Origin of the sequence: Aeromonas sp. QDB25, from assembly GCF_027707725.1 — a bacterium.
GTDB lineage: Bacteria > Pseudomonadota > Gammaproteobacteria > Enterobacterales > Aeromonadaceae > Aeromonas > Aeromonas caviae.
Genome location: NZ_JAPCIZ010000030.1, coordinates 1 through 48,761, shown reverse-complemented (window position 1 = coordinate 48,761; position 48,761 = coordinate 1). Strand labels below are relative to the sequence as shown.

The following is a 48,761-nucleotide window of genomic DNA, read 5'->3' as shown; positions in this document are numbered from 1 at the left end:
CCGCTGCCCACAGGAGTGGTTGAGGGCCGTGGTCAGGGCGTGCATCGAGAAGACAGATTATCCCATCCCGGCAGAACTGATGCCGTCAACCCCGTCCTGGTGAATAGATACAGAAAAATAACCGGACGAAAGAGAGGATATATTTGGGGGCTGAGGCGTGACGCCCCAAAAATAACCCCCCCCCGACAGCACACTCACGGAGGTGAATTTATTCTCGGGGAGAAGGGTCTGGCTACAGTCTATTTTCCCAGGTTTTCAACCAGGCCAGCGCCGCCACTTCAGGCTCATCTTCTACCGTCGCATCGATTTCCAGGTGCACAACCAGTGGCTCGGCAGCCAGCTCCTGCAACAGGGCATCCAGCGATCGCCCCGCTCCGCAGAAGTGTTCATAGCTGCTGTCTCCCATGGCGATGAGGGCATAGCGCCATCCCTTCATATAAGGAGCACGATCGGCCAGAGCACTGGCAAAGGACTGCAAATTGGGCGGTATATCCCCCTGCCCCGTGGTGGCGGTCACGATGAGCAGAACGCGGGAGGCATCGATGTCGGTCAGCGCCGCGTCATCGAAGATCTGGCAGACATGGCCATCGGCTTGCAGGTGGTCACAGAGGGTCTCGGCCACCAGCATGGCAGAGCCGTAGACGGTGCCGACCAGGATGTCGATCTCGGCCATCAGCGACTCCTCAGGGACAGACATTGGGCCCGGCAAGACCGGGATGGGTAGGAAGAGCCCCCCTGAACAGGCGGGGGGCACGCGATTGCGCAGGCGATATCTCGTTGAGCCATAAGTCATTCCTCTGACGTACCTGGGCTACAGCATGCCACAGCCCGGTCAGAGGCAACAGATGGAAAGAGGCTCAGGCGCCGTAGTCTTGCTCGCTGGCAGGCCAGCCCAGACGGGCGAACAGACCCAGCACCTCGGGGCCCAGGGGCGCCTGGATCCGCATCGGCACCTTGAGCACCGGATGCTCGAAGCTCAGACGGTGCGCGATCAGCAGCAGGCGGTCGCACCCGTAGTGCTCGCGAAAGAAGCGGTTGTGTCGGCCATCCCCGTGGGTGGTATCACCGACGATGGGGTGGAACAGGTGATCCAGATGGCGGCGCAGCTGGTGCTTGCGCCCCGTCTTGGGAAAGAGGCGGACCAGGCTGTAGCGACTGGTGGGATGCTTCTTGGAGACGGCGAAGGGCAACTCGACCTGATGCAGACGACGAAACGCGGTCACCGCCTCCTGGGCGGGGCGATCCGGGTCGCTGAAGGCATCGGCAATCTTGTCCAGCTGCTCCTTGAGCGGATAGTCGATGAGCCCCTCTTCGGGGGCCCATCCCCGCACCAGTGCCAGGTACTCCTTGTGGATCTGACGGGCAGCAAAGGCCTCGGTCAGGGTACGGGCCACGGCAGGATCGAGAGCAAACAGCAGCACACCCGAAGTGGGCCTGTCCAGTCGGTGCACGGGGTAGACATGACGACCCCCGATCAGATCCCGGGTCATCTGCATGGCGAAACGGGTTTCGGCCTTGTCGAGCCAACTGCGGTGCACCAGGAGACCGGACGGTTTGTTCACCGCCACCAGCCAGTCATCCTGATAGAGCAGAGTTGGCTGCAAGGCATCCGCTGTCCGGGTCTGCTCGTCCATCATTGTTCGACCACTTTGCCGGAGAGCAGCAGATCGAAACGGGCGATCAGACGAAGCAGGGCCTCGACCTCCGCCAGCTCCTCTTTATAGACCTCACTTGCCATGGGATAGAGGGAGACGCTGGTCGGCAGCGGAGCCTGCAGCAGCACCAGTTGCTCCATACGCGGGATCAGCACGAACTGCAGCCATTGATCGAAACTCAGGGTATCGACACAAAACGGCAGCTCGCTTGCCAGCGCCTCGCTCCCCGGATGGTCGGCTTGCCAGCGTTCCAGACGTTGCAACTCGGCAGTCAGCTCTCCCAGCAGACCGGCAACCAGCAGATATTGATTCATCTCGCTCACTTCCTCATCGCGGGCCCGGTCTGCGACGGGGCCCCACTCAATACGGCCATCAAAAAGGGGCGCTACTATACACCGACCCCGCAATGGCTGCCATGTTACCGTCACCTTCATACCCTGCATCACCGCCTCTGGCTATCTGGTGCAGCCCCCTTATAATCGCCCGCATTATCTTCAAGCGGGATCTCTTCATGTCTTCCATCAACACCCTGACCGAGTTTCTGACCCAGGCCGATACCCAGTTCCAGCTGTTCGATCTGGGCCGCCAGGTGCGCCCGCTCCCCAGCGACCTCTTCGTGCGCATCGAGCAGCAGCAGGAGCCCTACCCCTGGCCGTTACAGCAGCACGCCTGGCTCGGCGTGCACTTCTTCCAGCCAACCGAATCCAGGCACTACCTCTGGTTCCTCAAGTTCGCCCTCGATGAACGCGGCCTGCTCATCTCCAGCGGCCCCAAGCATTTCATGGATCAGGTGGTAGAGACTCTGGGCTACAAGCTCACCGGTGAACTGGACGAAGAGAAGGCCCAGCGTCTGGCGGACAACCCCTACACCTTCCGTCCGGCCGAGGCCAAGATGGCCAGTGTGCACGCCAAGCTGGCCCGCCAGCTGGAACAAGCCCCTTCCGCTTACTACGAGGCCCTCTGCCACTATCTGGCGGCGCCGGGGGAAGAGGGGTGGCAGGCACTGGGACTGCAAGGGTTTGCAGATCTCGCGGAGCGGCTGCAGGTTGAACGCAACCTGGCACTGGTCTGCAAGGCCTTGCCCATGCTGCCGCAGGCCCCTCTTTACGCCCTGTGCCAGAGCCTGGAGAACGCCCCCCTGCCCCCTGCCCTGCAAGGCGCATTGCTGGAGCGCATCGGCAAGGAGCAGGAGTGCGCCGAGCCTGACCCCGAAACCCTGGCCTATCTGTGCCGGGCACTGGCCTCCTGCCCGGGCAACGGACTGCGCACCAACAAGCTGTTGACCCTGCTGCAAACCCGGCCAAGTCCCTCCCTGCTCCTCGCCATCGCTGGCCGCCTCTGGCCCGATCTGAAACACCCCGAACTGCTCGGCCTGTTTCTGGAGCAGCTCGCCCTGCAACCCACCCAGTTCTTCAACCAGGTATTTGCCGAGCTCGTCACGCTACCGGCCTTGCGCAATGATATGCTGGCAAAACTGCGTGACCCCGAACGCAGCGAGGCCTTGGGTCTGGCCATCGGTCGCCTGTTCGCTGCCACCTAGGCCCGGCACGACGGCCCTGTTGCCTGGGGTGAACAGGGCCCCACACATATCACAGAAGGAACCCGCTGATGGGAGAAATGCTTGGGATCTTGCTGCTCGGCCTCGTTGGCTGGGCCTTCTGGCAACAGCGCCGCCAGGCGGAGCTGGCCTGGCAATACATGCGCCGCTACTGCCAGCACCACGACCTGCAACTGCTGTCGCTGGCGCGGACACACCGCGCCCTGGGGCACAAGCCCCTGCGCCTGCTCACCTACTACCAGTTCGAGTTCTCCAGCGACGGAGAGAGCTATTATCAGGGACAGCTCTGCATGCAGGGGCTGCATGTCGCCGGTGTCGAACTGCCACCCCATCGTCTCCCCTCCTAGATTTGAGAGCACGGGGGCTGGCTATACTCTTCCACAGCCCCCTTCCAAGGAGTACCGACATGGAATTGCTCACCCATGACATGGCCGCCCTGTTTGCCCAGCTGGGGCTGGCCAGTGACGACATCAGCCAGCAGCGTTTTATCCGCGACCATCCCATCGATCGCCATACCCAGTTACCCGACGCGCCGTTCTGGACTCCTTCCCAGGCAGACTTTCTGCGCGATGCCCTCAGCCACGACGCCGACTGGGCGGAAGCCATCGACCAACTGGACGTGATGCTGCGCCAGGGGACCTGATCCCCCCACTCCCGGCGGCCAGCGTTGGGTAGACGCGGAGCCGCCAATCCCCTCCCTCCATCGCCCAGGCGCCCCTCCCTCTCGCCACCCACGCCCTTCGCTCCGCTTTCCTGATGGACAGGCTTTGATTAAGCTCTGTGCCACTATCCACCCGCAGCAAGACGGCCGTGCAGGAGCCAAGATGTCAGCCCAAGAGATCATCCAGATAGCCAACGAACTCAGTGCCAGGGGGATCACCCCCTCTACCGCCATGGTCAAGGCCCGCCTCAGCCATCCCGTGCCCATGGCCGAGCTGCTCAAGGTGTTGAGCCAGTGGAAGCAACAACCCCAGCCCGCGGCGACAGCGCCCGCCCCCGCCAGTGCCCCCGAGGCGTCCCCCTTGGCCACGGAAAGCGTCACTCTTCAGCAACTGAGCGAACAGCTCGCCCGGCTGGAGCAGAAGGTCGATCGCCTCACCGATCTGCTGCTCAACCAGAAGCCGGATTGACCCATCGCCATGTATATCCTCGAACTCACCTTTGAGTGCTACCGCGATACCTCCCTCGGGGAGGCCGAACGGGCCATCGTCCACTACCTCGACATGCTGCGCTATCAGGGTCAGATCCTGGGGCGGGAGTTTCCCACCAGCATGCACGAAGGCTATTTCGTCAGCCGGGTGGTCTGCACGGAGCAGGACAGCCTGCACCCTGACAACCAGAGCGAGCTGGTCGCCCTTGCCGAGCAAGGTCTGCACCAGGCGGGCCTGCTCACCCCCAAACTCCACCTGCAAGGGGCGGATCTGCTCTCGGACAGCACGGACCCGTGCGCAGAGCAGGGGGAGCGTCCCAGCTGGATGCTGCTCTACACCAGCTTCCTGCACAGTTGCTCTCCCCTGCGCTGTGGCGATCACTTCGCCCCCATCCCGCTCTATCGGCTGCCCGCCGTCGCCAACGGTGACCACAAGCAGATCATCAAGTGGCAGGAAGATTGGGAGGCCTGCGATCAGTTGCAGATGAACGGCTCCATTGCCGAGCACGCCGCCCTGCACGAAATCGGCGAGGTGGGCAGCCGCCTTCATCGCCGGGGCAGCGATCTCGCCAGACGGCTGGAGCTCCTGAGCGGCATTCCCACCTATTACTATCTCTACCGGGTAGGCGGCCTGAGCGCCGCCGAAGAGCGGGCTCGCCCCTGCCCTGGCTGTGGTGGTCCATGGGCGCTGGCCGCCCCCCTGCACGAGATCTTCGACTTCAGGTGCGAGCCTTGCAGGCTGGTCTCCAACCTCTCCTGGGACTTCAAGGAGTAGGAGCCTACCGCGCACAATGGCGCAATAAAATGGCACCATAAAAAGAGAGGGCCTTGCCAGGTGGCAAGGCCCTCTCTTTTGGAGCATCACTGGGGCAAGGTTTCCAGTCGCGCCAGAAAGGCCGGCAACGAGGGGGCCAGCGTCAGGCGCCGTCCGGAGTCCAGCCACTCCAGCCACACCTGGCCGCTCTCGTTATCGAGGGACACCAGCGTCATCTCGTTGCGGGTCGTGGCAATGAAGAGTGAAGGGGATCGCTTCAACTTGCGCAGCATCAGCAGGTGGCCGATGAGGTTCTCCTTGAGCAGATCCAGATCGGCATCGTTCCACGGCAGGATGAGTTCGATGCGCAGCCCCTTGAAAGAGCAGGGCAGAGGGCGGCTGAACCAGTGGCCAAACAGGGCGATGGCGCTGGGATGCAGCGTCAGCTCCAGGGCGTTCGCCATGGCCGTGAAGTCGGCTGCCTGCTCCCGCTGGAACGGACGCCAGGCTACCCGACCCTCCCTGGGTTCATCCAGCTCGCAAGGAGAGCGCCAGTCGGCCTCCCAGTCACACAGGGGCAGCCCCCGCCTTCCTTCGCCATCGCGCTGCCAGCGTAAAAAGAACTGCTCCAGGGCAGACAGGACTTGATCCGACATCGATATTCCCCACAATAGCGGCCTCTGATGGCCGCAAGTACCTGATCGAAAAATCGGGCCATTGCACCATCAAACCCTTTATCAGACAAGCGTGAGCAAACCAGCATGAGCAAACAAGAGAGATACGCCGGCGCCAGTGCGCTGCAAGGCCTGAGCCTGGGGCAGCAGTCAGCCTACATCAGCCAGTACACCCCGAGTCTGCTGCAGCCCGTGCCACGCAGCCTGAACCGCGACGATCTTGGCCTGAGAGGTGAACTGCCCTTCCAGGGGAGCGACGTCTGGACCCTGTATGAACTCTCCTGGCTCAATGCCAAAGGCAAGCCCGTGGTTGCCATCGGGGAGGTCTTTGTGCCGGCCACCAGCCCGAATCTCATCGAGTCCAAGTCGTTCAAGCTTTACCTGAACTCCTTCAACCAGACCCGTTGCGACTCCCTGGAGGCGGTGCAAGCGCTGCTGGTTCAGGACCTGAGTGGCTGCGCTGGTGCCCCGGTGAGCGTCACCCTCTTCACCCTCGACCAGGCCACCCACCAGATAGCCCAGCTGCCCGGTGAGTGCATCGACAACCTGGATATCGAGGTGGATGGCTACGAGTTTGACGAGACCCTGCTGCAAGGGGCCGCCGGTCGCGAGATCGTGGAGGAGACCCTGCACAGCCACCTGCTCAAGTCCAACTGCCTAGTGACCAGCCAGCCGGACTGGGGATCCGTGGTGATCCACTATCGCGGCCCGCGCCTCGACCGGGAGAAGCTGTTGCGCTACCTCATCTCGTTCCGCCAGCACAACGAGTTCCACGAGCAGTGCATCGAGCGCATCTTTACCGATCTCAAACACTTCTGCGCCCCGGAACAACTGACCGTCCATGCCCGTTACACCCGCCGCGGCGGCCTGGACATCAACCCTTTCCGCAGCGACTGGGAGCCGGTTCCGGCGAACCTGCGCCTCATTCGCCAGTAATCACCGGCGCCGCCATCCTGCGGGCTGCGGCCCGCTGCGCATCACCTCAGTAAACTCTGGACGGGCGGGGGTGGGCTTGGATAACATGCCTGCACCTCCGTGCCGTTCTTAATCCAATGAATCAACTGTTTTTTCTGGCAATGATGATGTCCTCCTTGTCGGCTCCTGATCTGGATCTGGCCAAGGAGCAGTTGTCCATCGACCTGCAGCAGGCCCAGACCCTGGTGCTGACCGATCCCGCCAGATGTGCCCAGATTGCCACCTCCTTCCTCGAACGCACGGCCAACAATCCCAAGCAGATCATCAGCAACCGTCAGGAGTACGGCTATCGCGAGCCGATGCTGAACTACGGTACCGCCACCCAGACCACGGGCGCCTATCTGCTCAAGGGGGAGTGTCTGCAGCAGCTAGGGCAGTTCACCCAGGCACAGGAGTCCTTTGAGCAGGGCATCGCCATGGCCGAGAAAGAGCAGCAGTTCGAGCTGCAGGCCCATGGGCTCTATCTGCTGGTTCGAAGCCGCAATCTGCAACAGCATACCCATGGCGCCGCGTCCCCCCTGCTCGACAAACTCGACAAACTGCTGGCCAATCCCGACCTCAAGGAGAGCCAGTTGCAGGTCTACAGCCGTCTGCTACGCGTCAACGCCAGCGTAGAGGAGCGGCAATTCGATCTCGCCAAACAGCAGCTGGCCGAGACCCGCAAATGGGCGGAACACGCCAAACAGCCTCTGGCCAGGGCCTGGACCAGCGCCGTGGGCGGGGATCTCTATCAGGCGCTGGGTCAGCCCCAGCTTGCACTGGGGGAATACATCGAAGCACAACAGCAAGCCAAACCCCTGCAGGATCCCCTCTTCCTCGGCCTGCTCTCGAACCAGATGGTCAGCCTCTATCAGGAAGAGCAGGAGCCACAAAAAGCGCTGCAATACGCCAGCGAGGCGGCCAACTATTTTCATGCCCTCGGCAATTCCTCCATGCTGAGCGACGCCCTGATCGTGCTCGCCCGTCTCAACCGGGATCAGGGCGAGATGAACATGGCGCTGGTCTATTTCTTCAATGCTCTCGACCTGCTGGACGAGAGCAGCAACCGCACCCGCATCGCCCATCTCAAGTTCGAGATAGGCAAGACCTACCTGCAGACCGGCAACCTCAACCTGGCGCGAAACTACCTGAACGCCGCACGCCAGTCCCATGAGCTGGGGGATGACAAGGAGTCGCTCATCGACACCCTGCTGTTGCTGGGAGAGCTGCACCTCAAGCAGCAGGAGGCGGGCATCGCCATCCTGCAGTTGGAGAACGCTCTCACCCTGGCCAACCGGATTGGGGACATCCGGCGCCAATTCGAGATCTTCCGCCTGCTCTCCGTCGCCTATGAGCAGAAGGGTTACCTCCAGCAGGCCCTGGAGAGCTACAAGAATTACCACCAGCGCAGCGAACTGGTTCGCCAGCAACAGCTGGCGCTGGAGCAGGAGGCGGTGCGCGACAACTACGCCCAGGTGGAGCGTGTGCAACAGGTCAAGGAGCTGGAACAGCAACTCGACGTCAGCCAGCACCAGCAGGAGCGATACCTCTGGACCAGCGTCAGCACCGGGCTGCTGCTGGCACTCTTCATCTATTTGTTTTTCACCCTCTGGCTGAAACTGCGGGTCGCGCGCCTTCATGCCAAACAGCTGGGAGAAGCCCTGCTGGTAGAGCCGCGCAGCGGCCTGGCCAACTGGCAGCGACTGATGAGCCGCTGGCCGCGGGAGATGGCCAAGCGCCAGCAAAAATCCGAGCGCTGGTACCTGAGCGAACGCCCCACCAGCGAATTTGACGACAAGCTGCACTACCTGCTGTTCCGGGTTCCCTTCCTGATCAACAGCCTGGAGCAGCACGGCTATCAGGTCAGCCGCGAGATAGAGCAGGCCTTCGGCCGTTACGTCAACGAACTGACCCCGCAGGATGGCCGCATCTACGACCTGCGCGAAGGCCACCTGCTCTATGTGGTGCCCCAGCGCCACGTGGCCCAGTTGCATCAGCTGGCCCAGACCCTGCTCGACACCCTGGCAGCCTTCCCCTGCGAGCACCCGCTGGACAGGTGCATCAGCCTCGGCATCGTCAGTCATCCCTTCCTGCCCAAGGCGGCCATGGCCCTCGATCACCACGGCCTGTTCGATCTCTGCTACCTGGCCCTCTCGGGTGCCATTCAGCTCAGCGAAAAATGCCAGCAGAGCGTCTGGCTTGAGCTGGCCGCCATCGATTGCCAGCAGGCCGCATTTTTTAACGGAGATGTGTGGCAATGCTGCTTGATGGCAATTGACAAGGGACTGGTAAAAGTAAATTCTTCTCATGAAAAGCAATGGGTTAACTGGCTTGCGCTTTCACGGATGAAGGTTGCGGACAATCCTTGACAAAAAGGTACTCAACGGGGTCTTTGATTGGCTTTCTGTTGCTGGACGAAACAAAAACGATAATGACAACAGGGCGACCTGAAGAATGAATGATATGGCTGCCGTAACAGGACAACTGGCAAGACTCAGGGAATCCCTCCAGCAGAAACAGCAGGAGCTTGACGGCATGGCGAGCTTCTCCGATGCCGAACGCACCCGCAGTATCCAGTTCATCGGCAAGTTGATGCAAGCCTGTCGCGGCCACGATCGCGAGCTCGACAACCGGCTCGCCAAGCTCAAGCAGAAACTTGAAGGCAACCCTCCGCTCACCTCCATCGATGCCGATCTGATCGCCATCGAGAAGCTGTTGCAGCAGCACAGCCACACCATGGAAGAGTCCATCAGCCTGACCCGGGCAGCCATCGATCTCGGCAGCAAACAGCTCAAAACCATCAAGGGGTTTCCGGAAGATACCCGCCGCGCCCTCAAGGAGTTTCTCGCCAGCCCGGAGAGTTACGGCATCGGCGATCACCAGAAGAAGGTGATCCGGCTGCTGGAGTTCTACCAGCAGGCGATCAAGATCCAGCTGCTGCCGCGCAAGCCGCTGATCCCCCCTTCGGCGGAGATCCCCACCGAGCTCTCCAGCCCGGCCCCTACCGACTCCTTTGACATCAAGGCACATGCCCAGATTTCAGACGAGTTGCAGCGTCTCATCACCGAGCTCGACTTTGCCGGCGCCGTGGGCGAGAGCCTCGCAGACATCCGCCGCCAGTTGCTCGGGGGCATCACCCCTGCCCTGCTGGCCGAAGTCTGCCTGCAGATCATCGAACTCATCATCGAGGGTACCCGGGAAGAGCGCAAAGCCTCCCAGGCGTTTCTCAGCACCCTGAACGAGAGTCTCTCCTCGGTCCATTACAGCTTTACCGAATCCCTGGATGAAGGGCGGGCGCTGCAAAATGCCGCCCATCTCAGCGGACAGGCGCTGGAGCGGGAACTCGCCGCCATCGATCGCGCCATGGCAGCCCATGACTCGCCACAGATACTCAGGGGCGCCATTTCTGGGCATCTGGACACCATCCGCCGGCTGCAGCAGGAGCGGGAGGAGATGGCCAACCGCGAGCGCCACCTGCTCACCCACCTCTCCAACATGGAAGCCAAGCTCAGGTTGATGAAGGACGAGACCGCCGAGTACAAGAAGCGGCTCAGCATCCAGAAACACAAGCTCTTCCTCGACAGCCTGACCCAGGTACACAACCGGGCGGCCCTGGACGAGCGGCTCGAGCTCGAATACAAACGCTGGCTACGCTATGGCACCCCCCTGTGCCTGGCCATCATCGACATCGACCACTTCAAGCACATCAATGACAATTACGGCCACATGGCCGGCGACAAGGCATTGAAGGTGGTTGCCAAGGCCCTGCAGAACGCCTTGCGCGACACCGACTTCATCGCCCGCTTTGGCGGTGAGGAGTTCGTGGTCCTGCTGCCGAACATCAATCCGGACAAGTACCAGAAGCCGCTGGAGAACCTGCGTCAGACCATCAAGAGCATCCCGTTCCGCTTTCGCGATGCCAGGGTCGAGATCACCATCTCCATCGGTGCCACCCTGTTTCGGACCGGCGACCATACCACGGATGCGTTCGAGCGCGCCGACAAGGCGCTTTACAGTTCCAAGCACTCCGGCCGGGATCAGGTCAATCTCGCCTGAATCCGCTTTGAGGGGCGGCTAAAAAAGCGGCAAACGCACAGTCCCCCTATTCCCCTGCCCACCCCCTTGCCTCTACTATCGAACCCGAGGGATGCCAAAGCATCCCGTTTTCTCCCCAGGGAAAGCACAACGATAACAAGCGAGTGAAAGGGGAAATTATGATTACACACATCAATCCCGTGGGCAGCATGGACCTGCTGTCCCAGCTCGAGGTGGATCGCCTCAAGCAGACGGCCTCCAGCGATATCTATCAACTGTTTCGCAACTGCTCGCTGGCGGTCCTCAACTCCGGCAGCCATACCGACAGTTCCAAAGAGATACTGGAACGTTTCAAATCCTTCGATATTCACGTGATCCGGCGCGAGCGCGGGGTCAAGCTCGAGCTGTTCAACGCCCCCGAGCACGCCTTCGTCGACGGCGAGATCATCCGCGGCATCCAGGAGCACCTGTTCTCCGTGCTGCGGGACATTCTCTATGTGTCGACCCAGCTCGAGTCCAATCGTCTGGTCAACCTGACCAGCTCCACCCATATCTCCAATGTGGTGTTCGCCATCCTGCGCAACGCCAAGGCGATCCTGCCCGGCGCCGATCCCAACCTGGTGGTCTGCTGGGGCGGCCACTCCATCAACGAGGTGGAATACCAGTACACCCGGGCGGTGGGTAGCGAGCTGGGTCTGCGCGAGCTCAACATCTGTACCGGCTGCGGTCCGGGTGCCATGGAGGGCCCCATGAAGGGGGCCGCCGTCGGCCACGCCAAGCAGCGGGTGCGCAACGGCCGTTACATCGGTCTCACCGAGCCTTCCATCATCGCCGCCGAACCGCCGAACCCCATCGTCAACGAGCTGGTGATCCTGCCGGACATCGAGAAGCGGCTGGAAGCCTTCGTGCGTCTGGGTCACGGCATCATCATCTTCCCGGGCGGGGTCGGCACTGCCGAGGAGCTGCTCTACCTGCTCGGCATCATGATGCACCCGGCCAACGATCGCCAACCCATCCCCATCGTGCTGACCGGCCCGAAAGAGAGCGCCGACTACTTCCGCGCCATCGACGACTTCGTCAAGGCGACCCTGGGGGAAGCCGCCACCAGTCTCTACCGGATCATCATCGGCGATGCGCCCGAGGTGGCCCGCGTGATGAAGGAGGCGATGCCGAAGATCCGCGAATACCGCAAGTCGGTGGGAGATGCCTACTCCTTCAACTGGTCCCTGCGGATCGAGCCCGAGTTCCAGCTGCCGTTCGAGCCGGATCACGCCAGCATGGCCAGCCTGGATCTGCATCGCAACCAGCCACCCCAGCTGCTGGCAGCCAACCTGCGCCGCGCCTTCTCAGGTATCGTCGCAGGCAACGTCAAGGAAGGGGGCATCAGGGCCATCGAGAAGAAGGGTCCCTTCAAGCTGCACGGCGACAAGGAGCTGATGCACCTGATGGACAGATTGCTGGAAAGCTTCGTCAAGCAGCAGCGCATGAAGCTGCCGGGCAGCCAGTACGTTCCCTGCTACGAGATAGTCAAATAGTCGGGACATCACAATGCACCGCACCGGAGGGGCCCATGGGCCCCTCTTTCATTGACTGGTCTTCTACGGGGTTAGCAGGAGACGCCACCATTGTTACAATGGCAATCCCCGACGCCCGGAGTGCCCCATGCCACACCTGCTCATCATCGATGCCCTCAACCTCATCCGCCGACTGCACGCGGTGCAGAGCCAGCAGGGACTGACCCCGGCTCAGGCCCTGCTCGCCACCCGTGCCAACCTCATCAACACCTGCAAGAAGCTCCTGGCGGCCAGCGAGCCGACCCACGCCATCGCGGTCTTTGACGGTGAGGTCCACAGCTGGCGCAAGACGCTCTATCCCCCCTACAAGGAGGGCCGCACCCCCATGCCGGATGAGCTGAGAGAAGGGCTTGCCGACCTGCAGGACGCCTTCTGGGAGTGCGGTGTGGATGCCCTGCTCTCCCAGACCGACGAGGCGGACGATCTCATCGCCACCCTGGCAAGCGGCATTGCCCAGCACGGCGCCAGCGCCACCATCATCTCCACCGACAAGGGGTTCTGCCAGCTCATCTGCCCGCAGATCCGGGTGCGGGATTACTTCAACAAACGCTGGCTGGATGCCGCCTTCGTCCAGCAGCAGTACGGCGTTACACCGACCCAGCTTGTGGACTTCTGGGCCCTGACCGGTATCAGCGGCTCCAACATCAAGGGGGTGCCCGGCATTGGCCCCAAGACCGCCACCCAGTTGCTGCAGCAATACGGGGACCTGGCTGCCATGCTGGAGGCCTGTGAGCGGGAGGAGGCCACCAGACCCCTGCTCAAGCTGCGCCAGCACCGGGAAGAGGCCCTGCTGGCCCAACGCCTGGTCCGGCTGCAGCACGATATCCCGCTCGGGTTCAACCTGCGGGAGATCCGCTACCCTCCCATCCCTGATGCCGGGGCGTGATCCCCAGCACACCATTTCCCAAGACAGGCCGTACCTGTTGACATAAATGGGTAAAATGTAAAGAAACATGGAGGATGTGGTGCAAAAATGGTATAAAGCCGACGAATCCTCCCCCTCTGTTCCCTAGAAGTGGATACGCCTCATGTCAAAAAGAAAGATTACCGTCATCCCGGGCGACGGCATCGGCCCCAGCATCATCGAATCCGCCATCCAGATCCTGACCCACGCGGGTTGTGACTTCGACTACGAATACGCAGACGCCGGTCTGGTAGCCCTGGAAAAACATGGCGAGCTGCTGCCCCAGGCCACCCTCGACCTGATCGAGAAGAACAAGGTCAGCCTGAAAGGCCCGCTCACCACTCCGGTCGGCGGCGGCTTCACCTCCATCAACGTCTCCCTGCGCAAGAAGTTCAATCTCTACGCCAACGTGCGCCCCGTCCTCTCCTTCAAGGGCACCAAGAGCCGTTACGACAACATCGACATCATCACGGTGCGCGAGAACACCGAAGGCATGTACTCCGGTGCCGGCCAGAAGCGCAGCGATGACAACCAGAGCGCCGAGGCGATGAGCATCATCACTCGGGAAGGGGCCGAGCGCATCGTCACCTTCGCCTTCGAGCTGGCGCGCCAGGAAGGACGCAAGAAGGTCACCATCATCCACAAGGCCAACATCCTCAAGTCCACCTCCGGCCTGTTCCTGGAAGTGGCCCGTCAGGTCGCGGCCCGCTACCCGGACATCCAGAACGAGGAGATGATCGTCGACGCCGCCTGCATGAACCTGGTGATGTACCCGGAACGCTTCGATGTGATGGTCACCACCAACCTGTTCGGCGACATTCTCTCGGATCTCTGTGCCGGTCTGGTGGGGGGGCTGGGCATGGCGCCGGGCGCCAACATCGGTGAAGGGGCCGCCATCTTCGAAGCGGTACACGGCTCTGCGCCGGACATCGCCGGCAAGAACATCGCCAACCCCACCTCGGTGATCCTCGCCTCCATCCAGATGCTGGAGTATCTCGGCATGCAGGACAAAGCGGAGCGCATTCGCGAGGCCGTGCGGGCGACCATCGAGTCCGGTGATCGGGTGACCCGTGACCTGGGGGGCACAGCGTCCACCAGCGAATTCACCCAGGCCATCATCGACCGTCTATAAATAGAATCCAACCATATGATTTTAAAAGGGAGCTTCGGCTCCCTTTGTTTTATGCCAACGCCTCCCTACCTCCCTCGCCAGATGAATACTATGTTGATATGAGGGATAAGGAGATCCACCATGCGTGCTACTTTCATCTTGCTGATTGTCAGCAGCAGTGCCACGGCATTAGACAGGCCAGTCGACAATGCCTGGTTGACGCCGCCTCCCCAGCACGAGGCGCCAGCCAAGCAGACCTGGCAATCCACCCTGGATACCAACGATCTGCTCAAACAGCCCAAGCCGCTCTCTCTGGGGGTGGATATCACCACCGACAGCAACGGTAATCGGCAGATCACCCCCTATCAGAAGCTGAACCTCACGGCAGAGAAGAGCGTCAGCCTCTCCTTCGAAAAGCAAAAGCCCAGGATCAAGTTCAACGCTGGCGGCATCAACACCTCGGTCAAGCTTCGCGGGGATGGCGTCAAGATGCAGTTCAACCCCAGTGACAAGACCATTCCCCTGCAAATTGAGCTGAAGATCACCGACGACGAGTCCATGATGCGTCTGGACTACCGCTTCTGATGACCCAGACACAAAAAAACCGGACGTCACCGTCCGGTTTTTTCATGCCCTGTTCCCGATGCTGCTTCAGGACTTGGGGGACAGCTTGGAGACCCAGAACTTGTTGTAGACGTGCACCGTGATCTCTTCGCGATCGTGATAGAGCTGTTTGGCCTGAATGATGAAACCGCCATCGATCTCTGCCAGCAGTCCGCGCAGCACCTCGATGTTGTGCACCGCCTCGGCGTAGCGCTTCTTCATCGGCAGCTTGAGGTTGAACATGGCTTCCTGACAGTCGTTCTCCCTGAACCAGTCGGCCACCATGTGGGTCACTCGCGCCGGCTTGTCCACCATGTCGCACACCAGCCAGTAGGTATTCTTCTTGCTCGGCCGCCACACGAAACCATCGTCACGGATGTGCTTCACCTGGCCTGTGTCCATCAGGGATTGGGCCATCATGCCGTTGTCCACCGCCGTCACCATCATGCCACGACGCACCAGCTGATAGGTCCAGCCACCCGGGCAGGCGCCAAGATCCACGGCCTTCAGGCCGGAGCACAGGCGCAAGTCCCACTCTTCCTTCGGCACGAAGACGTAGAACGCCTCTTCCAGCTTGAGGCTGGAGCGGCTCGGGGCATCGGCCGGGAATCGCAGGCGCGGGATCCCCATGTGGAAGGCAGAGTTGTTGAAGGAGTAGGAGTACCCCAGCATCAGGTGGTCATTGGCCAGGAAGAAGGCGTGGAACACGGGACGGTTCGGGGTCTCCTTCTTGGTCAGGATCTCGTTGCTGCGCAGCGCCTGGCGAAGCGGCACGGTGAACTTGCGGCAAAAGGCGGAGAGCTCCTTCGCCTCGTTGGTATCGGCCGTCTCCACCCGAAGATCCCCGCAAATGGCGTAACCGCTCGCCGCCTCCAAGATGGGAGAGACCCGATCGCTTATTTCCAGATCTTTCAGCTCGTGGGTCACCACCAGCATCTGGCGAATGAAGATAAGCTCGCGGAACGGCAGCTTGCGCGCCAGCAGATCGGCCTGCTCCTCGTCATACAACTCGAAGATCACATAGCCGCTGTCGTCCTTGACCCGGGCAAAGCCGTAGCACTGCATGTTGCCGGCACGCTCGGTGATCTCTGCCGCCGCCTCTTTCTCAAAACCCGGGCGGCAATAAAGCAGCAGATTATTCATTCTTTCCTCCAAGACGACAGCCGGCCCACATCAGAGCCGCCCATCCCAACATAAAACAGAGGCCACCGGCCGGGGTGATGAGCCCCAGCCCCTTGCTGCCAAGCAGCACCATGGCGTAAATACTGCCGGAGAATCCCAGGATCCCCAGCACAAAGACGGCGCCCGCGAAGGTGATCACCTTGCCGCGCACGCCGCACAGCCCCAGCACCAGCAGGGCCAGGGCGTGGAAAAACTGGTATTGCACGGCGGTGTTGAACGCCGCCAGCAACGAAGGAGCAATGCCGGTCGCCGCCAGCCCGTGAGCGCCGTAGGCCCCGAGCATGGTGGCCGTCAGGCCGAAGAAGCCCGCCAGCACCAGCCAATGTCGTTGGATCTGCATCTTCTCTCCTTGCACGCTTCTTCTCTCGACCCGCTCGAGATGGTCAGGAGCGGCCCACCGCCGCGATAAAATCCTTGATCCGCTCCGCAGCCAGTCGCAGGTTCTCCTGCTCGCTCATGCCGCTCGCCTTTCTCGGTTTGAAACCATGATCCCCGTCGGTCAGCCAGTGGACCGATACGGCGGGTGAGAAGGGGAAATCGGCCAGCTCGGCGCGGGAACCGAAGGTATCGCGCTCCCCCTGCAGCAGCAGCGTGGGCGTCGTGATCAGCTTGAGCACCTCGCCCCGCCATGCGTCGGGCTTGGCCGGGGGGTGGAAAGGATACCCGAGAACGATCAATCCTGCAGCATCCATCTCGTCGCCCCCCTCGCAAAACAGCTCGGCCGCCATCCTTCCCCCCATGGACTTGCCCGCCAGAAACAGCCGGGGATGGGCAAACTGACGCACCATCTCGCGCCAGTGGGCGAGCAGCACGGGTTGTCTGTCCGGCGGCCTGCGTTTGCCGTCCTGAGCCCGTTTGGTCATGTAGGGGAAGTTGAAGCGCACCACCTCGATCTCCGGCCCCGCCAGCAGTCGCGACAACTCGGCCAGGAAGCTGTGCTCCATGCCCGCCCCCGCGCCGTGGGCCAGCAGAATGCGAACGGGGGCGTCACTCGCCCCCTCTCTTGTCAGGTCAGTCACCAGGTCAACTCCTCAGGCATCGGCAAGGCGGGCACGCCTGCGGGCCTCTTCCTGCTCCACCAGTTCCAGCATCCAGTCGCGAAAAGCCACTATCTTGCCCTGATCGGACTGCTGCTCCTGACACACCAGATAGAAAGCGTTCTTGCTCACCAGCACCTGCTCGAACGGGCAGATGAGACGCCCCGCCTCGATCTCCGGCTGGGCCAGCACGCTGTGGCCGAGCGCCACCCCCTGACCGTGGATCGCCGCCTGGATCACCATGGTGGAGTGGCTGAAGATGGGCCCCTGATTGACATTGGGCGCGTCGATATCGAGCTGGCGGAACCAGGCCTTCCAGTCGCGCCGGGAGGTGTCGTGCAGCAGGGTGTGACGGGTCAGATCGTCCGGGGTGCGCAGGGGCTTGGGGCCGGTCAGCAGCAGGGGGGAGCAGACCGGGATCAGGTACTCGGTGTGCAGCTTGTCCGAGCGCAGCCCCGGCCAGTTGCCGCGGCCGTAGTAGATGGCCACGTCCACGTCGTCGGTGAGGGAGCCCTCGTCCATGTCCACCGCCTTGATCCGCACATCGATGTCCGGGTGGCGTTCGCTGAACTTGACCAGGCGGGGCACCAGCCACTGGATGGCGAAGCTCGGCTGCAGGGAGACGGTGAGCGCCCCCTTGGCGCTGCGGGCCAGCAGCTTGTCAGTCGCCTCGGAGATGGAGGCAAAGATGTCCTTGATATCGAGGAAGTAGCTCTGCCCCTCCTCGGTCAGTAGCAGGGAGCGATTCTTGCGGCGAAACAGCTTGATGCCGAGATACTCCTCCAGCGCCTTGATCTGGTGGCTGATGGCTGCCTGGGTCACGAACAGCTCTTCTGCTGCGCGGGTAAAGCTCAAGTGACGAGCCGCGGCTTCAAACGCTTTCAGTGCATTGAGCGGAGGTAAACGACGAGACATGGAATCGGCCGACGATGAATTTTTCTAATGGGGCGCATTATAAATTGTCGGTTGCGGGTCGACCAGTGAATAAACATAATTCGCCACGCAATTCGTTGTCATATGGCTCACACCTTCTCTTCCATGTTGGTTTACATGTGGTTTTTGTGAGTGAGTCGACAGTGATTGTGGTGTTGTGTTTCTTCCTCTGCGGGAAGAAGGGCTAAATCAGGTCGATTTAACCCAGTCTGTCATCTGAATGTGTTTGGCGCCTCCGGTTGGATGGCGCCTTTTTTCTTATCCTCCCCTACACCCGGAACTGGCCCACCAGTTGCTGCTGCTTGTCCGCCAGTTGCGACAGCTCGCGCCCGTTGTCAGCGGAGGTCGCCGCTTCCGCCCGAATGGTATGGCTCACATCGCGAATGTTGCTGACGTTGCGATTGATCTCGTCCGCCACGCCGCTCTGCTCCTGCGCGGCCCTCGCGATCTGCTCATTCATCTGGTGGATGGTGCCGACCGCCTGGATGATCTGCTCCAGCACGCTGACCGACTGCTCCACCTTGGTGAGGGTCAGATCCGCCTGGTGATGGCCGGTCAGGATCGCTTTCACCACCGCCTCCGTCCCCGACTGCAACTGGCCGATGAGGTTCTGGATCTCGACGATGGCGTTCTGGGTTCGGCCCGCCAGGTTGCGCACCTCGTCGGCGACCACCGCAAAACCGCGCCCCTGCTCACCGGCTCGGGCCGCCTCGATGGCCGCGTTCAGGGCCAGCAGGTTGGTCTGCTCGGCGATCCCCTGGATCACCACCAGGATGTCGTTGATGTTGTCGCTGTTGGCGGAGAGGTGCTCCACCACTGGTTTGGCATCGCTTATCACCGTCATCAGTCTGGACATGGCCTCCTGGGTCTGCGCCACCACGGACTTGCCCTCCTGGGCCGCCGTGTCGGCCTCATCGGCCGCCGCCACCGCCGCATTGGCATTGCCAGCGACCTGCAGGGCGGTAGCGCTCAACTCTTCAAACGCGGTCGCCACCAGATCCACCTCCTGATACTGGGACTGCATGCCGGCGCTGGTACGGGCTGCCCCTTGCGCCGCCAGGGCCGCACTGGCCCGAGTGCCCGCAACGGTGTCGATCACCTGGCTGATGGTGGATTGCAGCTTGTCCAGAAACTTGTTGAACCACTTGGCCAGCTCGCCTATCTCGTCATCCCTGCGCAGATCGATGCGCTGGGTGAGATCCCCCTCCCCGCTGGCGATGTCCTTGAGGCGTGCCACCACGGCGCGGATGGGCGCCACGATGCGCTGGGCCATCAGCCAGATGCAGAGCAGGGCGAGCGCCGAAATCCCGCCACCTATGGTGAGCTGGGTGGCCACGCTGCGCTGGGCCTGATCCTCAAGCTCCCCTTGCAGTTGCAGGGCCGAGGCGAGCACCACGGCACGGGGCAGCTCGATATAGATGCCCCACTTGCGATCCGTACGGCGCATGCTGACCGGCACGAAGGTCTGCAACAGGGCGCCGTCCGGGCTCCAACGGGTGGCCACGTCCCCCTTGGCGAGCCAGCCGTCGAGATCCTGCGCCAACGGCGATTGCGCCAGGCGGTTGCCAAGGGCGACCGGGAACCCTTCCACGCCGGCCACCCGCCCTTCACTGCTGAGCAGAAGCACCTTGCCCTGCCCCTTGTAGAGGGTCCGGCCCATCTCTTCCACCAGGCTCTGCAGGGTCCCCAGGGAGATGTCGACCCCCACCATGCCAAGCAGGGAGCCCTGGTCCAGCAGCGGCACGGTCACCGAGGTCATCAACACCTGCTGGGTTCCCACCTCGTCCACATAGGGTTCGAGCAGACAGAGCGCCTTGCTGCGGATGCTGCAACTGTACCAGTCGTTCTCAAGGCCGCCGTGTCCGGAGGGCTTGTCGTTGGCCAGCATCGCCTCGTCCATCACCTCCAGGCTGACCTTGCCGTCGACCCTGGCCCAATAGCTGGAAAAACGCCCCTTGTCGTTGGCTCCAAGCGCCGTCGACCCCTGATAGTTGTCATCCTCCCCGTCGAGCTGGTTGGGTTCGAATACCGCATAGACACCGAGCAGGTTCGCTGACGACTCCGCAGCATCCTGCAACTGCTGGTTGACGGCATTGCGCAGCGCCTCGGAGTGAACGAAGTTGTCGGCCGCGTTCTTGCGCTGGAACAAGATGCCCTCGGCAAGCAGGGTCGCCCTGAAGTAAGCCTCATCGAGGTAGCTGGTCACCCGGGCTGCCTGGGTCGCCCCCATGGCCTGCATCCAGTTTTCTGCCGCGTGCTGCCCCTCCAGGGTGGTGGAGGTGAGCACCTGCTCCTGCATGCGGGCCGCGTTGAAAAGAGAAGAAGCCACCAGCGCGACGGCACTGGCCAGCAGACAGCAACCGGCGATCAGGGTGATCCGTCCCTGAACAGAAAGAGAACTCATGCCACTATTTCCTAACGTCTACAGATGTGAACACTGTATCGGTTTTGGATACAAAAACTTAACTAAATCAGCAGAGATCCAGGCTTAATTGATTGATTTCACCCGCTCCGGGCAAACCAACGACCAGACCGAGCAGGCGAATGGGCTTTCCTTGAGCCCGTTGCAGTCCCTCGTGCAGCAGATCGTGGAAACGGGCCGCCTGATAACTCCCCTTGCGGTAGACGGTGGTCTGGTGAAAATCGGCAAACTTCAGCTTGATCCCCTGCCCCATCAGCATCTCCGCAGGGCAGGCCTTGGCAAAACGCTGCTCCAGCTCGGGAATGAGCCGGCTGAGCACCTGCCAGCAGGTGTCCTCGTCCAGCACGTCGCTGGCGAGCGTCGTCTCTACTCCGATGCTCTTGCGCACCCGCCTGGCCTGCACCGGCTGATCGTCATGCCCCCAGATGCGGCCGGCCAGCATCTCCCCGAGCTTGCCGAAACGGGCGATCAGCTCCTCGTTGCCGAGCTGGCGGGCATCTTCGCACGAATACAGCCCGAGGGACTCCAGCCGCTCTGCCGTCTTGCGGCCGATGCCGGGCAACTTGCCAAGGGGGAGCTGGCGCACGAACTCGTCCACCTCCTGGGGGCGGATGACGAACAGGCCGTCAGGCTTGCGCTGCTCGGAGGCGAGCTTGGCCAGAAACTTGTTCGGCGCCACACCGGCCGAGGCAGTCAACCCAAGCTCGGCGCTGATGGCGGCACGGATCTCCGCCGCCATCAGGGTGGCGCTGCCACCGCAGCGGGGACTCAGGGTCACGTCGAGATAGGCTTCATCGAGGGAGAGCGGCTCCACCTGCTCGGTGTAGCGCAGGAAGATGGCGCGCAACTGGCGCGAAGTTTCTTTGTAGACGGCCATCCGCCCGGGGATCAGCACCAATGGCGGACAGAGCTTTCTGGCCAGGGCGCTCGGCATGGCGGAGCGCACCCCGAAGCGGCGCGCCACGTAGTTGCAGGTGGAGATGACCCCGCGTCGGTCGGCGGCGCCACCGATGGCGAGCGGCACCTCCCTGAGGGCCGGGTTGTCCCGCATCTCCACTGCGGCGAAGAAGCAGTCCATGTCGATGTGAATGATCTTGCGCATGGCCGTGTCTGTTGCTGTGTCGACAGCCTCCCGAACAGATCATAGGGATAGACCCTGGGCATCCGGCGAGGAGGCGTGTCGAACGACAAAAATACTGTATGGATAACCAGTTGAACGTTCCATGCTACCCCAAGCCTGTCATTTCTGCCAGTCTGCGCGCGGGCGCGGCGGCATAGACTCTCAAGGCCACATCCACACGAGACTCAAGGAGGAGAAGCATGAGCATCATCCGGGCGGGGCTCTGCCTGCTGCTGTTGCCGCTAGCGACCATGGCCAAGGATCACCCGACAGCCGAATGCAGCTGGCTGTACAAGCGCATCGAGATACTGGAAACCGCCATCAGGCAGGGAGATGAACTGGGCACCAGGGAAGAGCTGGCAAAGCGAAAGAAAGAGTTCAAGGCAAAGGCATGCAGCCAATATGACTACTGACCCCATGCCACATAAAATAACGAGCCGACCCAGGGGTCGGCTCGTTTCGTTGCAAGGCTGCCTTCAGAGCGATATCCGTCGTTAGATGATGCGGTTGTCCACCAGCATCTTGCGACGAGCCTCTTCCTTGGCCATCTTCTTCTTGCGGTTGTCGCAAGGCTCGGGGCAGTCGCACTCCTTCTCGATCCCGATGGAACCCAGGCCGCCACAGGAGCCGGAGATGGACTTGCGCTGGAAAATGTAGCCGATGGCCATGGCCACCACGACCATCAGAAACACCCCGAAGGTGATCAGAAAGATCTGCATGTAGTTACCCCTTACTTCTTGACCAGATATGGTTTGAAGGCATCCGAATAAGCCTCTTCGAACCCGTCATCCGTCTTGGTGATGGTGAAGATGGCCAGCCCCCGTTCCTTGGCATAGGCCAGGCTCTTCTCCGGCCCCATGACCATAAACACGGTCGCCAACCCGTCTGCAGTCATGCAGGAGGGGTGGATGACGGTCACCGACACCAGGCGGTGCTGGATGGGCTTGCCCGTCAGCGGATCCATGGTGTGGGAGAAGCGCTTGCCGTCCAGCTCGTAATAGTTGCGGTACTCGCCCGAGGTGGCCACCCCGTTGTCACCGGGCAGGATCACCTCCTGTACTGAACCGGCATTGACGGTCGGCTTCTCGATGGCGACACGCCAGGGATGCCCCTTGCCGTTGACACCGTTGATGCGCAGCTCGCCGCCTATCTCCACCAGATAGTTGCGCGCCCCCTGGGACTCCAGGTACTCGGCCACCTTGTCTACGCCAAACCCCTTGGCAATGGCGGAGAGATCCACGTAGAGGTCCGGGATGTCCTTTTGCAGGGTATCGGCATCGGCAGAGGTTATCACATGCAGATTGCCAAGGCCCGTCTTCTGCCGGGTCTGGGCGATCAGCTCGTCGGACGGCACCTTGGTCGGTCTGGCATCCGGCCCAAAGCCCCACAGATTGACCAGAGGACCGACGGTGACGTCCAGCGCCCCGCGGCTCTCGCGGCCAATGTGAATGGCCTCGGTCACCACCCGCGCGGTATCGCGGGAAACCACCACAGGGGTATTGCTCTTGTGCTGGTTGAAGCGTGACAGCTCGGAATCCGGGCGATAGGTCGACATCTGATCGTTGACCCGCTCCAGCAAGACGTCGACCTCGGCTTGCAGCCTGGCGGCATCCTGAACAGCGCTATCTGCCACCTTGATGGAGTAGTAGGTACCCATGGTGCTGCCGGTGATGTGGATCTCCGGCTTCGATTGGACCGTTTTCTGACCGCACCCAGTCAAGAAAAAGGCTAGCCCGAAGGCTAGCCAGGTCTTTACAACGCTGTGCATGGATTAACCACCGAAGTCATCCAGCAGGATGTTCTCGTCTTCAACACCGAGGTTTTTCAGCATGTTGATGACGGCGGCGTTCATCACGGGAGGCCCGCACATGTAGAACTCGCAATCCTCAGGCGCCTCGTGGTTCTTGAGGTAGTTCTCGAACAACACGTTGTGGATGAAGCCGGTGTAGCCATCCCAGTTGTCTTCCGGTTGCGGATCGGACAGGGCGACGTGCCACTGGAAGTTGTCGTTCTCGGCCTGCAGCATGTCGAAGTCTTCGACATAGAACATCTCGCGCTTGGAACGGGCACCGTACCAGAAGCTCATCTTGCGCTTGGTCTTCAGACGGCGCAGCTGGTCGAAGATGTGGGAGCGCATCGGCGCCATACCCGCACCACCACCGACGAACACCATTTCGGCGTCGGTGTCCTTGGCGAAGAACTCGCCGAACGGACCGGAGATGGTCACCTTGTCACCAGCCTTCAGGCTGAAGATGTAGGAAGACATCTGGCCGGGAGGGGCAGTCCAGTTGCTGGGCGGCGGGGTTGCGATCCGCACGTTCAGCATGATGATGCCGAACTCTTCCGGATAGTTCGCCATGGAGTAGGCACGGATGATCGGCTCGTTGACCTTGGACTCCAGCTCGAAGATCTTGAAGCGATCCCAGTCGCCACGATACTCCTCGGGAATATCGAAGTTCTTGTACTGCACGTGGTGGGCAGGCGCTTCGATCTGGATATAACCACCGGCGCGGAACGGCACGCTCTCGCCATCGGGGATCTGCAGCTTGAGCTCCTTGATGAAGGTGGCCTTGTTGTCATTGGAGATGACGGTACAGTCCCACTTCTTCACGCCGAAGATCTCTTCCGGCAGCTCGATGTCCATGTCGGAGCGCACGGTGACCTGGCAGGCCAGACGCTCGCCATGACGGGCTTCGCCCTTGCTGATGTGATCCAGCTCGGTCGGCAGGATGTCGCCGCCGCCGGACTTCACCCGCACCTTGCACTGACCACAGGAGCCACCGCCGCCACAGGCGGAGGAGACGAAGATACCACTGCCGGCGAGCACGCCAAGCAGCTTGCCACCCGCCGGGCTGGTCACAGCCTTGGCCGGGTCGCCGTTGATGCTGATTGTCACGTCACCGGCGGTCACCAGCTTGGACTTGGCGAACAGAATGACTGCCACCAAGGCCAGCAGGATCACGGTGAACATGACCACACCCAGAATAATTTCCATCTATATTTCCTTTCCGATTACAGGGAAATACCAGAGAAGGACATGAAGCCCAGCGCCATCAGACCCGCGGTGATGAAGGTGATGCCGAGGCCGCGCAGGCCTTCCGGAACATCGGAATATTTCATCTTCTCGCGGATCCCTGCCATCGCGACGATAGCCAGCATCCAGCCTGCACCCGACCCCACGCCATAGACCACGGACTCAACGAAGTTGTAGTCACGCTGCACCATGAAGGAGACGCCGCCGAAGATGGCGCAGTTCACGGTGATGAGCGGCAGGAAGATACCGAGGGCGTTGTAGAGGGCCGGGAAATACTTGTCCAGCGCCATCTCCAGGATCTGCACCAGGGCCGCGATCACCCCGATGAAGGTGATGAAGCTCAGGAAACTCAGATCCAGACCGGATACCAGGGCACCGTCTTTGAGCACGTAGTTGTAGATCAGGTTGTTGGCCGGGACGGCAACGGTCTGAACCACGATAACGGCAATCCCCAGACCCATGGCGGTCTTGACCTTCTTGGACACCGCCAGGAAGGTACACATCCCCAGGAAGAAGGAGAGCGCCAGGTTCTCGATGAAGATCGAGCGAATCAACAGACTGATATAGTGTTCCATACCTTAATCCTTCGCCTCCACCTGCTTGGGATCCTTGGTGCGCACGCCCCAGATGATCAGACCAATGATGAAGAACGCACTCGGCGGCAGCAGCAGCAGGCCGTTGGGCACATACCAGCCACCATTGTTCACCAGCGGCAGCAGCTCGATGCCGAACCAGGTGCCGGAACCCAGGATCTCGCGCACGGTGGCCACGGTCAGCAGCACGGCGCCATAACCCAGACCGTTGCCGATACCGTCCAGGAAGGAGGGCAGCGGGGCACTCTTCATGGCGTAGGCTTCGGCACGACCCATCACGATACAGTTGGTGATGATGAGGCCGACGAACACCGACAGCTGCTTGGAGATGTCGTAGGCATACGCCTTGAGCACCTGGTCAACCACGATAACCAGCGAGGCAATCACCGCCATCTGGGCGATGATCCGCACGCTGTTAGGGATCTGGTTGCGGATCAGAGAGATGAACAGGTTGGAGAAGGCGGTGACCGCGGTAACGGCCAGCGTCATCACGAACGCCGTCTTCATCTGGCTGGTAACGGCCAGCGCGGAACAGACACCCAGCACCTGCAGTGCGATGGGGTTGTTGCCGAGCACAGGCGTCAACAGCAACTTTTTCATTTCGCTCTTGTCAGCCATTGTTGATTTCTCCTGCACGTACCTTGGCCAGGAAGGGACCGAAGCCCTTGGGGCCCATCCAGAAGTCGAAGGTGTGCTGTACACCATTACCGGTCAGGGTTGCACCAGACAGGCCGTCGATTTCATGCTCGGAACCAGCCGGAGCATGGCCCTTGATCACCCGCAGCGCAGGCTGACCGTTCTGGTCGAACAGCTTCTTGCCGACGAACAGCTCGCGCCAGGCCGGGTTCTCGATCTCGCCACCCAGACCCGGGGTTTCACCGTGGTCATAGTAGGTGATGCCCTTGATGGTCTGACCGTCGGCCGCGACCGCTACGAAGGCATACATGGTGGACCACAGACCCTGGCCGTAGATCGGCAGGATGATGTTGTCCACCTTGCCTTCGGCATCTTTCGCGAAGAACACGGGAACCAGCTTGGAGATCTGACGCAGGCCGGCCTTGTCGTCGGCCGGGGCCAGACGGATGCTCTTGGCCGGATCCTTGGCGGCAACCTTGGTGTCGAAGTTGTCGGCGTCGCCGTCAACGAACTCACCAGTGGTCAGATCCACCAGACGCGCTTCAATCTTGTCGCCATAGAGCTGGGCCAGATCACGCTTGGCCACGGCGCTGATGTCGACGCCGGCGACGGACAGGATGTTGCTTTGCTTGTCCAGTGCCTTGTTTTCCAGCTGGGCCGGACGCAGACCCACGGCAGCCACGGAGACCACGATGGAGCAGACCAGACACAGACCGGTCACTACGGCGAGGGTGCCGGTAGTAGAGTCTTTATTAAACGCCACGTGCGATCCTCCGCTTGATGTTCGCCTGCGCCACGAAATGGTCAAACAAGGGGGCAAACAGGTTGGCGAACAGAATGGCCAGCATCATGCCTTCCGGGAAGGCAGGGTTCACTACCCGGATCAGCACCACCATCACGCCGATCAGGGCGCCATACCACCACTTGCCCTTGTTGGTGAAGGCAGCGGAGACGGGGTCGGTCGCCATGAAGGCCATGCCGAACGCGAAGCCACCCAGCACCAGGTGCCAGTGCCACGGCATGCTGAACATGGGGTTGGTATCGGAACCGATGACGTTGAACAGCAGGGAGGTCGCGACCATGCCGACCATGACGCCAGCGATGATGCGCCAGGAGGCGATGCGCATGTAGACGATCATGGCCGCGCCGATGAGGATCATCAGGGTGGAAACTTCACCGATGGAACCGGGCAGGTTGCCAAGGAAGGCGTCCATCCAGCTGATGGCTTCACCGGTGGCACCGTTGATCAGCGCCATCTGGCCGCCCTGGGCCCACTGGCTCAGTGCGGTTGCGCCGGAGAAGCCGTCAACGGCAACCCAGACCGCATCGCCGGAGATTTGACCCGGGTAGGCGAAGAACAGGAAGGCACGACCCGCCAGCGCCGGGTTCAGGAAGTTTTTGCCGGTACCACCGAACACTTCCTTGGCCAGCACCACACCGAAGGTGATACCCAGGGCAGCTTGCCACAGGGGCAGCTCGGGCGGCACGATCAGGGCGAACAGGATGGAGGTCACGAAGAAGCCTTCGTTGATCTCGTGCTTGCGCACCATGGCGAACAGCACTTCCCAGAAACCACCGACGATGAAGACGGTGATGTAAATCGGGAAGAAGTGCGCCGCACCGATCAGCATCTTGCTGCCGATGCCGGCGACGGCCGGATCCAGCGAGGCACCGAACAGGGTGGCCAGGGCGTATTGCCAGGAATCGGCACCGGCCGCGCTGCCCATGTGGGCGATGGCGGCGATGGACTGGTTGCCGACGTTGTACATGCCCCAGAACATGGCCGGGAACACAGCCAGCCACACCATGATCATCATGCGCTTCAGATCGATCGCATCACGGACGTGGGCGGCATTGCGGGTCACGGAACCCGGGGTATAAAACAGGGTGTACGCCGCTTCGAACAGGGCATAGTACTTGGCGTACTTGCCACCCGGCTCGAAGTGATGTTCCATATTTTCAAGAAGTTGCTTGAAACTCATCGCTTAACCTTCCAGTTCGATCTTGGTCAGGCACTCACGCAAGACGGGGCCGTACTCTGTCTTGCCGGGGCAGACGAAGGTACAGAGCGCCAAATCTTCCTCATCCAGCTCCAGGCAGCCGAGCGCCTGCGCGCTGTCGGTGTCACCGGAGATCAGATCCCGCAGCAGCAGGGTCGGCAGGATGTCGAGCGGCATCACGCGCTCATAGTTGCCGATTGGCACCATGGAGCGATCACTACCGTTGGTGGTGGTAGTGAAGTTGATGAGTTTGCCCTTCATCAGGTGAGAGAGGGTGGTACGGGTGATGGAGAACTTGTTGGCACTGGGTTTGACCCAGCCCATGAACTCTTTCTCACGGCCTTCGCCCAGCACGCTCACCTGGTTGTGGAAGCGACCCAGGTAGTCATGGACCCCTTCGGCCTTGGCACCGCTCAGCAGGGAACCGGAGATGATGCGGTTTTCGTCCGCACGCAGCTCGTTGTTGGTCAGCTGGCTGAGGCTGGCACCCAGACGGGTACGCAGCAGACGCGGCTTGATGACGTTCGGGCCAGCCAGGGAGATCACCTTGTCGGTGAAGATCTGGCCGGTGGTGAACAGCTTGCCGTAAGCGATCACGTCCTGATAGTTGATGTGCCACTGCACCTTGTTGGCACCGACCGGATCCAGGAAGTGGATGTGGGTGCCCGGCAGACCGGCGGGATGCGGACCGACGAACACGGCTTCCTTGACCTGGGCCAAGGAGGAGTGCGGCAGGCTGGCTTCGCCCTTGCAGACGTGGACGGTACCATCGGTCAGGCGGGTCAGCACGGCCAGACCGTCGAGGAAGGCCTGGGCCTGTTCCTTGATGATCAGCTCCGCACTGGCGGCCAGCGGGTTGGTGTCCATGGCGGTGACGAAGATGGCGCGCGGGGTGGAACCCACGGCAGGCACCTTGCTGAACGGGCGGGTACGCAGCGCGGTCCATTGGCCTGATGCGACCAGGCTCTCCTGCACCTTGCTACGCTCGAGCTGTGGCAGCTCGGCGGAGGCAAAATGCTCAAAGGTCACCTGCTCGTCGGACCCATCGATGTCGATGACGACGGACTGGAGAACACGCTTGGCACCACGGTTGATCTCAGAAACCACACCGGTGGCAGGGGCCGTGAATTTAACGCCGGGATTCTTCTTATCTTCGAAGAGCTCCTGACCTTTAATGACGCGATCACCTACTTTGACAAACATAGTAGGACGCATCCCCACGAACTCTTCGCCGAGTGTAGCAACACGGGTGATGGCCGGGCCATCGTAGATTACTTGCTCCGGAGCACCCAGCACGGGGATGTCCAGTCCTCTTTTAATTGTAATCATACTCACTTGCACTACCGTTAAGGGAAGACAGGTTGGTTAGCGCCGAGAAATACATCACGACGAGTTGTTGAATGAGCCCGTCAACATCGCGGAAAGCTGTCGAAGAAATAAACAAATCAGCAACATACAGGATCATTCAAAAGCGCCTGAGTTTACCACCTTAGGCGAGTTAGCCGCCACGCCAAATGGGGAAAATCCCCGCCCTATCACAAAATTAACCTTCACTGAATATTTCGCGCACGTCCTTGCAAACCGTGGTTTTAAAGGACTTTTCGCAAAACTAACCATATAGAGGTATTCTTCAGGCACAAGAAAAAGGATTAGAAAAAATAATGCTCCTCCCCCTCATCCCTGGCTGCACACCATTCGTGATAGCGCTGTTAATGGCCCGAGGAAGGCGCCATCAGAAGGTCCAACGGCTCACGCAAAGGGGGATTTGCTGACGCAACCCGGCGTCTTTGGCGCCTGCTCCCGGGCCTGCCACTCGGATTCGGTATAGGTATGCAGCGCCAATGCATGAATGGCTCCCGCCAGCTCGTCGGCCAGCACCCCGTTCACCTGACGATGGCGACCCAGCAAACGCTGTCCCTCAAACGCCTGGCTCACCACGACTACCTTGAAGTGGCTTTCGGAGCCCGGTGCCACCCTGTGCATGTAGCTCTCATTGATCACTTCCAGGTGGCTCGGGGAGAGCGCGGCGGCCAGCTTGGCCTCTATCTGTTGTTGCATGCTCACGGTAAGGACTCCTCGTTGAATATCCGGCCATTGTAGCCAGGGTTGTGCGCCCGATGCATCAGGTACGAAGGATCCGCTCGCTCTCGCCGCACCGGACTGGTGAATTTCTCCGCCGCCGCTAGAATAGCGCCACTTTCACCGCTGCCGGGCAACACGGGGCAGACGGTCGCCATTCATCAATCACACGTTGGACTCTTGCCTATGCAAACCCTGCTCGACACGGCCCACTGCCGCCTGACCCTGTATCGTTACCCACGGCAGAGCCAGGACCCCCTGCAGGCCTGGGATGCGGCGGACGAGTACCTGATAAGCCACCTTGCCGAATCGCAGCAGGCACCTGACGGCCCCGTCATCATCATGAACGACGGCTTCGGTGCCCTGGCAGGCTACCTGCATGCCCACGCCCCCGTCTGCGTGACCGACTCCCACATCAGCGAGCGGGCCACCCTGGCCAACCTGGCGGAAAACGGGCTGGATCCCCACTCCATCACCCTGCAGGATGCCCTGGCCCCCCTGCCCGATGCCCCCGCCCTGGTGGTGATCAAGGTCTCCAAGTATCAGGCGCTGCTGGAGCAGCAACTGCTTGCCCTGCGCGGGGTCGTGACCCCTGCGACCCGCATCATTGCTGCCGGCAAGGCCAAGGACATCCACACCTCCACCCTCAAGCTGTTCGAAAAGTATCTGGGGGAGACCCGCACCTCGCTCGCCTGGAAGAAGGCGCGCCTCATTCATTGCACCCCGGCCGCCGAGCGCCCGTCCCTGACCAGTCCCTTCCCGACCGTCTGGCCGCTGGAAGGCACCGACATGCTCATCCACAACCATGCCAACGTGTTCTCGCGCACCAGCCTGGATATCGGCGCCCGCTTCATGCTGGACAACCTGCCCATCCACAGTGCCCGCAGGGTGATCGATCTGGGCTGTGGCAACGGCGTGCTCGGGCTCTCCCTGCTCGCGCGGGACAGCGAGGTGGAGGTGACCTTCATCGACGAATCCCGGATGGCGGTGGCGTCCGCACGGCTCAACGTCGAGCACAACCTGCCCGATGCCCTGCCCCGTGCCCACTTCATGGTCAACAACTGTCTCGATGACGTTCCCGTCGGGGCAGCGGACAGGATCCTCTGCAATCCCCCCTTCCATCAGTTGCAGGCGATCACCGATCACATCGCCTGGCAGATGTTCAGCGACGCCCACCGGGTGTTGCCTCAGGGGGGCGAACTCTGGATAGTAGGCAACCGTCATCTGGACTATCACAACAAACTCAAGCGCCTGTTTGGCAACGCACAAGTCGTTGCGTCGAACAGCAAATTCGTTATTTTGAAAGCCATCAAACGCTAAAGATAAAGCTAAAGGAAACCCATGATGAAAAAGTCACTCTTGCTGCTGGCCGCTCTGGTATTGGGCGGTTGTGCTACTCACTGGCCCGAGAGCGCCCTGCTCAACCCGCAAGTCATCCCCTCCAACCAGCAGTACTACTCCGGCAACCGCATCACCATGGAAGGGGTGGACAAGCGTGAAGCCGCCTATGTCTTCTCCATCAAGAAGAAAGAGAAGGCTCCTGTGCTGGTGAACAGCAGTCAGCCTCTCAACAGCCTGCTGGCTGAAAAACTGGCGGAAGGGCTGCGCAGCCAGGGCCTGGAAGTGGGCAACAGCGGCACCACCAACCTGACGCTGGCCATCTCCACTGCCGCCGTCACCGTGGAAGAGAAGACCTTCACCTATGTCACCAAGTCCCGCGTCAGCCTGCAGGTGATTGCGGACTTCCAGGGCAGCAAGCTGACCAAGCAGTTCAACATGTCCTCCAGCAAGGAGGGCCCGGGCGAACCGAGCATGGCCGATCTGGAATCCACTCTGAACCAGCAGCTGGGCAGCGTGCTGCAGCAGATCATGGCCGACGAGGCGCTGCGCGGTTATCTCAAGGGTCAGCCGAGCTGAGCGAGGATATATAAATGAAGAAACTCTGGTTACTGGTCACCCTGATCGCCCCCCTGGCTTTTGCCGGTCAAAAAGTCCAGATGGAGACCAACCATGGCACCATCGTCGTGGAGCTGGCCCCCAAACAGGCGCCCCAGACCGTGAAGAACTTCCTGCGCTACGTGGCAGACGGCAGCTATGACGGCAGCCTGTTCCACCGGGTGATCCAGAACTTCGTGGTGCAGGGTGGAGGCTACAACCAGCAGTTCCAGCCCCTGCCGACCTTCGATCCCGTGGTCAACGAGTCCAGAGGCGGCCTGCCCAACAAGCGCGGCACCATCGCCATGGCCCGCACCCAGGCGGTCGACAGCGCCACTCGCCAGTTCTATTTCAATCTGGTGGACAACGACAACCTCAACGCCAATGCCGGCGCCGGTTACACCGTGTTCGGCCAGGTCGTGAAGGGGATGGAGGTGCTGGACAAACTGGCCCAGGTCCAGACCGGCTACAGCTCCATCCTGCGTGCCAACGACGTCCCCACCAGCCCCATCATCCTGAAGAAAGTGGTGCTGCTCGCGGACAAATAACGCGGCCCGGATCACATTCCACCGCGTCCCTGAACGGGTCACCGGTCTCTTTTTCTATACTCTGCTCCCCGATGTGTGCCACGCATCGGGGAGCAGAACCAGAAGGAGGAGCCGGTGACCTGTCATGATTACATAACCCAACACGCCGGCCCGCTGGCCCAGGCGGTTCGCCATTTTCTGGCACGCAAGATTCCCTATCAGCAGCTGGAAGACTTGAGTTGGCAGCTCCTCTCCCACTGGCAGGCGCTCTGCGTGATCCCCATGGACAAAACCCCCGCCAACGCACAGGAAGGAGTGTTCTGGCATCTGCTTCACAGCCTGCACCTGTGGGATGAGCAGCGCCTCCTCTGTGATGACGCGCTGCGCCTGCAACTCATGGCCTGCGCCAATTTTCTCGCCGACGGGGGCCCCTGCCCGCACCACTGCATCGGCTCACGTCCCTGAAACCTGCCGCCCGCCACTCGGCTTGCCTTGGCTACGCCTGCCGAACCTGACAAAATGACCCCCTTTTCCCAGAGGAGTCAGGCTGTTGAACAATCTCCGCCCGCCCAGTCACACACCGGGCCGCGCCACCCGCTGGCGAGATGCCCTCGCCGTCTATCTGGAAGCGCGGGTACTCATCCTGTTCGCCATGGGATTCTCCTCCGGCCTGCCCTTGCTGCTGGTCTTTGGCACCCTCTCGTTCTGGCTGCGCGAGGCGGATGTCAGCCTGACCGACATCGGTTACATGAGCTGGGTTGCACTGGCCTACGGTTTCAAGTGGCTGTGGTCGCCCCTGGTGGATCGGCTGCCCCTGCCCCTGCTGTCACGGCTGCTTGGGCGACGACGCAGTTGGATGCTGTTCTCCCAGGTGCTGATCGCCCTCTCCCTGGTGGGGATGGCCTATTGCGATCCCAAGACCCAGCTCGCCCAACTGGCCCTCTTCGCCCTGCTGGTGGCTTTCTCCTCTGCCACCCAGGACATCGTCATCGATGCCTATCGCATCGAATCCGCTCCCGAGCGGCTGCAGGCGGCCATGGCCGCTTCTTATATGACGGGGTATCGACTCGCCATGATCATGGCGGGAGCGGGGGCGCTGGCGCTGGCGGCCTGGCTCGGCAGCAACAGCGGCTATGACTATCGCGGCTGGCAGCTCACCTATCTGCTGATGGGAGGGCTGATGTCTCTTGGCATCCTCACCACCCTGATGAGTCACGAGCCGCAGATCGATCTCAAGAGTCAGGACGAGCAGCAGATGGCGCGCAAGGCTACCCTGCTGGCACGGGGTTGGTCACCCACGCTGGCCGGGCTGGGGGCCTGGACCTACGAGGCCATCTGGTGTCCCTTCGCCGACTTCTTTCGCCGCTACGGCTCCTCGGCCCTGCTGATCCTCGGGCTTATCGCCTGCTATCGCATCTCGGACGTGGTGATGGGGGTGATGTCCAACAGCTTCTATGTGGATCTGCAGTTCAGCAAGACGGAAGTGGCCACCATCACCAAGGTCTATGGTGTCATCATGACGCTGGTGGGAGCCGCGCTCGGGGGCGTGCTGGTGATGCGCTTTGGCACCCTGCGCATCCTGTTCCTCGGCGCCGTGCTGACCGCCAGCACCAATCTGCTGTTCGCTCTCCTCAACGAAGTGGGCCACAACCTGGAGCTGCTGACTCTGATCATCTCGCTGGACAACCTCAGCGCCGGCATAGCGACGGCTGCGTTTGTAACCTATCTATCGAGCCTCACCAACGTAGCCTTCTCCGCCACCCAGTACGCCCTGTTCAGCTCCATCATGCTGTTGCTGCCCAAGTTGCTGGCGGGGTTTTCTGGTCGCGTGGTGGAGCAGATCGGCTACAGCCACTTCTTCATCGGCACCAGTCTGCTCGGCATTCCGGTGATGATCCTGATCATCATGGTTGCCAAACGAGGCAGCACCTTGTCACCACAAACGCACAAATAGCAAGCGTTTGCGCATTTTAGGGGGTGATTAGATTCACAAATCCTGACAAAGTTCCCTGGTGCTTGTTTATCCGTTGAATTTATTTGGCTAGAATCCCTCCCGCTCCTTGTGGGCAGGCTACGGAAAACCTCAACTAACGCACAAGAGACCAATAAAATGGCCAAATTTACCAAGACTCTGATCGCTGCCGGTCTGCTGGCTGCCTCCGCCACCCCGGCCTTCGCTGCCGACTACAGCGGCGACATCCACAAGAACGACTACAAGTGGATGCAGTTCAACGTGATGCACACCATCGACCAACGTCCTTTCACTGCAGGTGCTGAAGATTACAACGACACCTACTTCGAAATGGAATTCGGTGGTCGCTCCGGCCTGTTTGACCTGTACGGTTACGTCGACGTCTTCGATATCTTCGACTCCCGTCACAGCGACAAGCACAAGGGTCAGAACCTGTTCATGAAGTTTGCGCCGCGTATGTCTCTGGATGCGCTGACTGGTAAAGATCTCTCCTTCGGTCCGGTGCAAGAGGTTTACATCGCCTCTCTGAACAACATCGGCGACAACCAGATGGAAAACATGATCGGTCTGGGTGCTGATGTACAAGTGCCTTGGTTCGGCAAAGTGGGCATGAACCTGTATGCTCGTCACGCCACCGAAAACCAGTTCTTCACCGAAGAAGAGGGTGAGTGGAACGGTTACTGGTTCGCCATGAACTGGTTCAAGCCTTTCTACACCTTCAGCAACGGCAGCTTCGTCTCCTATCAGGGTTACCTGGACTACGCCTTCGACTTGGACACCCACAACCGTGCTGACCGTACCAGCGACAACCTGGCTACCTTCCACGGTATCTACTGGCACTCCGACCGCTACGCCGTCGGTTACGGCCTGAAGTACTTCATGGATGCCTACGGCACCAAAGACGGTTCCACCGCCTACGACGGTACCCCGTGGAAGAGCTCTGGCTTCAGCCACTACTTCTCCGTGACCTACAAGTTCTAATCGAACTCGTCACACGGATACAAAAAACCGGAGCAGCTGCTCCGGTTTTTTTATGCCCTCATGCTGGCAGTGGGGGGAGAGCCGCGCCCTCCCCGTTCGCCATCAGTCGCGGAAGTTCTGGAACTGCATCGGCTGGCCCAGTTCGGCGCCACGCACCAAGGCCATGGTCTCTTGCAGATCGTCGCGCTTCTTGCCGGTGACCCGCACCTCGTCGCCCTGGATGGCAGCCTGCACCTTGATCTTGGAGTCCTTGATGAGCTTCACCAGCTTCTTGGCCACTTCCTTGTCGATCCCCTGCTTGAACTTCACGGTCAGGTGGAAACGTTTGCCGGAGTGGACGCTGTCACCCACATCCATGGAACTGTTCTCGATCTGGCGCTTGAGCAGGGCGCCGCGCAGGATCTCGACCATCTGCTTGAGCTGGAAATCGGCATCGGCTTCCAGCTTCACTTCTTCCTTGTTCAATTCGAAGCTGGCTTCCACACCACGAAAATCGAAACGGGTCGCCAGTTCACGGTTGGCGTTATCAACGGCGTTCAACACCTCGTTCATTTTGACTTCAGAGACAATATCGAATGACGGCATAGCCGGGCTCCTCATGCTGTACTTCAGGTTGTGCTGACAGGTGGGCAAATCTACCAGAAAACGGGCAAATTTGCTGATTTCGATGGGATTGCTCTGCTAGAATCCCCTGCGCACAGGAATGGTGAGACCCGTTAGAACCCGTTTAGGAGCGACCGCGAGAGGTCCGACACTCGGTGAAGTGCAGCCCAGACACCCGCATGTTCATGCATACATGAGGCTCCCTGGCTGCGCATGAACCTTGAGCACGACCCGGCAACCAGCTCATGCACCGGTTCCAGGTATTCACCAAGCGACATCTTCCCTTATCCCGGGTTGGCGGTTGACAGGATGGCAGCCCTTCCCATGATCGAGCCTCTTCATGCCAAGCGGATTACGCGACAACAACCTGAAAACACGCCGTCACCCTGTCTCTCCCGAGTGGACCTTGCTGGGCTGCGGCGCCCTGGGCGGCGTCTTCGCCTCCCTGTTGACCCAAAGCGGCCAAGCAACCCGCCTCCTGCTGCGCGAGCGCCATCGTGCCACCTTGCACCCCGGCGTCGACTTTACCTCACTTGAGGGGCATACCCAGCTCCTGGCCATCGAACGCGCCTTCATCGACAAGCCGGGCAGCATCAAACGCCTGCTGGTGATGACCAAGGCGGGGCAGGTGATATCGGCCCTCACTCCCCTGGTCGGGCAACTGGCGGCAGGGGTGCCCATCGTGCTGCTGCACAACGGCATGGGGATCGCCGATCAGGTGGTCGCACTCTTCCCCGACAATCCGGTGATCGCCGGCGTCACCAGCCATGGCGCCATGCAGAGCGGCCACTTCGTGTTCCGCCACACCGGCAAGGGGGAGACCTGGCTGGGCCCAATCAACGAAGCGGCCCGTGCCCATGCCCACCTCGCCGACGAGCTGGCCAGCGCCCTGGGTCAGGCCGGTTGGGATGAGCAGATCCTGACACGTCAGTGGCAGAAACTCGCCGTCAACTGCGCCATCAATCCCCTCACCGCGCTCTACAAGCTCAAGAACGGCGAATTGGCCGGTCCGCGTTTTGCCGATGCCCTGCAGCAAATCTGCGTGGAAGTGGCTGACGTCATGCGGGCCGAAGGTCAGCCCACCGGCAGCGAAGAGCTGCTGCGCCGCGTCATGATGGTGGTGGAGCTCACCGCCGACAATTACTCTTCCATGTATCAGGACATGGAACAGGGCCGCGAGACCGAGATCGAAGCCATCACCGGCTTCCTGCTGGGCAAGGCCGCCCTTCACGGTATCGCGGTGCCGGTCAATCAGGGCCTCTATCAGGCCGTCAAAGAGAAGCGCTGAGCAGAGCAGCTGGCAAGCAAGGAGTGCAGGATGAGCGTACTGGTACTGGTGGCCCCCGGGTCGGAAGAGATAGAGACGGTTGCCATCGTCGATACCCTGGTTCGGGGTGGCATCGATGTGGTGCTGGCCTCCTGCTGCCCCACAGGAGCGCGCCAGATCCGCGCCTCTCGCGGGGTGCAACTGGTGGCGGATTGCCATCTCGACGAGCTGACCACCCGTGACTTCGATGCCATGGTCGTGCCGGGCGGTCTGCCTGGCAGCGAAGTGATCCGCGACACCCCCCTCGCCATCGACCTGCTACGGGAGCAGGCAGGCCTCGGCCGCTGGCGCGCCGCCATCTGCGCCGCACCCGCCGTGGTACTGCACCATCACGGCTTGCTGGGGAATGCGAGCACCACCTGCCATCCGGGCTTTCAGGCCCGTCTGCCCGCGACACAATTGAGCACGGCGCGGGTCGTGACCGATGAAGCCCATCGCCTGATCACCAGCCTGGGCCCGGGTACCGCCATCGAGTTCGCCCTCGAGATAGTACGGGTACTGCGAGGTGACGAGGCAGCCCGTACGGTGGCCGGTCCCATGGTGTTGCCCCCTTCGGTGTTGCCATAATCGCATCAATCACTTCTCTGAAAACGGCAGAGCCCCCTTGTTTGGTCTATGTTGGCTGCTCTTGTGCTAGATAAAACAATCCGGGCTTCCCCGGCCTGGCACCGGCTGTTAACATGCGCCCCTTATGCCTGTTATGTGCTCTGGGGTGGCCGTCACGCCGCCCTGACCCTGCCCTGTGCGGCCTCTGCCGCCTGACTCCGGTTATGCCGACCGGCCGGTTTACCCGGCCATCAACAGCCAATCCAACCCTGTGATCCCCGCCATTTCCCCTGATTTGCGGGCCTGTGGCCATGGATCCTCAACGAGCGAGAAAATCCCCATGCTGGAACGTGCAAGACAAGAGTGGTTCTCCAACATACGGGGCGATCTGCTGTCGGGCATCGTCGTCGCCCTGGCGCTGATCCCGGAGGCCATCGCCTTCTCCATCATTGCGGGCGTCGACCCCAAGGTCGGCCTCTATGCCTCCTTCTGCATCGCCGTGGTCATCGCCTTCGTCGGCGGTCGTCCCGGCATGATTTCCGCCGCCACCGGCGCCATGGCACTCCTGATGGTGACCCTGGTCAAGGAACATGGCCTGCAGTATCTGCTGGCAGCCACCCTGCTCACCGGCCTCTTCCAGATAGCGGCGGGCTACCTCAGGCTCGGCAGCCTGATGCGATTCGTCTCCCGCTCCGTGGTGACCGGCTTCGTCAACGCCCTGGCCATCCTTATCTTCATGGCCCAGCTGCCCGAGCTCACCAACGTCACCTGGCAGGTCTACGCCATGACCGCGGCCGGGCTTGGCATCATCTATCTGTTCCCGCTCGTTCCCGTGGTGGGCAAACTGCTCCCCTCCCCCCTGCTGTGCATCGTCATCCTGACGGCGGTGGCCATCACCCTGGGCATCGACATCCGTACCGTGGGCGACATGGGTGAGCTGCCCGATACCCTGCCGGTCTTCCTCTGGCCCGACGTGCCCCTCAATCTGGAGACCCTGGCCATCATCTTCCCCTACTCAGCGGGGCTGGCGGTGGTGGGACTGCTCGAGTCCATGATGACGGCAGCCATCGTCGACGAGATGACCGACACTCCAAGCGATCGCAACCGCGAGTGCAAGGGTCAGGGGATCGCCAACATCGGCGCCGGTCTGCTGGGAGGCATGGCGGGGTGCGCCATGATTGGCCAGTCCGTCATCAACATCAAATCCGGTGGCCGCGGCCGCCTCTCCACCTTCGTGGCGGGGACCCTGCTCATCCTGATGGTGGTCTTCATGGATGAGTGGATCCGTCAGATCCCCATGGCAGCCCTGGTGGCCGTGATGATCATGGTCTCCATCGGCACGTTTTCCTGGGAGTCGGTACGCAACCTGAAGAGCCACCCCCTCTCCACCAACCTGGTGATGGCGACCACCGTCGCCGTGGTGGTCGCGACCCACAACCTGGCACTCGGGGTCTTCGTGGGGGTGCTGCTCGCCTCCCTCTTCTTCGCCCACAAGGTTGCCCGCGTCATGCTGGTCAAGAGCGACAGCGAGCGCAGCGGCGCCGTGCGTACCTATCTGGTGCGGGGCCAGGTCTTCTTTGCCAGCGCCGAGCAGTTCCTGGCCGGTTTCGATTTCAGGGAGGAAGTGGAGAAGGTGGTCATCGACCTGACGCACGCCCACTTCTGGGACATCACCGCCATCACGGCCCTCGACAAGGTGGTCATCAAGTTCCGCCGTGAGGGGAAAGAGGTGGCGGTCATCGGCCTGAACGACGCCAGTGCCACCCTGGTCGATCGCTTTGCCATCCACGACAAATGCCAGGAGGGAGAGCCCCTGCTGGCCGAGCATTGATCCCGGTGCGCCCCATGAGGGCGCTGCCTGCAAGCCATAAAAAAAGCCCGTCTCTCCCCATGAGATGGGCTTTTTTGGGCTGTTGGATCACAGTCAACACACGCGCCTCGGCGCGCCCATCCCGAGCCGATGCGGCAATGCGGGGTCATGACCTGCCGTCAGGGTGCAAGAGGGGCCAGGAAAGCAGGAACAGGGTGCCGCCCCGCCCGCCGGATTGGCAGACCGCACTGCCGCCGTGAGCCTCGGCAATGGCCTTGACCACGGCCAGCCCGAGCCCGCTGCCGCCACTCTTGCGTGAGCGTGACGGATCCCCCCGGCGAAACGCCTCGAAGATATGGGCGGCGACCTCCTCGCTGATGCCGGGCCCTTCGTCTTCCACGCTCAGGATGCACTGGGTGCCCGAACGATGCAGGCGCACGGTCAGCATGCCCGGCACCCCATGCTTCTGGGCATTTTCCAGCAGCGCCATCAGGGCCTGACGGATGCGAAGAGCATCGCAACAGACCCAGAGTTCGGCATCGAGCTCCCGCTTGATAGTGAAACCGCTCGCGGCCAGGGGGGTGGCAAACGCCTCAAGCACCACGGCAAGCTCGTCGGCCAGCCTGATCGCCTCTCGTTGCAGCTCCAGGTGGCCGCTGTCGTTGAGACTGAGTACCCGCAAGTCTTCGATCAGGTGGGTCAATCCCTCCACCTGGCGCAACAAACCTTCAAAGAGCGCACGTTCTGGCGGAAATACCCCTTCGGCCAGCCCCTGCAAGCGGCCACGCAAGATGGTCACCGGGGTGCGCAATTCGTGGGCGATGGCGGCATTCCAGAACTCCCGCTCACGGGTCATGCTCTGCAGCCGTTCGGCCATGGTGTTGAAGTCCCGCACCAGTTGCGCCGTCTCCCCGATCGCCTGTTCATCCAGCGGCACGCGCGCATCGAGTTTGCCCTCTGCCACCTCGCGCAGGCTGTTCGCCACCGAATTGAGCGGAGTCAGGATGCGGCGAGAGAGGCGCACCGCCACGTACAGCGCCATCCCCAATGCAATGAGAATGGTCGAGCCAATCCAGATCATCTCGACCCTGGAGGGCATCCAGCTCTCGGAAATGCTGCCAGGCACATAGGTCACGGCAATGGCGTAGAACACATAGGTGCCGATCACCGCGAGGCAGATGATGCCGAGCGCCATCAGCCCCAGGGAGTGGATGATCTGCCTGCGCAGGCCGGGGGCCGATCTCACGCATCGCCCCCGAAGCGATAGCCGACGCCCCAGACACTGGCGGGCACCCCCTGGATGCCCTGTGCCTCCAGCTTCTTGCGCAGCTTGCTGATGTGGCTGTCCACCGTGCGCTCCTGGGTATCCCCCTCCGGCAGGCAGTGGGTCAGCAGTTCGGCGCGGCTGAACACCCGCTTGGGTACCCGCATCAGGGAGGCGAGCAACTTGAACTCGGTCAGGGTCAGATCCAGCACCTGCTGCCCCTCATCGCGGCAAATGCTGGCCTCGTGGCTCTCCAGATCGATCTGGAAGGGGCCGACCCGCAGCACCCGGGCCGTGGCCTGTTTCGCTGCCTGGCTGCGTCTGAGCACCGCCTGTACCCGGGCCACCACTTCGGCCGGGTTGAAGGGTTTGACCACATAGTCATCCGCCCCCATGTGCAGCCCCATCAGCTTGTCGAGGTCCTGATCCAGGGCGGTCAGCATGATCACCGGCGTGTCGCCACGGGCCCGGATCTCGCTGAGCACCTGCCAGCCGTCGAGCTGCGGCATCTGCACATCCAGCAGCAGGAGATCGGGTTTGCATGTCTGGTGCATGGCCAGGGCTTCGCGGCCATCGGCGGCATGCAAAGTGCGCAATCCGTGGCGTTGCAGGTAAGCGGCGAGGATGTCGGCTATCTCGGCTTCATCCTCTGCAATCAGTACCAGTGACTGGGCCGCCGGGTTGGCGGAAGCAGGAAGATACGACATGGTCGGCCTCGAAAATGGGGGGTTTGAACTTTATCACCGCCTCCATGGATTCTCCACAAAGCCTCGAATCATTCGCAATAGCCCCTCTCCATAATGCCCGCTCGATGTGCTCTCGCGGCAGCACCATGCCCGGGAGGCGGTTTAACGAGGTGAATATGATGTTTGTCAAACAGCGGTATGCGGGCACCCTGCTCGCCGTCATTGCCGCATTCGGGTTGGCAGGTTGCGATGGGGCGTCGCAAGCGCAAGATGCGCCGGCCTTTCCTCAGGTGTCGGTGATGACGCTGGCAGGTCAGGACCTGGTCATCAGCGAGGATCTGCCCGCCCGGGTAGCCGCGGTGCGCAGCGCCGAAATTCGGGCCCAGATCAGCGGCATCGTGCAGCGCCGCCTGTTCGAGCAGGGTGCCGAGATCAACGCTGGCACCGTGCTGTTCCAGATAAATCCGGCCCCCTTCAAGGCGGATGTCGACAGCGCCGCCGCCGCATTGCAGCGCGCGGAGGCCGTGCTGGCCCGCGCCCGTATCCAGATTGACCGTCTGGTGCCGCTGCTGCGCACCGAGGCCATCAGCCGCCAGACCTATGACGATGCGGTCTCCCAGCGTGATCAGGCGGCCGCCGACGTGGCTCAGGCCAGGGCGACCCTGGCCCGGCACCAGCTGAACCTGCAATTTGCCAGCGTGGAGGCCCCCATCGCCGGGCGCATCGATCAGGCGCTGGTGAGTGAAGGGGCCCTGGTGTCCCCCACCGACGCCACCCCCATGGCCAGGATCCAGCAGATCGATCAGGTCTACGTCGATGTGCGTCAACCAGCCTCTGTGCTCGACACCCTGCGCCAGCAGGCTGGTTCGACGGCACCGGAACTGGCGGTGGACATCCTCGGCAGCGACGGCAAGCCGCTCGGCATGCAGGGGCACATCCTCTTCTCCGGCATCGAGGTGGATGCCGGGACCGGCGACGTACTGCTGCGGGTACTGGTGGACAACCCGGAGCGGCGGCTCTTGCCCGGCCTCTACGTGCAGGCGCGCATTCCCCGGGCTCACTATGCCAACGCCCTGAGCGTGCCTCAGCAGGCGGTGGTGCGCACATCGGGCCAGACCAGCGTGTGGGTGCTGGATGGCCAGGGGCAGGCACAACTGGTTCCGGTCAACACCGCTGAACTGGTGAATAGCCAGTACCGCATCACGTCCGGGCTCAACGCCGGACAGCGGGTGGTGATCGAGGGGATCGACCGCCTGACCCCGGGGACGCAAGTCATTGCCCATCCCTGGCAATCCCCCGCCGTCAGCCAGCAGGCTGACGCCGGTAACCGTTGAATCGGAGACATTTCATGCCGCAGTTTTTCATTCATCGCCCGGTGTTTGCCTGGGTGATCGCCCTCTTCATCGTGCTGGCGGGGGTCATCGCCATCCCCAAGCTGCCCATCTCCCGCTATCCCTCGGTGGCGCCGGTGTCGGTGACCCTCTATGCCACCTATCCGGGCGCCACGCCGCAGACCCTGAACGATGCGGTGGTGAGCCTGATCGAGCGCGAGCTGTCGGGGGTGAAGAACCTGCTCTACTTCGAGTCGTCGGTAGATGCCTCCGGCAGCGCGCAGATCACCGCCACCTTCAAGCCGGGCACCGATCCGGAGCTGGCCCAGATGGACGTGCAAAACCGCATCAAGGCGGTCGAGCCTCGCTTGCCACAGGCGGTGCGGCAAACCGGCCTGCAGGTGGAGTCCGCCTCGTCCGGTTTTCTGATGATGGTCGGCATGACTTCACCGGATGGCCGCTTCGATGAGGTCGCGCTGAACGACTACATGGCCCGCAATATCGTGCAGGAGCTGCGCCGCATCGACGGCGTGGGGCGAGTGCAGCTGTTCGGCGCCGAGCAGGCCATGCGCATCTGGGTGGATCCGGGCAAGCTCGCCGCCTACGGGTTGACCATCAGCGAGGTGGCGCAGGCCATCGAGCAGCAGAACGTGCAGATTGCACCGGGGCGCCTCGGCGACGAACCCGCCCTGCCTGGCCAGCGACTGACGGTTCCCCTCACGGTACAGGGGCAGCTGACCACTCCCGAGGCATTCGCCGCCATCGTGCTGCGGGCCGGTAGTGATGGCGCCAAGCTGGTGCTGGGTGACGTGGCCCGGGTCGAGCTGGGGGCGCAATCCTACGCCTTTTCCAACCGCGAGAACGGGGTGGCTGCCACCAGCGCCGCCATCCAGCTCTCCCCCGGCGCCAACGCCGTGCGCACCGCCGATGCGGTACGCACCCGTCTTGCCCAGCTCTCGCCAACCCTGCCGGCGGGCATGGCCTATTCGATCCCCTTTGACTCGGCCCCCTTCGTCAAGGTCTCCATCGACAAGGTGATCCACACCCTGCTGGAAGCCATGGTGCTGGTGTTCCTGGTGATATTCCTCTTCCTGCAGAACCTGCGCTACACCCTGATCCCGGCCATCGTCGCCCCCATCGCCCTGCTCGGCACCTTCGCGGTGATGCTGCTGGCCGGCTTTTCCATCAACTCCCTGACCATGTTCGGCATGGTGCTGGCCATCGGCATCATCGTCGACGACGCCATCGTGGTGGTGGAGAACGTCGAGCGCCTGATGGCCACCCAGGGGCTATCGCCCAGGGAGGCGACATCGCGGGCCATGAAGGAGATCACCGGGGCGGTGATCGGCATCACCCTGGTGCTCACGGCGGTGTTCATCCCCATGGCGTTCGGCAGCGGCTCCGTGGGGGTCATCTACCAGCAGTTCACCCTGTCGATGGCGGTGTCGATCCTGATTTCCGCCTTCCTCGCCCTGACCCTGACGCCGGCGCTCTGCGCCACCCTGCTGAGTCCGGTCAGCCCGGATCACCATGAGAAGCGCGGCTTCTTCGGCGCCTTCAACCGGGGCGTCGAGCGGCTCACCGCAGGCTACAGCGTTCGGGTCACCCGGCTGGTCGGGCGCAGCGGACGGATGATGGCGGCCTTCCTTGCCCTCTGCGCCGTGCTGGCCATTACGGCCACCCAGCTGCCCTCCTCTTTCCTGCCGGACGAGGATCAGGGCTACTTCATGACCTCCATCCAGTTGCCGACCGGCGCCACCAGCGAGCGCACCCTGGCCGTCATCAAGGAGTTCGAGGCCCATGTGGCCTCTCGCGAGGCGCTCGACACCAACCTGGTGGTACAGGGCTTCAGCTTCTCCGGCGCCGGCCCCAATGCGGCCATGGCCTTCACCATGCTCAAAGAGTGGGACCAGCGCCATGGTGCCACGGCCGCCGAAGAGGCGGAGCTGGCACAGGCCGCCATGGCCAACAGCAAGGAAGGCACTGTGATGAGCCTGTTGCCGCCCGCCATCGACGAACTGGGCACCTCTTCGGGTTTCACGCTCTTCCTGCAAGACAGGGCCAACCAGGGGGAGGCCGCGCTGCTGGCCGCCCAGGCGCAACTGCTGGCACTGGCGGCCCAAAGCGAGGTGGTGAGCGATGTCTATCCGGACAGCCTGCCCCCCGGCGAGAGCATTCACCTCGAGATCAACCGGCAGAAGGCCGAGGCCATGGGACTCTCGTTCACCAGCGTGAGCAGCACCCTGTCGGCGGCGATGGGGTCGCTCTACATCAACGACTTTCCCAACGGCGGGCACATGCAGCAGGTCATCCTGCAGGCCGACGCCAAGGCGCGCATGCAGCTCGATGACGTACTCGGCCTGCGGGTGCGCAATGCCAGCGGCGGCATGGTGCCCCTGCGGGAGGTGGTGACGCCGACCTGGCGCCAGTCGCCGCAACAGATGATGCGCTTCGAGGGCTTCCCCGCCGTGCGTCTCTCCGGGAGTGCCGCCCCCGGGGTGTCCAGTGGCGCCGCGATGGCGGAAATGGATCGCCTGGTGGCGCAATTGCCGCCAGGCTTCGCCCTGGCCTGGACGGGACAGTCGCTGCAGGAGCGCCAGTCCGCGGCCGAGGCCCCCCTGCTGATGCTGCTGTCGGCGCTGGTGGTCTTCCTGGTGCTGGCCGCGCTCTACGAGAGCTGGTCCATTCCGCTCTCCGTGATGCTGGTGGTCCCCCTGGGCCTGCTCGGCGCCGTGGCGGCGGTGATGCTGCGCGGCATGCCCAACGACGTCTTCTTCAAGGTGGGCATGATCACCATCATCGGCCTGTCGGCCAAGAACGCCATCCTCATCGTGGAGTTTGCCCGCCAGTTGCACGGCGAAGGGCGCTCGCTGCTTGATGCGGCTGTGACCGCCGCACGCCTGCGTCTGCGCCCCATCCTGATGACGTCGCTGGCCTTCACCCTCGGTGTGGTGCCGCTGATGCTTGCCAGCGGTGCCAGCGCGGAGACCCAGCATGCCATCGGCACCGGCGTGTTCGGCGGCATGATCAGCGGCACCCTGCTGGCCATCTTCTTCGTGCCGGTCTTTTTTGTCTTCGTCATCGGCACCCAGGCGCGCATTCAGGCCTGGAGGGCCAGACGAGCCACGCAGCGGAGAGCGTCATGATGTTGCCCCCTGATGTCTGGCGCTCGGCAATGCCGGCAGGGGGCTGCAGGGAGTGGCTCTCAGCCCTCACTTCCAGTGTCATCACGGGCGCTGTGGTGGCGGCCAAGGTGAGAAGGCATGGGCTGGCAGGAGAGCACGGGAGGCGGGATTATCGTCACTGGCGGCAGCAATCTAACGGCCCAGACAATGACAGCGTTCAGACAACAGAGGCCATCGAGACCGTGAAAGAGACAGGCTCGGCGTTCGAGCCAGACATCCACCGGACTGACGGGCAGCCTGGCCGTGCTCGTCCGCATCTTGTTGGCCACCATTGAAGGAACTGACGGGTGGGAGAGCCCCGCTCAGGTTGTCACTCAATGGCACCTGCATGTAGGTGCGCGAATACGAAAAAGCCCAACTGAATAAATCAGTTGGGCTATATAGATGGCGGAGGAGGTGCCCGCCGCAATCAAGTCCAATCAACTCCACGCAAACCCAGCAAATCCTTTACCATCAATAGATTAGACACAAACACTGTCCAATTCACCCCAATCACATATTACCACTGCGCATGCCTGGTGGCATACTGCGTGGCATATTCAATTCTCAAGGAGGTTACCTGATGGCGATCCTCACCGATACCAAAGCTCGTAGCATAAAGCCGGAAGATAAACCCCTTGCCCACGGTGGCGTTACAGGCTTGACGCTACACCCTTCTACCGCCAAGGGCAGAGGCAAGTGGGTATTCCGCTATGTCAGCCCACTTACAAAGAAACGGCGGAATGCTGGTCTCGGGACTTACCCCGAGATCTCCATCGCTGACGCAGCTCGAGACGCACAGGCAATGCGGGAACAGCTGGCGAATAATCTGGATCCGCTAGAGGTCCGGCTTCAGGAGCAGAACAAACCGAAGATCCCGACGTTGGAAGCATCTGCCAGATTAGTCTACGAAAGCTTGCTACCCGGCTGGAAGAACCCCAAACATGGTAAGCAATGGATCACCACATTGGAGCAATATGCCTTTCCTACCATTGGCGCTATCTCGATTGATGCGATTACCCCAGCTCATATCGCTTCCGTTTTGCAACCGATATGGCTGACGATCCCGGAAACAGCAAGCCGTGTTAAGCAGCGCCTACACGCAGTGATGGCTTGGGCATGGGCCCACGGCTATACCTCTGCAAACCCAGTAGATGTGGTTGGCCACTTACTACCGGCACAACCCAGCAAGTCTGTGCGGGTAGAACATCAGCCTGCGATGCCTTGGCGTGATATCCCTGCATTTGTGCAAAAACATCTGAGAACAACGCAACAGTACGATGTAACCCGCTCCATGCTGGAGTTCTTGATCCTGACTGCTTGCCGTTCAGGTGAAGTCAGAGCCATGAAGTGGTCAGAAGTCGATTTGGAGGCAAGGGTCTGGACTTTGCCTGCCGAGCGTATGAAAGCCAAACAACAACATCGTGTTCCGTTATCTCTTCGTGCCGTCGAAATCCTGAAAGGGTTAAGGGGATTACATGACGAGTTGGTATTCCCATCCCCCAGAGACCAAGTACCGCTCTCAGACACAGTGTTGACGATGTTTCTGAGAAGAGCCAAAGCAGGGAGTTGCACACCTGGCCGAATGGCCACTGCTCATGGCTTTCGTTCTAGCTTTCGAGACTGGTGCAGCGAGCAGGGCTATGCGCGGGATCTCGCTGAACGAGCATTAGCTCACACAGTGCAGAACAAGGTAGAAGCCGCCTACCACCGCACGGACTTGCTGGATCAGCGGCGTCCAATGATGGATGCGTGGGCTGAGTTTGTATCCGGTAATTCACCAACTGAATAAGAAGGAAGCGGCCCACCAAGGCCGCTTCCTTCTATGTTCTTTTTTTTAGCTTTTCTTAGCCGTTGATGACATCTTGCCAAACCAGTGCTCAGAGAGTTTCTGCGCTTGTTTGACTTCCGGCTTGGTCATCGCGGCCTCGAGTTCATCACGGGCCCGTACAGCCTCAGGCATTCCTTCTGTCGCCGCCAGTGACAGCCAAGCATAAGCATGCACCCGGTTACGAGGTGCCCCCAAGCCTTCCTCACGCAATGTCCCCATTCGGTATTGGGCTTGGCGGTCGCCCTGCTGGGCCGCTAGGCGATACTGCTTGAGAGCAAGCGCGTAATCCTCTTTTCCCCCTTGTCCCAGACGCAGCATTTCACCGTAGGTGTACTGGGCGAGAATGTGTCCTTGTTGGGCGGCCTTGGCATAACTGGCTCTGGCCTGCGCCAGTTCACCTTATTTATGCTGTAAATCCACCAGCTCGAACAACGCCTTGGGTACGCCACCGTCAGCAGCCTTCCCTAACCAATAGATCTGCTGTTTCCGGTCTACCTGCAGCACCCGCAGTAGATACTGCTGCCCACCCTTGCTGGGTACTCGTTGCTCATCGAACACAACGATCCCGGACAACGCTCGAACCCTGGCAAAATCTCGCTCTATGGACCAAGGCGAGACGCCAAACACGTCTGCGGCTTCACGGGCGCTGATTGCTCGCGGCTGTTCCCCCGGTGTCAGAATAGTTGTCGCCTAATCTGAATAATCTAAATGTGAAGACCGGGGGCGGATAAAGAGTGTCGAATGGCTCGTTATTCAAGTGAGCGCAAGGCTGCTTT

The 48,761-nt window shown here is 61.5% G+C and carries 47 protein-coding genes and 1 pseudogene; 25 read left to right on the top strand and 23 right to left on the bottom strand.

Annotated elements, in window-relative coordinates; all coding sequences use genetic code 11:
- Positions 1-232: 232 nt before the first annotated feature.
- From PG883_RS12345 to PG883_RS12335, 3 genes are all read right to left on the bottom strand, one after another.
- On the bottom strand, positions 233-673 hold the full coding sequence (locus PG883_RS12345) for a flavodoxin (RefSeq protein WP_043152293.1): 441 nt from the start codon (positions 671-673) through the stop codon (positions 233-235).
- Between the two features lie 184 nt (positions 674-857).
- The gene (truC, locus tag PG883_RS12340) at positions 858-1,634 is read right to left on the bottom strand and encodes a tRNA pseudouridine(65) synthase TruC (RefSeq protein ID WP_373870915.1); all 777 of its coding nucleotides are present in this window, start codon (positions 1,632-1,634) and stop codon (positions 858-860) included.
- Complete coding sequence (locus PG883_RS12335) at positions 1,634-1,969, bottom strand: YqcC family protein (RefSeq protein WP_010673392.1); 336 nt, start codon at positions 1,967-1,969, stop codon at positions 1,634-1,636. Before PG883_RS12335 ends, truC begins: the two co-directional genes overlap by 1 nt.
- 197 nt (positions 1,970-2,166) lie before the next feature.
- Here PG883_RS12335 and PG883_RS12330 point away from each other — a divergent pair, with 197 nt between their 5' ends.
- From PG883_RS12330 to PG883_RS12310, 5 genes are all read left to right on the top strand, one after another.
- Entirely contained in the window at positions 2,167-3,195 is a 1,029-nt protein-coding gene (locus tag PG883_RS12330; protein ID WP_039039422.1) for a DUF3549 family protein, read from the top strand.
- Between the two features lie 68 nt (positions 3,196-3,263).
- Entirely contained in the window at positions 3,264-3,560 is a 297-nt protein-coding gene (locus PG883_RS12325; protein ID WP_010673390.1) for a DUF3301 domain-containing protein, read from the top strand.
- 59 nt (positions 3,561-3,619) lie between these two features.
- Positions 3,620-3,856: a DUF2789 domain-containing protein gene (locus PG883_RS12320; protein ID WP_010673389.1), complete on the top strand. Its 237-nt coding sequence runs from the start codon at positions 3,620-3,622 to the stop codon at positions 3,854-3,856.
- A 181-nt stretch (positions 3,857-4,037) separates the two neighbouring features.
- The gene (locus PG883_RS12315) at positions 4,038-4,343 is read left to right on the top strand and encodes a DNA-binding protein (RefSeq protein ID WP_010673388.1); all 306 of its coding nucleotides are present in this window, start codon (positions 4,038-4,040) and stop codon (positions 4,341-4,343) included.
- Positions 4,344-4,352: 9 nt separating this feature from the next.
- Positions 4,353-5,138, top strand: coding sequence for a Zn-ribbon-containing protein (locus PG883_RS12310; RefSeq protein ID WP_010673387.1), 786 nt, complete (start codon positions 4,353-4,355; stop codon positions 5,136-5,138).
- Positions 5,139-5,224: 86 nt separating this feature from the next.
- On the opposite strand, the gene syd is transcribed toward PG883_RS12310, so the two are convergent.
- Positions 5,225-5,773: a SecY-interacting protein gene (syd, locus tag PG883_RS12305; RefSeq protein WP_010673386.1), complete on the bottom strand. Its 549-nt coding sequence runs from the start codon at positions 5,771-5,773 to the stop codon at positions 5,225-5,227.
- A 105-nt stretch (positions 5,774-5,878) separates the two neighbouring features.
- Between syd and queF the strand changes: the two genes are divergently transcribed.
- The 7 genes from queF to PG883_RS12270 all read left to right on the top strand — a co-directional run bounded on the left by queF (position 5,879) and on the right by PG883_RS12270 (position 14,954).
- Positions 5,879-6,727, top strand: a complete 849-nt coding sequence (gene queF, locus PG883_RS12300; protein ID WP_043152474.1) for an NADPH-dependent 7-cyano-7-deazaguanine reductase QueF — start codon at positions 5,879-5,881, stop codon at positions 6,725-6,727.
- Between the two features lie 116 nt (positions 6,728-6,843).
- Positions 6,844-9,114 (top strand): hypothetical protein, encoded by a 2,271-nt coding sequence (locus tag PG883_RS12295; RefSeq protein WP_043152477.1) that lies wholly within the window; start codon positions 6,844-6,846, stop codon positions 9,112-9,114.
- Between the two features lie 85 nt (positions 9,115-9,199).
- The gene (locus PG883_RS12290; RefSeq protein WP_043152479.1) at positions 9,200-10,801 is read left to right on the top strand and encodes a GGDEF domain-containing protein; all 1,602 of its coding nucleotides are present in this window, start codon (positions 9,200-9,202) and stop codon (positions 10,799-10,801) included.
- A 158-nt stretch (positions 10,802-10,959) separates the two neighbouring features.
- Positions 10,960-12,315 carry a nucleotide 5'-monophosphate nucleosidase PpnN gene (gene ppnN / locus PG883_RS12285; RefSeq protein ID WP_010673382.1) on the top strand — a complete coding sequence of 452 codons (1,356 nt, stop codon included), beginning with the start codon at positions 10,960-10,962 and terminating at the stop codon, positions 12,313-12,315.
- Positions 12,316-12,442: 127 nt separating this feature from the next.
- Positions 12,443-13,240 (top strand): flap endonuclease Xni, encoded by a 798-nt coding sequence (xni, locus tag PG883_RS12280; RefSeq protein WP_042864270.1) that lies wholly within the window; start codon positions 12,443-12,445, stop codon positions 13,238-13,240.
- A gap of 142 nt (positions 13,241-13,382) precedes the next feature.
- Positions 13,383-14,390, top strand: coding sequence for an isocitrate dehydrogenase (locus PG883_RS12275; RefSeq protein ID WP_010673380.1), 1,008 nt, complete (start codon positions 13,383-13,385; stop codon positions 14,388-14,390).
- 120 nt (positions 14,391-14,510) lie between these two features.
- The gene (locus tag PG883_RS12270) at positions 14,511-14,954 is read left to right on the top strand and encodes a hypothetical protein (RefSeq protein WP_010673379.1); all 444 of its coding nucleotides are present in this window, start codon (positions 14,511-14,513) and stop codon (positions 14,952-14,954) included.
- Positions 14,955-15,020: 66 nt separating this feature from the next.
- On the opposite strand, the gene rlmM is transcribed toward PG883_RS12270, so the two are convergent.
- The 6 genes from rlmM to dinB form a co-directional block, all read right to left on the bottom strand.
- Positions 15,021-16,115 (bottom strand): 23S rRNA (cytidine(2498)-2'-O)-methyltransferase RlmM, encoded by a 1,095-nt coding sequence (gene rlmM, locus PG883_RS12265; RefSeq protein WP_010673378.1) that lies wholly within the window; start codon positions 16,113-16,115, stop codon positions 15,021-15,023.
- A complete protein-coding gene (locus PG883_RS12260; RefSeq protein ID WP_010673377.1) occupies positions 16,108-16,494 on the bottom strand; it encodes a DUF423 domain-containing protein in 387 nt (128 codons plus the stop codon). The genes rlmM and PG883_RS12260 overlap by 8 nt, the downstream gene beginning before the upstream one ends.
- A 43-nt stretch (positions 16,495-16,537) precedes the next feature.
- Positions 16,538-17,173, bottom strand: coding sequence for an alpha/beta fold hydrolase (locus PG883_RS12255; protein ID WP_043152486.1), 636 nt, complete (start codon positions 17,171-17,173; stop codon positions 16,538-16,540).
- Between the two features lie 12 nt (positions 17,174-17,185).
- The gene (locus PG883_RS12250; protein ID WP_029313926.1) at positions 17,186-18,106 is read right to left on the bottom strand and encodes a transcriptional regulator GcvA; all 921 of its coding nucleotides are present in this window, start codon (positions 18,104-18,106) and stop codon (positions 17,186-17,188) included.
- A gap of 286 nt (positions 18,107-18,392) precedes the next feature.
- Positions 18,393-20,528: a methyl-accepting chemotaxis protein gene (locus PG883_RS12245; RefSeq protein WP_043152488.1), complete on the bottom strand. Its 2,136-nt coding sequence runs from the start codon at positions 20,526-20,528 to the stop codon at positions 18,393-18,395.
- Positions 20,529-20,595: 67 nt separating this feature from the next.
- On the bottom strand, positions 20,596-21,648 hold the full coding sequence (dinB, locus tag PG883_RS12240) for a DNA polymerase IV (RefSeq protein WP_043152491.1): 1,053 nt from the start codon (positions 21,646-21,648) through the stop codon (positions 20,596-20,598).
- Positions 21,649-21,866: 218 nt separating this feature from the next.
- Here dinB and PG883_RS12235 point away from each other — a divergent pair, with 218 nt between their 5' ends.
- The gene (locus PG883_RS12235; RefSeq protein ID WP_039040708.1) at positions 21,867-22,079 is read left to right on the top strand and encodes a hypothetical protein; all 213 of its coding nucleotides are present in this window, start codon (positions 21,867-21,869) and stop codon (positions 22,077-22,079) included.
- Between the two features lie 81 nt (positions 22,080-22,160).
- Here the strand turns inward: PG883_RS12235 and nqrM are convergent, their stop codons facing one another.
- From nqrM to PG883_RS12190, 9 genes are all read right to left on the bottom strand, one after another.
- A complete protein-coding gene (gene nqrM / locus PG883_RS12230) occupies positions 22,161-22,385 on the bottom strand; it encodes a (Na+)-NQR maturation NqrM (RefSeq protein ID WP_010673371.1) in 225 nt (74 codons plus the stop codon).
- A gap of 11 nt (positions 22,386-22,396) precedes the next feature.
- Entirely contained in the window at positions 22,397-23,434 is a 1,038-nt protein-coding gene (locus tag PG883_RS12225) for an FAD:protein FMN transferase (protein WP_270807239.1), read from the bottom strand.
- A 3-nt stretch (positions 23,435-23,437) separates the two neighbouring features.
- On the bottom strand, positions 23,438-24,661 hold the full coding sequence (gene nqrF / locus PG883_RS12220; RefSeq protein ID WP_010673369.1) for an NADH:ubiquinone reductase (Na(+)-transporting) subunit F: 1,224 nt from the start codon (positions 24,659-24,661) through the stop codon (positions 23,438-23,440).
- A gap of 17 nt (positions 24,662-24,678) precedes the next feature.
- Positions 24,679-25,275: an NADH:ubiquinone reductase (Na(+)-transporting) subunit E gene (nqrE, locus tag PG883_RS12215; protein ID WP_005303538.1), complete on the bottom strand. Its 597-nt coding sequence runs from the start codon at positions 25,273-25,275 to the stop codon at positions 24,679-24,681.
- A gap of 3 nt (positions 25,276-25,278) precedes the next feature.
- On the bottom strand, positions 25,279-25,911 hold the full coding sequence (locus PG883_RS12210) for an NADH:ubiquinone reductase (Na(+)-transporting) subunit D (RefSeq protein ID WP_005303545.1): 633 nt from the start codon (positions 25,909-25,911) through the stop codon (positions 25,279-25,281).
- Positions 25,904-26,692, bottom strand: coding sequence for a Na(+)-translocating NADH-quinone reductase subunit C (locus PG883_RS12205; RefSeq protein WP_039040709.1), 789 nt, complete (start codon positions 26,690-26,692; stop codon positions 25,904-25,906). Before PG883_RS12205 ends, PG883_RS12210 begins: the two co-directional genes overlap by 8 nt.
- Positions 26,682-27,911, bottom strand: coding sequence for an NADH:ubiquinone reductase (Na(+)-transporting) subunit B (locus tag PG883_RS12200; protein WP_010673367.1), 1,230 nt, complete (start codon positions 27,909-27,911; stop codon positions 26,682-26,684). The genes PG883_RS12205 and PG883_RS12200 overlap by 11 nt, the downstream gene beginning before the upstream one ends.
- A 3-nt stretch (positions 27,912-27,914) precedes the next feature.
- On the bottom strand, positions 27,915-29,258 hold the full coding sequence (locus PG883_RS12195; protein WP_052816329.1) for a Na(+)-translocating NADH-quinone reductase subunit A: 1,344 nt from the start codon (positions 29,256-29,258) through the stop codon (positions 27,915-27,917).
- 420 nt (positions 29,259-29,678) lie between these two features.
- Positions 29,679-29,987: a BolA family protein gene (locus tag PG883_RS12190; RefSeq protein ID WP_010673364.1), complete on the bottom strand. Its 309-nt coding sequence runs from the start codon at positions 29,985-29,987 to the stop codon at positions 29,679-29,681.
- A gap of 207 nt (positions 29,988-30,194) precedes the next feature.
- Here PG883_RS12190 and PG883_RS12185 point away from each other — a divergent pair, with 207 nt between their 5' ends.
- The 6 genes from PG883_RS12185 (at position 30,195) to PG883_RS12160 (ending at position 35,423) form a co-directional block, all read left to right on the top strand.
- Positions 30,195-31,328 carry a methyltransferase gene (locus tag PG883_RS12185; RefSeq protein WP_052816330.1) on the top strand — a complete coding sequence of 378 codons (1,134 nt, stop codon included), beginning with the start codon at positions 30,195-30,197 and terminating at the stop codon, positions 31,326-31,328.
- Positions 31,329-31,352: 24 nt separating this feature from the next.
- Complete coding sequence (locus PG883_RS12180; protein ID WP_039040711.1) at positions 31,353-31,925, top strand: YajG family lipoprotein; 573 nt, start codon at positions 31,353-31,355, stop codon at positions 31,923-31,925.
- Between the two features lie 14 nt (positions 31,926-31,939).
- Positions 31,940-32,491: a peptidylprolyl isomerase gene (locus tag PG883_RS12175; RefSeq protein WP_010673361.1), complete on the top strand. Its 552-nt coding sequence runs from the start codon at positions 31,940-31,942 to the stop codon at positions 32,489-32,491.
- A gap of 114 nt (positions 32,492-32,605) precedes the next feature.
- Positions 32,606-32,935, top strand: a complete 330-nt coding sequence (locus PG883_RS12170; RefSeq protein WP_052816331.1) for a hypothetical protein — start codon at positions 32,606-32,608, stop codon at positions 32,933-32,935.
- Positions 32,936-33,020: 85 nt separating this feature from the next.
- Positions 33,021-34,424, top strand: a complete 1,404-nt coding sequence (locus PG883_RS12165; protein WP_048208191.1) for an AmpG family muropeptide MFS transporter — start codon at positions 33,021-33,023, stop codon at positions 34,422-34,424.
- A 156-nt stretch (positions 34,425-34,580) separates the two neighbouring features.
- Entirely contained in the window at positions 34,581-35,423 is an 843-nt protein-coding gene (locus PG883_RS12160; RefSeq protein WP_041211271.1) for a nucleoside-specific channel-forming Tsx family protein, read from the top strand.
- Between the two features lie 102 nt (positions 35,424-35,525).
- Here the strand turns inward: PG883_RS12160 and PG883_RS12155 are convergent, their stop codons facing one another.
- The gene (locus PG883_RS12155; RefSeq protein WP_010673357.1) at positions 35,526-36,008 is read right to left on the bottom strand and encodes a YajQ family cyclic di-GMP-binding protein; all 483 of its coding nucleotides are present in this window, start codon (positions 36,006-36,008) and stop codon (positions 35,526-35,528) included.
- A 358-nt stretch (positions 36,009-36,366) separates the two neighbouring features.
- Between PG883_RS12155 and PG883_RS12150 the strand changes: the two genes are divergently transcribed.
- From PG883_RS12150 to PG883_RS12140, 3 genes are all read left to right on the top strand, one after another.
- The gene (locus PG883_RS12150; protein ID WP_039040714.1) at positions 36,367-37,314 is read left to right on the top strand and encodes a ketopantoate reductase family protein; all 948 of its coding nucleotides are present in this window, start codon (positions 36,367-36,369) and stop codon (positions 37,312-37,314) included.
- A gap of 30 nt (positions 37,315-37,344) precedes the next feature.
- Positions 37,345-37,920: a DJ-1 family glyoxalase III gene (locus tag PG883_RS12145; protein WP_052816332.1), complete on the top strand. Its 576-nt coding sequence runs from the start codon at positions 37,345-37,347 to the stop codon at positions 37,918-37,920.
- A 319-nt stretch (positions 37,921-38,239) separates the two neighbouring features.
- Positions 38,240-39,730 (top strand): SulP family inorganic anion transporter, encoded by a 1,491-nt coding sequence (locus PG883_RS12140; protein ID WP_052816333.1) that lies wholly within the window; start codon positions 38,240-38,242, stop codon positions 39,728-39,730.
- 145 nt (positions 39,731-39,875) lie between these two features.
- Here the strand turns inward: PG883_RS12140 and PG883_RS12135 are convergent, their stop codons facing one another.
- Positions 39,876-40,955 carry an ATP-binding protein gene (locus PG883_RS12135; protein WP_270807238.1) on the bottom strand — a complete coding sequence of 360 codons (1,080 nt, stop codon included), beginning with the start codon at positions 40,953-40,955 and terminating at the stop codon, positions 39,876-39,878.
- Positions 40,952-41,680, bottom strand: coding sequence for a response regulator (locus PG883_RS12130; RefSeq protein WP_270807237.1), 729 nt, complete (start codon positions 41,678-41,680; stop codon positions 40,952-40,954). The genes PG883_RS12135 and PG883_RS12130 overlap by 4 nt, the downstream gene beginning before the upstream one ends.
- A 155-nt stretch (positions 41,681-41,835) precedes the next feature.
- Between PG883_RS12130 and PG883_RS12125 the strand changes: the two genes are divergently transcribed.
- The 3 genes from PG883_RS12125 (at position 41,836) to PG883_RS12115 (ending at position 47,946) form a co-directional block, all read left to right on the top strand.
- Positions 41,836-42,993: an efflux RND transporter periplasmic adaptor subunit gene (locus PG883_RS12125; protein WP_270807236.1), complete on the top strand. Its 1,158-nt coding sequence runs from the start codon at positions 41,836-41,838 to the stop codon at positions 42,991-42,993.
- A gap of 14 nt (positions 42,994-43,007) precedes the next feature.
- The gene (locus tag PG883_RS12120) at positions 43,008-46,136 is read left to right on the top strand and encodes a multidrug efflux RND transporter permease subunit (protein WP_052816337.1); all 3,129 of its coding nucleotides are present in this window, start codon (positions 43,008-43,010) and stop codon (positions 46,134-46,136) included.
- 601 nt (positions 46,137-46,737) lie between these two features.
- Positions 46,738-47,946, top strand: coding sequence for a tyrosine-type recombinase/integrase (locus PG883_RS12115; protein WP_113738890.1), 1,209 nt, complete (start codon positions 46,738-46,740; stop codon positions 47,944-47,946).
- A 45-nt stretch (positions 47,947-47,991) separates the two neighbouring features.
- Here the strand turns inward: PG883_RS12115 and PG883_RS12110 are convergent.
- Positions 47,992-48,495, bottom strand: a pseudogene (locus tag PG883_RS12110) (tetratricopeptide repeat protein); the annotation flags it as partial.
- Positions 48,496-48,761: the final 266 nt, after the last annotated feature.

Bases quoted from the DNA above. Each gene is read 5' to 3' on its own strand.
- PG883_RS12345 (WP_043152293.1), bottom strand. From the start codon at position 673: ATGGCCGAGATCGACATCCTGGTCGGCACCGTCTACGGCTCTGCCATG.
- truC (WP_373870915.1), bottom strand. From the start codon at position 1,634: ATGGACGAGCAGACCCGGACAGCGGATGCCTTGCAGCCAACTCTGCTC.
- PG883_RS12335 (WP_010673392.1), bottom strand. From the start codon at position 1,969: ATGAATCAATATCTGCTGGTTGCCGGTCTGCTGGGAGAGCTGACTGCC.
- PG883_RS12330 (WP_039039422.1), top strand. From the start codon at position 2,167: ATGTCTTCCATCAACACCCTGACCGAGTTTCTGACCCAGGCCGATACC.
- PG883_RS12325 (WP_010673390.1), top strand. From the start codon at position 3,264: ATGGGAGAAATGCTTGGGATCTTGCTGCTCGGCCTCGTTGGCTGGGCC.
- PG883_RS12320 (WP_010673389.1), top strand. From the start codon at position 3,620: ATGGAATTGCTCACCCATGACATGGCCGCCCTGTTTGCCCAGCTGGGG.
- PG883_RS12315 (WP_010673388.1), top strand. From the start codon at position 4,038: ATGTCAGCCCAAGAGATCATCCAGATAGCCAACGAACTCAGTGCCAGG.
- PG883_RS12310 (WP_010673387.1), top strand. From the start codon at position 4,353: ATGTATATCCTCGAACTCACCTTTGAGTGCTACCGCGATACCTCCCTC.
- syd (WP_010673386.1), bottom strand. From the start codon at position 5,773: ATGTCGGATCAAGTCCTGTCTGCCCTGGAGCAGTTCTTTTTACGCTGG.
- queF (WP_043152474.1), top strand. From the start codon at position 5,879: ATGAGCAAACAAGAGAGATACGCCGGCGCCAGTGCGCTGCAAGGCCTG.
- PG883_RS12295 (WP_043152477.1), top strand. From the start codon at position 6,844: ATGAATCAACTGTTTTTTCTGGCAATGATGATGTCCTCCTTGTCGGCT.
- PG883_RS12290 (WP_043152479.1), top strand. From the start codon at position 9,200: ATGAATGATATGGCTGCCGTAACAGGACAACTGGCAAGACTCAGGGAA.
- ppnN (WP_010673382.1), top strand. From the start codon at position 10,960: ATGATTACACACATCAATCCCGTGGGCAGCATGGACCTGCTGTCCCAG.
- xni (WP_042864270.1), top strand. From the start codon at position 12,443: ATGCCACACCTGCTCATCATCGATGCCCTCAACCTCATCCGCCGACTG.
- PG883_RS12275 (WP_010673380.1), top strand. From the start codon at position 13,383: ATGTCAAAAAGAAAGATTACCGTCATCCCGGGCGACGGCATCGGCCCC.
- PG883_RS12270 (WP_010673379.1), top strand. From the start codon at position 14,511: ATGCGTGCTACTTTCATCTTGCTGATTGTCAGCAGCAGTGCCACGGCA.
- rlmM (WP_010673378.1), bottom strand. From the start codon at position 16,115: ATGAATAATCTGCTGCTTTATTGCCGCCCGGGTTTTGAGAAAGAGGCG.
- PG883_RS12260 (WP_010673377.1), bottom strand. From the start codon at position 16,494: ATGCAGATCCAACGACATTGGCTGGTGCTGGCGGGCTTCTTCGGCCTG.
- PG883_RS12250 (WP_029313926.1), bottom strand. From the start codon at position 18,106: ATGTCTCGTCGTTTACCTCCGCTCAATGCACTGAAAGCGTTTGAAGCC.
- PG883_RS12245 (WP_043152488.1), bottom strand. From the start codon at position 20,528: ATGAGTTCTCTTTCTGTTCAGGGACGGATCACCCTGATCGCCGGTTGC.
- dinB (WP_043152491.1), bottom strand. From the start codon at position 21,648: ATGCGCAAGATCATTCACATCGACATGGACTGCTTCTTCGCCGCAGTG.
- PG883_RS12235 (WP_039040708.1), top strand. From the start codon at position 21,867: ATGAGCATCATCCGGGCGGGGCTCTGCCTGCTGCTGTTGCCGCTAGCG.
- nqrM (WP_010673371.1), bottom strand. From the start codon at position 22,385: ATGCAGATCTTTCTGATCACCTTCGGGGTGTTTCTGATGGTCGTGGTG.
- PG883_RS12225 (WP_270807239.1), bottom strand. From the start codon at position 23,434: ATGCACAGCGTTGTAAAGACCTGGCTAGCCTTCGGGCTAGCCTTTTTC.
- nqrF (WP_010673369.1), bottom strand. From the start codon at position 24,661: ATGGAAATTATTCTGGGTGTGGTCATGTTCACCGTGATCCTGCTGGCC.
- nqrE (WP_005303538.1), bottom strand. From the start codon at position 25,275: ATGGAACACTATATCAGTCTGTTGATTCGCTCGATCTTCATCGAGAAC.
- PG883_RS12210 (WP_005303545.1), bottom strand. From the start codon at position 25,911: ATGGCTGACAAGAGCGAAATGAAAAAGTTGCTGTTGACGCCTGTGCTC.
- PG883_RS12200 (WP_010673367.1), bottom strand. From the start codon at position 27,911: ATGAGTTTCAAGCAACTTCTTGAAAATATGGAACATCACTTCGAGCCG.
- PG883_RS12195 (WP_052816329.1), bottom strand. From the start codon at position 29,258: ATGATTACAATTAAAAGAGGACTGGACATCCCCGTGCTGGGTGCTCCG.
- PG883_RS12190 (WP_010673364.1), bottom strand. From the start codon at position 29,987: ATGCAACAACAGATAGAGGCCAAGCTGGCCGCCGCGCTCTCCCCGAGC.
- PG883_RS12185 (WP_052816330.1), top strand. From the start codon at position 30,195: ATGCAAACCCTGCTCGACACGGCCCACTGCCGCCTGACCCTGTATCGT.
- PG883_RS12180 (WP_039040711.1), top strand. From the start codon at position 31,353: ATGAAAAAGTCACTCTTGCTGCTGGCCGCTCTGGTATTGGGCGGTTGT.
- PG883_RS12175 (WP_010673361.1), top strand. From the start codon at position 31,940: ATGAAGAAACTCTGGTTACTGGTCACCCTGATCGCCCCCCTGGCTTTT.
- PG883_RS12160 (WP_041211271.1), top strand. From the start codon at position 34,581: ATGGCCAAATTTACCAAGACTCTGATCGCTGCCGGTCTGCTGGCTGCC.
- PG883_RS12155 (WP_010673357.1), bottom strand. From the start codon at position 36,008: ATGCCGTCATTCGATATTGTCTCTGAAGTCAAAATGAACGAGGTGTTG.
- PG883_RS12150 (WP_039040714.1), top strand. From the start codon at position 36,367: ATGCCAAGCGGATTACGCGACAACAACCTGAAAACACGCCGTCACCCT.
- PG883_RS12145 (WP_052816332.1), top strand. From the start codon at position 37,345: ATGAGCGTACTGGTACTGGTGGCCCCCGGGTCGGAAGAGATAGAGACG.
- PG883_RS12140 (WP_052816333.1), top strand. From the start codon at position 38,240: ATGCTGGAACGTGCAAGACAAGAGTGGTTCTCCAACATACGGGGCGAT.
- PG883_RS12130 (WP_270807237.1), bottom strand. From the start codon at position 41,680: ATGTCGTATCTTCCTGCTTCCGCCAACCCGGCGGCCCAGTCACTGGTA.
- PG883_RS12125 (WP_270807236.1), top strand. From the start codon at position 41,836: ATGATGTTTGTCAAACAGCGGTATGCGGGCACCCTGCTCGCCGTCATT.
- PG883_RS12120 (WP_052816337.1), top strand. From the start codon at position 43,008: ATGCCGCAGTTTTTCATTCATCGCCCGGTGTTTGCCTGGGTGATCGCC.
- PG883_RS12115 (WP_113738890.1), top strand. From the start codon at position 46,738: ATGGCGATCCTCACCGATACCAAAGCTCGTAGCATAAAGCCGGAAGAT.